At 41.2% G+C, this 57,671-nt stretch carries 54 protein-coding genes, 1 pseudogene and 3 riboswitches; of the genes and pseudogenes, 8 read left to right on the plus strand and 47 right to left on the minus strand.

The annotated features are described in order from the left end of the window. Positions 1–222 precede the first annotated feature (222 nt). The 33 genes and pseudogenes from aceA to C4B60_RS15685 form a co-directional block, all read right to left on the minus strand. Positions 223–1,506 (minus strand): isocitrate lyase, encoded by a 1,284-nt coding sequence (gene aceA, locus C4B60_RS15535; RefSeq protein WP_104058959.1) that lies wholly within the window; start codon positions 1,504–1,506, stop codon positions 223–225. An 83-nt stretch (positions 1,507–1,589) separates the two neighbouring features. Next, positions 1,590–1,889 (minus strand): hypothetical protein, encoded by a 300-nt coding sequence (locus C4B60_RS15540; RefSeq protein WP_104058960.1) that lies wholly within the window; start codon positions 1,887–1,889, stop codon positions 1,590–1,592. A gap of 266 nt (positions 1,890–2,155) precedes the next feature. Further along, entirely contained in the window at positions 2,156–3,139 is a 984-nt protein-coding gene (locus C4B60_RS15545) for a metallophosphoesterase (protein ID WP_245154030.1), read from the minus strand. Between the two features lie 37 nt (positions 3,140–3,176). Further along, on the minus strand, positions 3,177–4,967 hold the full coding sequence (locus C4B60_RS15550) for an ABC transporter ATP-binding protein (RefSeq protein ID WP_104058962.1): 1,791 nt from the start codon (positions 4,965–4,967) through the stop codon (positions 3,177–3,179). Between the two features lie 3 nt (positions 4,968–4,970). Further along, positions 4,971–6,149 carry a nucleotidyltransferase domain-containing protein gene (locus tag C4B60_RS15555; protein WP_104058963.1) on the minus strand — a complete coding sequence of 393 codons (1,179 nt, stop codon included), beginning with the start codon at positions 6,147–6,149 and terminating at the stop codon, positions 4,971–4,973. 13 nt (positions 6,150–6,162) lie between these two features. Then, positions 6,163–6,612 carry a lasso peptide biosynthesis B2 protein gene (locus C4B60_RS15560; protein ID WP_245154031.1) on the minus strand — a complete coding sequence of 150 codons (450 nt, stop codon included), beginning with the start codon at positions 6,610–6,612 and terminating at the stop codon, positions 6,163–6,165. A 12-nt stretch (positions 6,613–6,624) separates the two neighbouring features. Continuing rightward, positions 6,625–6,921 (minus strand): lasso peptide biosynthesis PqqD family chaperone, encoded by a 297-nt coding sequence (locus C4B60_RS15565; protein ID WP_104058964.1) that lies wholly within the window; start codon positions 6,919–6,921, stop codon positions 6,625–6,627. After that, on the minus strand, positions 6,918–7,856 hold the full coding sequence (locus tag C4B60_RS15570; RefSeq protein ID WP_425331171.1) for an HPr kinase/phosphorylase: 939 nt from the start codon (positions 7,854–7,856) through the stop codon (positions 6,918–6,920). The genes C4B60_RS15565 and C4B60_RS15570 overlap by 4 nt, the downstream gene beginning before the upstream one ends. Positions 7,857–7,940: 84 nt before the next feature. Further along, complete coding sequence (locus tag C4B60_RS21270) at positions 7,941–8,099, minus strand: paeninodin family lasso peptide (protein ID WP_135122130.1); 159 nt, start codon at positions 8,097–8,099, stop codon at positions 7,941–7,943. A 14-nt stretch (positions 8,100–8,113) separates the two neighbouring features. After that, entirely contained in the window at positions 8,114–10,057 is a 1,944-nt protein-coding gene (locus C4B60_RS15580; protein ID WP_104058965.1) for an asparagine synthase-related protein, read from the minus strand. Positions 10,058–10,310: 253 nt separating this feature from the next. After that, on the minus strand, positions 10,311–10,436 hold the full coding sequence (locus tag C4B60_RS21275; RefSeq protein ID WP_135122131.1) for a paeninodin family lasso peptide: 126 nt from the start codon (positions 10,434–10,436) through the stop codon (positions 10,311–10,313). Positions 10,437–10,451: 15 nt separating this feature from the next. Beyond that, entirely contained in the window at positions 10,452–12,386 is a 1,935-nt protein-coding gene (locus C4B60_RS15585; protein WP_104058966.1) for an asparagine synthase-related protein, read from the minus strand. 200 nt (positions 12,387–12,586) lie between these two features. Next, positions 12,587–14,368: an ABC transporter ATP-binding protein gene (locus tag C4B60_RS15590; protein ID WP_104058967.1), complete on the minus strand. Its 1,782-nt coding sequence runs from the start codon at positions 14,366–14,368 to the stop codon at positions 12,587–12,589. 34 nt (positions 14,369–14,402) lie between these two features. Next, positions 14,403–15,047, minus strand: a pseudogene (locus C4B60_RS21745) (glycosyltransferase). Next, positions 15,005–15,574 (minus strand): glycosyltransferase family protein, encoded by a 570-nt coding sequence (locus C4B60_RS21750; RefSeq protein WP_245154012.1) that lies wholly within the window; start codon positions 15,572–15,574, stop codon positions 15,005–15,007. Before C4B60_RS21750 ends, C4B60_RS21745 begins: the two are co-directional and overlap by 43 nt. A 14-nt stretch (positions 15,575–15,588) precedes the next feature. Beyond that, entirely contained in the window at positions 15,589–16,770 is a 1,182-nt protein-coding gene (locus C4B60_RS15600; RefSeq protein ID WP_104058968.1) for a glycosyltransferase, read from the minus strand. Then, positions 16,767–17,891, minus strand: a complete 1,125-nt coding sequence (locus tag C4B60_RS15605; protein WP_104058969.1) for a polysaccharide pyruvyl transferase family protein — start codon at positions 17,889–17,891, stop codon at positions 16,767–16,769. The genes C4B60_RS15600 and C4B60_RS15605 overlap by 4 nt, the downstream gene beginning before the upstream one ends. A gap of 19 nt (positions 17,892–17,910) precedes the next feature. Further along, on the minus strand, positions 17,911–19,092 hold the full coding sequence (locus C4B60_RS15610) for a glycosyltransferase (RefSeq protein ID WP_104058970.1): 1,182 nt from the start codon (positions 19,090–19,092) through the stop codon (positions 17,911–17,913). Continuing rightward, the gene (locus tag C4B60_RS15615) at positions 19,064–20,218 is read right to left on the minus strand and encodes a glycosyltransferase family 1 protein (protein ID WP_104058971.1); all 1,155 of its coding nucleotides are present in this window, start codon (positions 20,216–20,218) and stop codon (positions 19,064–19,066) included. The genes C4B60_RS15610 and C4B60_RS15615 overlap by 29 nt, the downstream gene beginning before the upstream one ends. 32 nt (positions 20,219–20,250) lie before the next feature. Further along, on the minus strand, positions 20,251–20,592 hold the full coding sequence (locus C4B60_RS15620) for a helix-turn-helix domain-containing protein (protein ID WP_104058972.1): 342 nt from the start codon (positions 20,590–20,592) through the stop codon (positions 20,251–20,253). Positions 20,593–20,616: 24 nt separating this feature from the next. After that, positions 20,617–21,783: a DegT/DnrJ/EryC1/StrS family aminotransferase gene (locus C4B60_RS15625; protein ID WP_104059207.1), complete on the minus strand. Its 1,167-nt coding sequence runs from the start codon at positions 21,781–21,783 to the stop codon at positions 20,617–20,619. A gap of 18 nt (positions 21,784–21,801) precedes the next feature. Beyond that, a complete protein-coding gene (locus tag C4B60_RS15630; protein ID WP_104058973.1) occupies positions 21,802–22,437 on the minus strand; it encodes an acetyltransferase in 636 nt (211 codons plus the stop codon). Position 22,438: 1 nt separating this feature from the next. Further along, positions 22,439–23,038, minus strand: coding sequence for a sugar transferase (locus tag C4B60_RS15635; protein WP_104058974.1), 600 nt, complete (start codon positions 23,036–23,038; stop codon positions 22,439–22,441). Then, positions 23,022–23,210 (minus strand): hypothetical protein, encoded by a 189-nt coding sequence (locus tag C4B60_RS15640; protein WP_104058975.1) that lies wholly within the window; start codon positions 23,208–23,210, stop codon positions 23,022–23,024. The genes C4B60_RS15635 and C4B60_RS15640 overlap by 17 nt, the downstream gene beginning before the upstream one ends. 4 nt (positions 23,211–23,214) lie before the next feature. Beyond that, positions 23,215–24,264 carry a UDP-glucose 4-epimerase GalE gene (gene galE / locus C4B60_RS15645; RefSeq protein ID WP_104058976.1) on the minus strand — a complete coding sequence of 350 codons (1,050 nt, stop codon included), beginning with the start codon at positions 24,262–24,264 and terminating at the stop codon, positions 23,215–23,217. Between the two features lie 71 nt (positions 24,265–24,335). Continuing rightward, complete coding sequence (locus tag C4B60_RS15650) at positions 24,336–25,409, minus strand: EpsG family protein (protein ID WP_104058977.1); 1,074 nt, start codon at positions 25,407–25,409, stop codon at positions 24,336–24,338. A 42-nt stretch (positions 25,410–25,451) separates the two neighbouring features. Continuing rightward, positions 25,452–26,336: a glycosyltransferase family 2 protein gene (locus tag C4B60_RS15655; protein ID WP_104058978.1), complete on the minus strand. Its 885-nt coding sequence runs from the start codon at positions 26,334–26,336 to the stop codon at positions 25,452–25,454. Then, positions 26,333–27,448 carry a glycosyltransferase family 1 protein gene (locus C4B60_RS15660; RefSeq protein ID WP_104058979.1) on the minus strand — a complete coding sequence of 372 codons (1,116 nt, stop codon included), beginning with the start codon at positions 27,446–27,448 and terminating at the stop codon, positions 26,333–26,335. The genes C4B60_RS15655 and C4B60_RS15660 overlap by 4 nt, the downstream gene beginning before the upstream one ends. Beyond that, the gene (locus tag C4B60_RS15665; protein ID WP_104058980.1) at positions 27,433–28,584 is read right to left on the minus strand and encodes a glycosyltransferase family 4 protein; all 1,152 of its coding nucleotides are present in this window, start codon (positions 28,582–28,584) and stop codon (positions 27,433–27,435) included. The genes C4B60_RS15660 and C4B60_RS15665 overlap by 16 nt, the downstream gene beginning before the upstream one ends. 18 nt (positions 28,585–28,602) lie before the next feature. Beyond that, on the minus strand, positions 28,603–29,481 hold the full coding sequence (gene galU, locus C4B60_RS15670; RefSeq protein ID WP_104058981.1) for a UTP--glucose-1-phosphate uridylyltransferase GalU: 879 nt from the start codon (positions 29,479–29,481) through the stop codon (positions 28,603–28,605). 14 nt (positions 29,482–29,495) lie between these two features. After that, the gene (locus tag C4B60_RS15675) at positions 29,496–31,328 is read right to left on the minus strand and encodes a polysaccharide biosynthesis protein (RefSeq protein ID WP_104058982.1); all 1,833 of its coding nucleotides are present in this window, start codon (positions 31,326–31,328) and stop codon (positions 29,496–29,498) included. Between the two features lie 277 nt (positions 31,329–31,605). Next, positions 31,606–32,235 carry a CpsD/CapB family tyrosine-protein kinase gene (locus C4B60_RS15680; RefSeq protein ID WP_245154013.1) on the minus strand — a complete coding sequence of 210 codons (630 nt, stop codon included), beginning with the start codon at positions 32,233–32,235 and terminating at the stop codon, positions 31,606–31,608. Continuing rightward, positions 32,225–32,968: a YveK family protein gene (locus C4B60_RS15685; RefSeq protein WP_104058984.1), complete on the minus strand. Its 744-nt coding sequence runs from the start codon at positions 32,966–32,968 to the stop codon at positions 32,225–32,227. The genes C4B60_RS15680 and C4B60_RS15685 overlap by 11 nt, the downstream gene beginning before the upstream one ends. Before the next feature lie 619 nt (positions 32,969–33,587). On the opposite strand from C4B60_RS15685, the gene C4B60_RS15690 reads away from it, so the two are divergent. Then, positions 33,588–34,520, plus strand: a complete 933-nt coding sequence (locus tag C4B60_RS15690; protein ID WP_104058985.1) for an aldo/keto reductase — start codon at positions 33,588–33,590, stop codon at positions 34,518–34,520. A gap of 32 nt (positions 34,521–34,552) precedes the next feature. Here C4B60_RS15690 and C4B60_RS15695 read toward each other — a convergent pair whose 3' ends face one another. From C4B60_RS15695 to thiW, 6 genes are all read right to left on the minus strand, one after another. Beyond that, positions 34,553–36,049, minus strand: coding sequence for a BCCT family transporter (locus tag C4B60_RS15695; protein ID WP_104058986.1), 1,497 nt, complete (start codon positions 36,047–36,049; stop codon positions 34,553–34,555). A 364-nt stretch (positions 36,050–36,413) separates the two neighbouring features. Then, positions 36,414–37,037, minus strand: a complete 624-nt coding sequence (gene thiE, locus C4B60_RS15705) for a thiamine phosphate synthase (RefSeq protein WP_104058988.1) — start codon at positions 37,035–37,037, stop codon at positions 36,414–36,416. Further along, a complete protein-coding gene (gene thiM, locus C4B60_RS15710; RefSeq protein ID WP_104058989.1) occupies positions 37,034–37,810 on the minus strand; it encodes a hydroxyethylthiazole kinase in 777 nt (258 codons plus the stop codon). Before thiM ends, thiE begins: the two co-directional genes overlap by 4 nt. Next, a complete protein-coding gene (gene thiD, locus C4B60_RS15715) occupies positions 37,788–38,612 on the minus strand; it encodes a bifunctional hydroxymethylpyrimidine kinase/phosphomethylpyrimidine kinase (RefSeq protein WP_104058990.1) in 825 nt (274 codons plus the stop codon). The genes thiM and thiD overlap by 23 nt, the downstream gene beginning before the upstream one ends. Then, positions 38,599–39,297, minus strand: a complete 699-nt coding sequence (gene tenA / locus C4B60_RS15720) for a thiaminase II (protein WP_104058991.1) — start codon at positions 39,295–39,297, stop codon at positions 38,599–38,601. Before tenA ends, thiD begins: the two co-directional genes overlap by 14 nt. Before the next feature lie 65 nt (positions 39,298–39,362). Beyond that, positions 39,363–39,454, minus strand: a riboswitch (TPP riboswitch). After that, a complete protein-coding gene (gene thiW / locus C4B60_RS15725; RefSeq protein ID WP_104058992.1) occupies positions 39,455–39,943 on the minus strand; it encodes an energy coupling factor transporter S component ThiW in 489 nt (162 codons plus the stop codon). A 78-nt stretch (positions 39,944–40,021) separates the two neighbouring features. Beyond that, positions 40,022–40,126: riboswitch (TPP riboswitch) on the minus strand. Between the two features lie 574 nt (positions 40,127–40,700). Between thiW and C4B60_RS21615 the strand changes: the two genes are divergently transcribed. Beyond that, entirely contained in the window at positions 40,701–41,021 is a 321-nt protein-coding gene (locus C4B60_RS21615; protein WP_209020100.1) for a VC0807 family protein, read from the plus strand. Positions 41,022–41,107: 86 nt separating this feature from the next. Next, positions 41,108–41,353: a hypothetical protein gene (locus C4B60_RS21620; RefSeq protein WP_209020101.1), complete on the plus strand. Its 246-nt coding sequence runs from the start codon at positions 41,108–41,110 to the stop codon at positions 41,351–41,353. Positions 41,354–41,433: 80 nt separating this feature from the next. On the opposite strand, the gene C4B60_RS15735 is transcribed toward C4B60_RS21620, so the two are convergent. Continuing rightward, positions 41,434–42,192, minus strand: coding sequence for an AAA family ATPase (locus C4B60_RS15735; RefSeq protein WP_104058993.1), 759 nt, complete (start codon positions 42,190–42,192; stop codon positions 41,434–41,436). Between the two features lie 15 nt (positions 42,193–42,207). Beyond that, positions 42,208–43,992, minus strand: coding sequence for a S9 family peptidase (locus tag C4B60_RS15740; RefSeq protein ID WP_104058994.1), 1,785 nt, complete (start codon positions 43,990–43,992; stop codon positions 42,208–42,210). Positions 43,993–44,178: 186 nt separating this feature from the next. Further along, a riboswitch (FMN riboswitch) is annotated at positions 44,179–44,312 on the plus strand. A gap of 257 nt (positions 44,313–44,569) precedes the next feature. Between C4B60_RS15740 and C4B60_RS15745 the strand changes: the two genes are divergently transcribed. The 3 genes from C4B60_RS15745 to C4B60_RS15755 all read left to right on the plus strand — a co-directional run bounded on the left by C4B60_RS15745 (position 44,570) and on the right by C4B60_RS15755 (position 46,693). After that, positions 44,570–45,142: an ECF transporter S component gene (locus C4B60_RS15745; RefSeq protein ID WP_104058995.1), complete on the plus strand. Its 573-nt coding sequence runs from the start codon at positions 44,570–44,572 to the stop codon at positions 45,140–45,142. 88 nt (positions 45,143–45,230) lie between these two features. After that, a complete protein-coding gene (pepT, locus tag C4B60_RS15750; protein WP_104058996.1) occupies positions 45,231–46,466 on the plus strand; it encodes a peptidase T in 1,236 nt (411 codons plus the stop codon). A gap of 35 nt (positions 46,467–46,501) precedes the next feature. Continuing rightward, the gene (locus tag C4B60_RS15755; RefSeq protein ID WP_104058997.1) at positions 46,502–46,693 is read left to right on the plus strand and encodes a hypothetical protein; all 192 of its coding nucleotides are present in this window, start codon (positions 46,502–46,504) and stop codon (positions 46,691–46,693) included. Positions 46,694–46,773: 80 nt separating this feature from the next. Here the strand turns inward: C4B60_RS15755 and C4B60_RS15760 are convergent, their stop codons facing one another. Both C4B60_RS15760 and C4B60_RS15765 read right to left on the minus strand, forming a co-directional pair. Then, positions 46,774–47,373, minus strand: a complete 600-nt coding sequence (locus tag C4B60_RS15760; RefSeq protein ID WP_104058998.1) for a hypothetical protein — start codon at positions 47,371–47,373, stop codon at positions 46,774–46,776. A 12-nt stretch (positions 47,374–47,385) separates the two neighbouring features. Continuing rightward, on the minus strand, positions 47,386–48,570 hold the full coding sequence (locus tag C4B60_RS15765; protein ID WP_104058999.1) for a ParM/StbA family protein: 1,185 nt from the start codon (positions 48,568–48,570) through the stop codon (positions 47,386–47,388). A gap of 451 nt (positions 48,571–49,021) precedes the next feature. Between C4B60_RS15765 and C4B60_RS15770 the strand changes: the two genes are divergently transcribed. Both C4B60_RS15770 and C4B60_RS15775 read left to right on the plus strand, forming a co-directional pair. After that, positions 49,022–49,894, plus strand: coding sequence for a DMT family transporter (locus tag C4B60_RS15770; protein WP_245154014.1), 873 nt, complete (start codon positions 49,022–49,024; stop codon positions 49,892–49,894). Between the two features lie 270 nt (positions 49,895–50,164). Next, positions 50,165–50,644, plus strand: coding sequence for an STAS domain-containing protein (locus C4B60_RS15775; protein ID WP_104059001.1), 480 nt, complete (start codon positions 50,165–50,167; stop codon positions 50,642–50,644). A gap of 92 nt (positions 50,645–50,736) precedes the next feature. Here C4B60_RS15775 and C4B60_RS15780 read toward each other — a convergent pair whose 3' ends face one another. From C4B60_RS15780 to C4B60_RS15795, 4 genes are all read right to left on the minus strand, one after another. Beyond that, on the minus strand, positions 50,737–52,185 hold the full coding sequence (locus C4B60_RS15780; protein WP_104059002.1) for a DEAD/DEAH box helicase: 1,449 nt from the start codon (positions 52,183–52,185) through the stop codon (positions 50,737–50,739). Positions 52,186–52,394: 209 nt separating this feature from the next. Continuing rightward, positions 52,395–53,672 (minus strand): exo-beta-N-acetylmuramidase NamZ family protein, encoded by a 1,278-nt coding sequence (locus C4B60_RS15785; protein WP_104059003.1) that lies wholly within the window; start codon positions 53,670–53,672, stop codon positions 52,395–52,397. Positions 53,673–53,693: 21 nt separating this feature from the next. Beyond that, complete coding sequence (locus C4B60_RS15790) at positions 53,694–55,802, minus strand: glycoside hydrolase family 3 protein (protein ID WP_104059004.1); 2,109 nt, start codon at positions 55,800–55,802, stop codon at positions 53,694–53,696. Positions 55,803–55,821: 19 nt separating this feature from the next. After that, positions 55,822–57,492 (minus strand): serine hydrolase domain-containing protein, encoded by a 1,671-nt coding sequence (locus C4B60_RS15795; RefSeq protein WP_104059208.1) that lies wholly within the window; start codon positions 57,490–57,492, stop codon positions 55,822–55,824. Between the last annotated feature and the right edge of the window lie 179 nt (positions 57,493–57,671).

Genomic DNA, 57,671 nt, shown 5'->3' on the forward strand with positions numbered 1-57,671 from the left:
CCCGCAGGAGTCAGCCCCTTCCGCTTCAATCAACTTCTTATCATCGAGTTTGGTTATTCGAAATTTAAATGCTCTGAATAAATTCCTTTTTAGCATTAAAGGCTCATCAACTCTTTTCTTTAGTAAGTATGGTAAATAATATTCTTTATGAAGCATGAACTTTCTATATTAGGATCGAAAGAAAAGCCTTCTCCATGGTAGGAAAAGGCTTTCATTTTTTGGTTATGATCGTTGGAATTGTTCTGATTCAGTGGAACCTCGAAGGGCGGTTGTGGAGGATGTTCCTCCTGAGATGACCATGGATACTTCGTCAAAGTAGCCGGTTCCTACCTCGCGTTGGTGGCGTGTGGCTGTGTAGCCGCTGTCTTCAGCATCGAACTCAGCCTGCTGAAGTTCTGAGTAAGCAGCCATTCCGCGCTCTTTATAGCCTTTTGCAAGCTCAAACATTCCATAATTAAGTGCATGGAAGCCAGCAAGTGTAACAAATTGAAATTTGTAGCCCATTTGGCCAAGCTCCTGCTGGAATCTTGCAATGGTGTCTTCATCCAGCTTCTTTTTCCAGTTAAACGACGGGGAGCAATTATAAGCAAGCAGTTTGCCAGGAAATTTCTCGTGAATGGCTTCTGCAAATTTTCTTGCTTCCTCAATATTAGGCTCTGAGGTCTCACACCAGATCATATCTGCATAAGGTGCGTAAGCCAGCCCTCTAGCGATTGCCTGGTCAATTCCATCATTGGTATGGTAGAAGCCTTCAGGTGTACGCTCTCCTTTTATAAATGGCTGGTCATAAGGATCAACGTCGCTTGTAATCAAGTTGGCTGCATTTGCATCAGTTCTTGCGATAATAATGGTGGAAACACCCATTACATCCGCTGCAAGACGGGCAGAAACAAGATTTTTCACTGCGGTTTGAGTCGGTAGAAGCACTTTTCCTCCCAAGTGTCCGCATTTCTTTTCAGAGGAAAGCTGATCTTCTAAGTGGACGCCGCCTGCTCCTGCTTCAATCATTGCTTTCGTAAGCTCAAACACATTTAAATTTCCTCCAAAGCCCGCTTCCATATCCGCTACAATCGGTGCGTACCAGTAGGTGTCCCCTTTTCCTTCTGCCTGCTGAATCTGGTCGGCCCGCTGAAGCGTTTGATTAATTCGTTTAACTACTTGAGGAACACTGTTCGCAGGGTACAAGCTTTGGTCAGGATACATGTGGCCTGAAAGATTTGCATCTGCTGCTACCTGCCAGCCGCTCAAATAAATTGCCTTCAATCCTGCTTTTACTTGCTGCATGGCCTGATTACCAGTTAACGCACCCAGTGCATTTACGTAATCTTCGGTTGTAACAAGCTCCCAAAGGCGCTCTGACCCCATTTTTGCTAAGGTTTGTTCAATTACTACAGATCCTCTAAGCTTAATTACATCCTCTGCTGTATAAGGTCTTTCTACTCCATTCCACCGCTCCTGGCTCCAGCTTTCCTCTAATTGTCTTGCTTGTTCTTCTCTCGTTGACATGATCATCTCTCCCTTATCTATTATTGTTATAATACATTAATCAATAAATTAATATTGTTATATAACAGAAGGACCAAAAAAATTTAATCTACATCCGCACAGCACTCGATGGCTTCTTTAAATGATGAATAATCAAGTCCGCATGCTCTGCATACATTTGCCGGATCCATTTCTTCCTTCTTTCTGAAAACAACAATTTGCTCTGCCGGCTGTTCTTTAATTTCCAATGAACCAATTGCTGTCTCCTGAAGCTCAAATGCTTCATCCCCGTAGATAAACATCGTACCGCTAAGCTCCTGATTTGATCTTCCTTCCAATACCTGCTGAACAATCCAGCGCTCAATCAACTCTCTGCTTGTTGTTTCTTTTTGGTGTGTTTGCATGTTATTACCTCCCTGTTTGAATTTTGTAACACTAATATATAACAGATGTATTTTGTTTTCAACTGTTTTATAACAGTTTATTTTAAAAACTTTTATATGTTCCTCTTAAACACCTATATAACAAGGTTGTTTCACATAAAAATTTCCGAAAAACTTTTCGACAAGTGCCTGGCACCACCCGAAATATCAAAACCAAAAAAGCAGCGTCCGCTCTCTTCGCGAGAGCGGACGCTGCTTTTTGTTTTAGTATTCACCCTTCACTTTTTTCACCCTTCACTTGAGTCATCTTGCTCTTTTGTTAGGGTTATCAGGTTGATCTGTGGTGGGTTGAAAAGGCGGAAGTTTAGGAAGGATAAGGCGTCGCTGCTGCCGATACCGGTGCTTACGTATTGCTTTGTGCCATTGTATTCCCAGAGTCCGCTTACTCTGTCCCGCGGCGGAAATAAGCCGTTGCGATCATACCAGGCCTCTGGAACAAAGAGTGCACCTAGAAAAGGAATACGAATCTGCCCGCCGTGGTAATGTCCTGCTAAAATCAGCATGTTTTTTCTGATAGGAGAAATTCTCTCTAAATAATCCATCTGTACATCCACGATTGGATAATGGCTTAACGCAATCAGAACTTCATCGTCAGACTCCTGTAATTGACTGAACTGGAGAAGTTGCTGATTTTGATACTCCGCGTAAGCATGAGCCTTTTCGATCGGCCTTGCAACTCTTCCATAAACAGGGGTAAAACCCTCCCCCGGATCGAGTGAGGCAAGGTCAAAATTTATAAAATATAAGGAGTCCTCTCCCTTTTGAATGGCTTCAACCGATTCCAGAAGCAGAACCCCATGCTCTTCCATTTCCTGAATAAATGAGGTCTTTTGAACATTCCCATTCTGTGTTATCTCGTAACTGTCCGGATCTGTATTCCCTGGAACAAAAAAGGCATTTTCTTTATTTTCGATTCCCTCCAAAAGAGTGAAGAAGGCGGAAAAATCGGTTTTCTCCGGTTTATCCATCATGTCTCCTGTAAACACAATTGCATCGTATTCAAGAGCATTGATCTCCTCAATAAGTTTCTTCTGGCCGTCTCCAAATTCCTTTTCATGCAGGTCAGAAATCTGTAAAATCCGGTAGCCGTCAAACCCTTGAGGCAGCTGAGTCATTTCAATCGTTTGGTACTCAACTAAAAGCCGGTTATTATCCCAATAAACAAACACACCAAACAGTATGACCATTACCGTTATCACTAGTAGTATCATTCTCTTCACCGCTTGACTCTCCATTTATAAGACATCTTTAAGGAGCAATTTCCACCTGTTTTTTCAATAGATGATTAAAGACCTTAGATTTATCCTGCGCAAGCTGCTTGAAGCCGCCTTTTTGAACAATTTTACCTTCATCCAGCACGATTACCTGATCCGAGTTGCGAATAGTCGATAGCCTGTGTGCAATGACTAAGATCGTCATTTTCCCTTTTAACCGCTCAAGCGCTTCCTGGATATGCGCCTCGCTTTCAGTGTCAAGAGAGCTGGTCGCTTCATCGAGCACCAAAATTGAAGGCTTCCGTAAAATAGCCCGGGCCAACACGACCCGCTGCCGCTCGCCCCCTGAAAGCTTGATCCCTCTGTCTCCGATCAATGTATCAAGTCCCTGGGGCAGCTTTTCAACAAAGGAATCAGCTGATGCAAACTGCAGCGCTTCCCACAAATCCTCATCCGTTGCATCAGGCTTTACAAGCTGAAGATTTTCACGGACTGTCGTATTAAACAAAAACGGATCCTGTGGAACATAGCTCATCGCACGTCTGAGTGACAGTACATTTTGTTTTGTGAGTACTTTGCCGTCCAGCAGCACTTCGCCTTTTTCCGGATGATTTAATCCCATCAAAAGATCCACAAGTGTACTTTTTCCAGCTCCAGACCGTCCGACAAATGCAGTCATTTTATAAGCAGGAACGGTAAAATCAACATTCTCCAGGGTATAGTCGGGCTCCTGTTGATTGTACCTAAAATAAACCCCTTTGCACTCAATCTGGTGATTCAGTTGCATCGGATCAATCTGCTGGTTCTCAACAAATTCCTCCTGCACTCTGCACTCCTGCTGAAGAGCCTGCACAGCTTTAAATGCAGGCAGAACCGTCGCAATTTGTTCCAAGGAGGCTTGGATACCCGCCACTCTCGGCCACAAACGCGAAAAGATCACAATGATGAGCATCAACTGGGCAAGCTGAGCGTTGAACATCATAAGTGCAATATAAATAAAGGCTGCAATTAAAATCGCGGAAGCTGCTTTGTAATACACTTGAGAAGTCGTTCTAAGTTTCATATACTCAACCTGCTCCCGCTGCATTTCATGGGTGATATCTGCATACCAGTCAAGCCTTGAACGCTCGAGGGAGTTGCTTTTAATATCTTTAATGCCGTTAATTTGGTCGGTAATTCCGCCAATATACCGTTTTCCAAGTTCATAATTCCGCATGCCAAGCTCGAGCGAACGCTTTAAGAATTTACGGTTAAATAAGACCAGAACCCCTCCGCAGAGCAGAATAAAAATAGTAATGGTCGGAGCGAGCAGCAGTGCAAGGACAATCTGAATCATCGTTGTGATAAGTGAAGACATAAATTGCAGAACCGACTGCGTCCCTGAGCTTGCCCTTACCACTTCTGAGGTAAGAATATTAACAAGATCAGATTTGCGTTTATTAATAAAAAAGTGCCATTTCGAATGTAAAATCCCATTGTAGGTCTTGTTTCTAAGGTGGCGCAAAAACCCCTGCTGAATGATCGTATTTCGTATGGTGATTTTTTGATATAAAAGATTTTGGGTGATCGCAAGGATGACGAAAACACTTAAAATTACAGGCAAACTGATATGAACAGGTACATCATCCATAAACGAAAATATGCCGGCCAGCGGAATGGATGAACTGTCAAAATCAATGATGCCTGTAAGACCAATTAATGGAATCAACAGAAGTACAGCCACCCCCTCAAGCAGACCGATGGCCATCATGGCAGCTAAATTGACATACAGAACTCTTCCTGCAAATGAGTGAATCTGCTTTAAAAAGAACATAATTTGCTTCATGATTCAATCCCCCTGGGGTAGTGCATGACTTCTCGTTTTTCTCCACACCCATAAAAAAGGACGAAGAGGAAAATAGAGCACATGGAGTTTGGCTGGCAAGGGCAATGTTTGAGCATCTTCAGGATAAGGGTGCATAAAGCTCATTATAAAAAACAGCTTTTGTTTAAAAGACATTAAAGAAAATAAATGATTTTTATGATAGCGGGCAAATTCCTCCGGCAGAGGATCTGTATGGAGGTTTACCTGATTTTCCATATAAAAAACCGCCTGCTGAGCGAGGCTTGCGTATTTTCGAATTCCTTTCATCGGCACAGGCGATCCAAAAACGGATGAGGATAAATAAACTGCCTGTCCGCCTGCACGGAGATAATCATACTTTTCCAGGTGAGAAAAGGACCGCTTCCAGTTTACCTTCTGGTTCAATAATTGATGAATATCCATCAGCCAGCGAAGACGTGACCAGCCATGCCGGGATCCATGGGAAACGAGAAATAAAAACATATCTTCTCTTCCAAGTGTGTAAACAGGGGTTTTAGTCAGCCCGCTTGTGATTTTTCTGTTCCATAGTGCAGTAAAATCAGGCTCTTTTGATGGCCCCGGATTCAGCCTCCAGTGAATCTCTGCCTTCAGCTTCTTTTTCGGATGGAAATAGGTAACATGATGGTGCCGCCATTTCCAGTCATTTAACACAGTCTGGATATAATCATCTTTTTCATAGCCCCGGTCGAGCAGAATTTTTTCTGCTTTTTCCAATTCATCGATCGGAACGATAAAATCTAAATCGCTTGATGTACGCAGTGAAATGTCGCTATATAATTCATGAGCAAGCGTCGGGCCTTTGAGGAAGAGGAGTGGGATATGCTGTTCAGTAAACAGCTGGCTGAGCTGCTCCATTTCAGCCGTTAAGTGAAGCATTTGAAAGGTATTCCGCCGAAATAGATGAGTAAGCTCGTTTGTAACATGCGAAGGAACCCGGTCGCCCAACCGTTTTAATTTTGGAGTAAGAACAGGATAAACCCGGTGATGAAGCGTTAACTGCATAAACAGTTCCCAGTCCAGTTCAGAATACCGGTCAGTCAAACCCTCTGGAAATGCCTCCTCCGGCTCCCATTTAAGTAATTCAATCAGGAATTCAAGCTCCTGAGGAATGCGTGATAGATCAAGTTGAGATACGTTATCCATAGCCTGCTCCTTCTTAAACGTTTTTGGCAAATTTACTGACGACCGTAAAGCGTTCCATTCCTTCTGAGCCCGTGATGTAAAAGGGACCGCTTCTAATCCATGCATGCGCAATTAACTGTCCGTCTTCATCCCGGGCTGTCCCAAGATAAAGTGTGCTTTCAATCTTACGTTTTTCAAGCATCTTCATCGCAGCAATCGCTTTAACGAGGCACTGGCTTTCAAAAAAGGTATACTTGCTCGCAAGATGAATTGCCTGAGAAATTTCCCCGAGTGTTTTTTTATTTGCCGGGTCCGTCTCAAGCGCAGTTTCCTGCATGACCGCACCTAATGATGGGACGACCTTTGAAAACGGAATGCTTTTTAAGTAACGTGCCCATGCAAGATAAGAATAGGATTCAATCAAAAGCTTTTTTTGCGCCAAGCTAAAGGACAAAAATAAGGTTATTTTTTTAATCATCCCAATCAGTCCTTTCAATCAGCGTGAATGGGTTTCCAGTAACCCCTCTTCTGCTAAATGATCTAAAAATGTAAGAACCTGCTCCTCACATTCTTCCTTTGTCACATGGTATTGAGTGGTAAGGGATGTCACCAGATCCTGTACTGAAACAGGCTGCTCAAGCAGATCCCAGATATCTCCGCCAACCTCACCTAAGTTGTAATATTTTCCGTTTTCAATGCTCAGCATGACCTTCTCGCCGTCCATATCGCTCACAATATTTCCTTCCTTTTGACTAAGCAAATGAGTCGTTAACAGTTCATTATGTTTGATCATACAGCCTTTTCCTCCTTAAGAAATTTTTCTAAAATCATGTCAGTCAGCTGATGGGCGGTAAACTGAGTAACCGGTCTCCCAACCTGGTAAAAATCCATTTTATTTGCCATTTTTGCTGAAATAGCAAAGTGCCAATCCGTTAAGCCGGAGCGGGTGATGATAAAGTTGCGGTACGTATGATAAAACAGCTTGTGGAACCGTTCCAATTTTTGAATTTCTTTTATCTCTACCTGATCTCCCTCTATCTTCACAAGCTCTACAATCCCCGCTAAAGGCATTGGCTGGTTGGCAAATTGAGCTGCAACCGGTACAGCAAATTTTGTTTCTCGATCAATAATCGGCCGGAGATTGGCTGATTCCATCCCAAACTGATTAAGGCTTTCAAGCCAAAGCTTCTGCTGCGGGTAGGCCGGCGTTACCATCGGCACAAAATCCTCTGTTAACGTAACAGGAATCACATCATCACTTAACAGCTGGTAGCCCCTCTTTAAAAAGGCTGAAGCAAGCGTTGATTTTCCTGCTCCTGAGTCTCCTACAATCGCATACGCCTTGCCATTGATCGCAATCGCGCTTCCATGCAGCGGGAGAACTTTTCTCTGCATTAAAATTGCGCCCATACACGTCCCAAGAAGATAGAGCCGCAGTTGATCCTCCTTTGCCCCTTCATATGGAGAAACTGTAATCCGGTTACCGCCTTCGATTTTATAAATGGCGACCTTTGGAATTTCAAACAGGCAGCATTTTTCTTTAATAAAGAAATAGCGGTTTGGTTCCGCTGATTGCGCCCATTCCTCCTCCAAATTTCCTGTTTCGATCACAACGTCTGCTGACTGCCCCTCTGATTGAGGAAGCGGGGTTAATTCCTTCAAAACATATTCACTTAAAATGCTTAACCCAAATGCTTGATAAAGATTACCCATTTCACTTTTTATCAATTCATTCACCCACCTTTAGCACTTGCCCCTATACCTATTAGGCATAGGGGCAGCATGCTTAAGTAATAAAATAAAGATTCCGGATTAACTACCCTGTAAGCAGCTTGCATTTGATCTGCCTTCATGCGTTTCAGACTTTCCATCTGAAACATCAAAACAGTCAGCATTTGCGTTACCTGGGCCATTCATCGTCATGCTGATATCCAACACGTCAACCACTGGTGCTTTCCATTGCTTTTTCATTGTCTCACCTCCCTTCAGTCAAATTGTTTGAGAAATCGATGGATAATAAGACTTCTCGTTACTACTTTAAATTCATCCTCTGTAATCATTTCAGGGCGGGGTTCTCTGCCGAGTCTGTCAAAGGAGTTTTTCACAGACGTAAGATCAATAAACGGTGCAAGCTGCTGGTTTTTCAGCATATCCTCAATCTCTTCTATAAAACCTGTCCAATTTGAGGTCATCCGTTGAATCACATCCGCTCCCTGAAGGCCCCTTGTTGACTGATTCATCCTCACCCGGTCAGGCAGGTATCCCTTCATTGCCCGACGGATAAGGGAGCGGTCCATTCCATTTGTTGTGTACTGCTCCTCTGGTATAGCCAGACAAAACCGTATGACATCAATATCATTGGTCGGATCCCGGTCCCACAGAGAGTAGCGAAGGGACAGCTTCGTTGAGGCGACTCCGCTTTTATTCCAGACAAAGGGCTGATTGTAGTAGGTTCTTCTGTAATCAGACAGGTTGTGAACGACGATCCCGTTTTGATCCATCCCATTCGCTTCTAGCTTTTCAAACACCTTCGTTCTTTCAGCTAAAGCCGGGTTAATAAATACCGGGAATTGATAGTGCTCCTGCTGAACTTTTGCTGCAAACTTTGGAAAAGCCCGTTTTGCTACAAAAGGAACGAGCACCGACTTTCCGGTTTTAAAGTTTCTGCAGTACGCATCCAATTCGATATAAAGCTTCATCCACCTCAGCCTTTTAAAAAGCTGAGCATAAAAGTTATACGTAAGCGTCATGGATCCCCACGATATTGAATGATTGCCTCTCGAGCCATTCAGCATGACCTTAACTCCCTTTTGCTGCGCCTCCTGATTGATGCCTTTTAACCAAAAAGTATTTTCGAAGAATTTATAAGGCATTTCCATAAGTTCTAAAAAATCATCTACTTCGGTTAAGGGGCTTTTTTCATCAAAGGGTAAATAATGATCCTTAATATTCCCCACATGTCTGACCGTTTCTTTGATAAACGGTGATTCATTCGGAACATAATAAGGATCTGTCCAATCCTGAAAACCTTTCAGGGGAACAGCGCTAAAGGTATGAAGCCTTTTATTTTGCTGCTTAAGCTCATCAGCAGCAAAGCTCACCACTGACCCTGAATCAAGCCCCCCGCTTAAATGAGAGCCGACCTCTCCATGTGTCCGGATTCTTGCTTTCACCGCTTTTTGGAGAACCTCTCTAAATGCTTCCTCATACTCATCGTTGGACTTCAGCCTAAGCTTGTCATCTCCATCCAGGAGGCTGTATCGGGAAATCGAAATCTTGTCCTTTGTGACAGTCATGCGATGAGATGGTGGGAGCTGCCTGATCCCTTTATAAACGGTAGACAGCATATCCACCGCCTCCACCATGGTTGGAATGGCAATAAACTCTGCCAGCCAGTCTTCATTTAGCTCTTTCTTTATATACGGAAGCGTAAATAACGGCTCGATCAGTGTAGAAAAAGCAAAACGGGCTTCATTATGGTAAAAGTAAAGCGTCCTGGCACCTGAAAAGTCTCTTGCGCTAAATAACCGCTGCTTTTTCTCATCCCAGATCATAAAAGCAAAATCACCCTTTAAATGCTCGGGCACCTCTTCTCCCCATTTGGAGTACGCCAGTAAAATCAACCGGCTATCCGGCATGGAACTTCTCTCTTCCTTCTTAACTCCTAATCTAGTAAATAATTCGTCTCTGTTATCTATAATGGCATCAGCAGTAATCGCTAACTTTCTTTCATCATCATAAGCGGGAAGTATTTCTCCCACAGATTCCAGCGTAATCCACTGTGCGTGGCAGCCGAGAAATAAATTTTTATTCACCCACGTCCTCCTGTCATCCGACGGAAATGCTTCATAGGATTTCATCATGAGCTGACTTTGCTCAATAGAAACCGGATCGCTATTGATATGATAGATTCCTGTAATGGCGCTCATGTTGTCCTCCTTTTAGATGGATGGAATTGAAGGTTGTTCTATATAAAGAACATAAAGGGTAAAAAAATATAAAAAGCTAAATAAAATATAACAACGATATCTATGTTCTGTATTAAGAACAAGGTATATGATAAAATTATCATCTTTTGATGTTAGTGTCAATCATCGAATAAAATATTTAATAGATAAAACATAAAAAGGGCTCTTATACTTAATGCTTATGTATAAGAGCCGATAAAATAGTTTATGAATTCTAGCTGTCGAAATGAATAGTTTCATCCGGATCTGGTTGATCTGCATCAGGTATCGTAAATCCTGGACCAGCCATTGTATTCACTATCTCTAATGCTTCAAGTGTTGGGGTTTTCCATTCCTTCATAAATTTCACCTCCCTTCAAATTATTTTTTTAATAAATCTAGAAACTATAATACTCCTCATTAACGTCTTAAAATTTGCATTATAAACATAATTTGTTCCGGGATTAGTAGGATCCGTCCTGGATAGCGCTGCTCGTAAAACATCCATATCAATTAAATCTTTCATAATAGGATCTTGTGTTACCTGATAAACCTCAGCCATGAATTCTTTCCAGTCCTGCTGCATTCGATGAATACCATCACTTCCCTGAATGCCCCGAACCTTTTGATTTAGTCTAATATCATCCGGTAAATAGTTCTCAGTTGCCCGCCTGATAAGGAGTCGATCAACACCATTTTGTACATATTGATCTTCTGGTACTGATAGACAGAAATTTATGACATCCAAATCGTTTGTGGGATCACGCCCCATTACCTTATATCTAAGTGACAATTTTGTTCCGTTGGTACCCGTAATATTGCAAAAAGTAAGTTTCTCAAATTGCTTTCTTCTTGCCTCATAAGAATTAAAATAGGAGTAAGATGCTGCGTCCATTTTATGTTCTTTAATTTTTTCCAACACTCCTGTTTTATCCGCAAATGAAGAATTGATAAGAAGGGGAAAGCTTCCAGCTGACTTTGGTGATGATAATTCTGCAATTATTTTACCTTTTACTACAGACCATACACGTGACTTTTTTGCACCAATATTTTTACTGTACTGATTTACTTCTCTAAAAAGTTGTATCAGCCTCAATTTTTTAAATAAAAGAGTCTGGTACTCAAGAGCTGGTCCCCAAGATACTGTCCAATTTCCCCTTCCTCCATTTAACAACACCCCTACCCCTTGTTGTTGGGCTGTTTGGTAAATTCCTTTTGTCCAAAAAGAGTTCTCAAAAAACTTATAAGGCATTTCATAGATTTCTAGCCATTCGTTAATTTCTGAATAAGGGCTTCTTCCTTTAAAATCTAAATAGTGATCTTTTATATTACCTACAAAATTCACGGTGGACTTTATTAATGGTCTCTCGTCGGCTATTCTACTCTTAGGAGTCCAATCTTTAAAATCATTCTCAGGTACATAACTGAAGGTCTGCAGAAGTTTATTTTGCCGTTTTAAATGAGGAGCGGCAAAGCTGACCACAGATCCTGAATCAAGTCCTCCACTCAGCTGTGATCCAACGCTATGGATGGTTCGTGTACGCGCAGCCACTGCTTTTTGAAACACATGCTGAAATGCCTCTATATAGTCATCACTCGAACGAAGCTTTAGCTTTTCAGCATCCATTTTTACTGTTTCATACTTCTTGATCGTTATTTTTCCATTTACGAGCGTTAAAGAATGAGACGGTGGAATTTGATCTATGTTTTCATATACTGTTGAAAACGGCTCAACGGTTTCGTGCATCCCCGGGATAGCAAGATATTCGGCGAGCCATAATTCATTAATTCTCTTTTTAACGAAAGGAAGGGAAAGGAATGGTTGAATCATTGTACAAAAAGCAAACCTTGAACTATCTCGATAATAATAAAGTGTTCTGGTCCCTGAAAAATCCCGGGCTCCGAAAAGCTTTCTCTCCTTTTCATCCCAGATCATAAATGAAAAGTCACCACGCAAATACATTGGTGAGTCTTCTCCCCATTTTTCATAAGCTAATAAAATCAGTCTGCTATCCGGCATCCCCTTTTGATCCTGTTTTGCTATCTGCAGTTGATCGAAAAGCTCTTTACGGTTATCAATAAGAGCATCAGCAGTTATTACCAGTTGCTTTTGGTAATCATAGAAGGGAAGCTGCTCCCCTACTGACTCCTCCGTGATCCACTGTAAGTGACATCCCATAAACACATTTTGCTGACGATAGGATTGCCGGTCATCAGAAGGAAACTGAGCCAATGCATTCATCATTGCCCGGCCATATTCAGCTGAAACTGGTTCGTTGTTTAAGTTAATAAGGCCTGCGATTGCGCTCATGGGAGCCTCCTTAGCATGTATCTTGGGATTAAATTTCTTAATTAAGAACAATTAATTTAAAAATTAAACCCTTTGATAACTCATTGAATTTTTGTTCTTTATATAGAATGTAGTTTAAATTTTACACTGTGAATGCGAATTGTCAATCCTTTTTATTCCATATTCTATTTTATTTTTAGCCAACTTTTTCAAAGTTATAGTTAAATAACTTTCCTTTCCCCCTTGTTCTCTGTAGAGATTAGCTGTCCATTTTCCATTTTAAAGACAATATCACAATTTTGGATCGTACTTAATCTGTGTGCAATAATAATTAGGGTTTTTTCACCTTTAAGTCCATCGATAGCCTTCATAATTTCTTTTTCCGTTTCATTATCAAGAGCAGACGTTGCCTCATCCATAAATAATATCTCCGGGTTGTGATAAAGGGCACGAGCTATTCCAATTCGTTGCCTCTGACCTCCAGACAGCCTTACTCCTCTTTCTCCCACTGTAGTCTCAAGCTGATCAGGAAGAGATTGAACAAATTCTTTTAGTTGTGCCTGTTCAAGTGCTGACCATACCGCATCATCATCTATCTTTTCCTCCTCCAGCCCAAAAGCGATATTCGCTTTAATCGTGTCATCCGATAAGAAGATGAATTGAGGAATATAACCAATCTTTTGCTGCCATAATGATTTAATATTTTTCAAGCTTCGTGAGTCCACCCGTACGTCCCCATGCTCAGGTTCCAGGAGACCTAGGACGATGTCTATTAAAGTGGTTTTACCTGCACCTGATTCGCCAATAAAAGCTACTGATTTTCCAATTGGTATCATCAAATTCACATTGCGAATCGCTAGCTTTTCTTGATTTGGATATTTAAATGAAACTTTCTCTAATGCAATTGCTTCTTTGAACACTCTTTCCCCGTTATTTAAGTAATGAATGCTTTTATCAGATCCTATTTCTTCCTGAACCTTATACTCATCTTTTTCAAATAAATCCCCATACACTACATCTAAAGCAGGCTGACTATACCGAATCGTCGTAGTTAATGCAACAACTCTGGTAATTGAAGGCATTAATCTGAAAGCGGCCATAGCAAAGAGTGCCATAGTAGAAATTAATTCAGCTGTATTATTTCCTTGAAAAATAATAATTAGCATGGTTAATAATACCGTGGAAACTAGAAGCGTTTCTATAAATAGACGAGGAACTTGCTCAAGCATTTTCATGTACCGGTCATTATTGGCCTTAATCTGACTTTGTCTGCTGTAAGCATTTATAAAGAAGTTCTCTTTCCCTGTCACTTTAACTTCCTTGCTTCCCCCCAATCCTTGATTCACCCACTTAATCATATTCCCACTAACTTTCTGCTTCTCTTTACCAAGGGAACTGATCTTTTTTTTGAAAATAGAAAAGAAAATAAAAACACTCCCACCCATTAATAGTGCAGCGGTAAGTGTAGCCAATGGAGCAGTTATTAATAATAAAATCATTATACATACTATAACTAGAAATTCAGTTAAAAGTTGAAAGCTTGACAATACCATTCCCTGAAGAACTTTTGGTACTTCATCATTTACGTTCCTTAATAACTCTGCTGTATTCCTTTGAAGATGAAAGGTGTATGGTTTAGTTAGATATTCTTTAAAGAGAGATCTTGAAAGTTTAACCTGCTGGTTAAGTATTACTCTAAACTGTGCGTAATTGTATACAAGAAGATACAGGTTTTTAATAATGAATACTGTAAGTAACATTACAACCGAAAAAACAATAAAAGATGTAGTTGATTGGAAATTGAAGAACTCATATATTGTTGCTAAAACCTGTTGCTCTTGAATCACCTCTGGTGTTGTAAGCAAACCTACAAGAGGAACGATCAACCCAATTCCAACCGTCTCTAAAATAGCTGCGAAAATCATCATTATAAATAGATAAAACATTTTTTTCTTTTCCTTTTTATTAAAAAGTCTAATTATCTTAAAAACGGCTAGTTTCATAAGTTTCACCTCTCAGTTGGTCTATCAAATTTTTTTATACTATAAAGGGTATTGATAATTTACATTTTTGTTCTTTGCTCATGTTTTTAGAAAAAGACTCTCTTTTCTTTTTATAAAGGACTAACTCTTTAATTGCTAAATAAATTGCTTCTTCATTTATTGAAACAATCGACCCTGTCTTTCCATTAGTAAGCTGTTCTGTGCTTCCATTAAAATTGGTAGCAACGATGGGTCTATTAAAAAGTTTGGCTTCAAGAACCGTTATACAGTACCCTTCATATCTTGAGGGCTGTACATATATATCACATTGATCCATGAAGATTTAAGGGTTCTTGTTTTCTCCTAATAAAATAAACTTTCCCTCTAAGTTATGCTGCCGAATCAATTCTTCATAATTCCTTCTTTCACTGCCTTCCCCGACACAATACCATTTAACGTTGTAACCTTCCTCTACCAGCTTACTCATCGCTTTAATCGCTAAGTCCTGTCCTTTTTCATGTGAAAGCCTTCCAACTGTTAAAATCCTTAATCCATCAAATTTGTCTTCAAAGCCTTTTCCTTCCCCGGCTTTTCTTTGAATTACCTTGGGAGATACGGTATTGAGAACAACTTCTGTTTTATTTTGGATCTCCGGAACTAAGTTAAGGAGCTTGGATTCCCTTCTTCGGATACTACACATATCCTGTCAAATTTCTTGTAGATTGTAGAAGCGAATTTTAAGTCAAAACCTATTTTCGTCACATCAAAATGAATCCACTGAACTTTTTTCTTTGCTTTCATTTTATGAATAACAAAATAGCTTATGAGATCCATTGGACCAGCATAAGCTACAGCTATATCATATTCACTTTTCAGCTTAGGAATGTCTTTTAAAAGGTAACGAAGAAAAATGGATTTCCTTTTCATTAATTTTGACAAAGCATAATTAAATGAAAAAGGAATCCATTTTAAAGATCTTTCCCTTATAAAGTTGATAATCGAAATCTTAGGCGGATCATTGTAGAGCCTTTTTATCGCTTGGTACTGTCCCAAGTATTCTACTTTTACATAGGTAGGAATGTCCTCCAGAAAGCCTCCGTATTTCTCCAGCAACAAAATGGTAATTTCGTATTCTTCTTCTGGAATTTCTTCAATCATGTTCAGGAGAGCTTTTTCAGTACCTCCAATATTCATATTGATGAGCATAAACACAATTTTTTTCTTCATCAGTTAGCTCACCTTCATCCGATTAGTCTGTAAATTTTTTCGATTTCTTCCGTGTTACCTTTTTTTTCGAACTTTAAATTTTTTATTATATTCTTACGTAACTGTTCATCATTAATTAATTTTAAAACTCCCGCCGATATTGCTTCAGCATTCATGTCCACTACTAGACCATTTTTTTCATTCACGATTTGAGAATTTACCCCACCAAAATTTGTAGTAACGATTGGTATATTTAACAGTCTAGCTTCTGCAATCGCTAACCCAAAACCTTCGAACCTAGATGACTGAACATATATGTCACTATTTTTTATATAGTTATAGGGGTTTGGATGAGTGCCTAAAAGTATAAAAGTGTCCTGCAATCCGTATTCTTTAATTAGTACTTCTAACTGTTTTTGTAAAATACCTTCTCCAATAGCGTACCATTTAATGTTATAACCATTGGTTTTTAAGAAGAAACAGGCTTTTATTGCTAAATCATATCCTTTTACCTCAACTAACCTTCCGATTGTAAGGATTCGAGTACCATTAAAATCATCTAGAAATCCATTTGAGTTATTAGATAATTCATTAATCAATTCAAAGGATAGAATATCATTAATTACTGAAACTTTTTCTTTAGTAAACGGCATTTCTTTCAAAAAAATCTCCTTATTTCCTTCTGATACAGCTACAATTTGATCAAATTTTTTATAAAATTCTTTATCAAAACTCTTGTTATATCCTGCTAACTTATAGTCGGTATTTATCCAACAAATTTTTTTAAAAGCTTTTATTTTGTCTGCTACAAAGTAAGTTGGAACGCCTTGACTATAGGCTATAGCAGTATCATATTTCTTATCCAGTTTTTTAAAACCTTTTGATAACCACTTCCAATTTTGTTGAGCACTATGGAATCGATCCTTTAATATCGGGTTCCTTAACGCTAAAGATAAGCCGGCCTTGAGATATATTTCTTTGAATTTCTTGTTTAATAAAAGGGACTTAAAATCCTCACGAAAATATGAAATTAAATTAGGTGTTTCTAAAATATTCACTTCTTTTGGTAATGAAGAAACATATAATCCGTTTTGTGAAAACATTAGTAAATCAACGTTATACTTGTCGTAGTCAAATAGGGAAAGTAGTGAGGAAAGACTCTTTTCAGCTCCTCCACTGCCCAAAGAATCTATAACAAATAATACAGTCTTTTTCATAAAGCATCTTTAACCCGTTTTTTTGTTAATAAATTTTCTAAATAACTTTTCGAGAAGTTTATTTTTGTATCAATGATTTCCACAACCTCATTGTAATCAATTGGTTTTAGAATGTCTGTAATAATTCTATCTTCTTGAACCAACCTATCATTGAGTTTCAATTCAGTTAAAAAATCTCTCATCCTTGTGTTTATATTTTCAGTTCTGTTAACGATCGCAAAATTTTTCTTAAAAATAACGGAAAAAACTGCAGCGTGAAATGAGTTCGAAAAAATAAATTGAGCATCTCTGACTAAAGAGATAAAAACTTCGGGTCCTACATATTTGAATTGTTTGTGTGCATACTTAATATTTACCGGGTTAATGCTGTAAATCTTATACCCTTTTTCTCTTGCTAATTCAGTTGCTAACCTTTCAATTAAATTGCTCTTCTCGAAATCGTAAATAAGAATGTATTTTTGTTTAAACTTTCTTTTACTAATTATATTCCAATCATGTTTACTTAATAAAAGGGTGGGATCCACTACAGTCACTGCTTTAGAAATATTCATCTTATTCAAGATATCTACTGCACTAGTTTCTCTTACACCAATTCCGTCAAGTTCCTTCACTCTTTTTTTCACAAAAGGTATCCAATTATTTGATATAAAATCAGTTGCAAAACTGGCAGCATAAGATAACTTTAATTTTTCTTTTGGTGCAAAATCTAGATAGAACGCTGGATCTTTTCCGTTTTCAAATAAACTATTCCAAATTTGATCACTTCCACAAATGTATGCATCTACAATCGGTAAATTTCTTAGCTCATCATTTGTCGTGTAAATATTTTTAGTCAATTTTAAAAATTCAAAGGTGAAACTATCAAATGCTTTCTTTCTCTTTAACCCAATTAATCGCAAGGGGAACTTCATCATCAAATATAACCACTTAAGTATGATATTTCTTTCCCATTTTGGATTATCAACGTTCAATAAATTATAATGGTTATTTAAATACTTCGGTCTGTAATCAATAATTTCTACTTCATGACCACATGTTAACAAAAATTTCATTAAAGCATAAGCTTGGAGTGAAGCCCCGTGATTATAGACGTTATGACAGGTTATTGTATATATCTTCATAGGTTACTCATCCTCCAGATTAGGTAATTAAGCTATATAATTTTATTAATTCATTACTATTATTAAAATTTATATTTTTGCAATTTGATGATAAACCATCTCTAATCGAAGGAGTATTATATATCTTTATTATTTCCTTAGTAATACCATCAACTGAAAGTTCACATATTAAGCCGTTTACTCCTGTTTCCAACTGACTTTTTGCCGTTGAATAATTCGTAATTAGTACAGGCTTCGATAAGATCTGAGCTTCACTTACCGTTACGGCTTTACCTTCGTAACGGGAGGGCTGAACATAGAGATCAGCTTCTTTTATAAATGGATAAGGATTAATTTTCTTACCAAGTAAGTAAAATTGATCTTCAAGACCATACTGCTTGATCAGCTGTTTGATTCTCTTTTCATCGCCGCCATACCCTACGACGTACCATGCAATATTGTTATACCCGCTATCTTTAATTTTTTTTAGTGCCTCCACTGCGTTATCTATTCCCTTTGCATGTGAAAGTCTGGCAACTGTGACAATTTTAAATCGAGTATCTGTTGTCATTGGATTTTCTGTTTTTTCTTCACTTTGCAGCATGACAAACTGTGGTGATGTTATGTTTTCTATTACCTTCGTTTTAGCAGAAAGTGATGGGTATTTGGATAAAAACGCTTTTTTGCAATCATCAGAAACCGCAATAATATGCTGGTAGGATTTCCAAATTTCCAGATCAGCCGCCTGATCCGTCTCTACATTTGAGAAATCGGTATGAATCCAGGCAATTTTCGTTTTTGCTTTCACCTTTTTGGCTGTAAAGTCATGTGGCCATAAGTAGCTGATCGCCACATCATACTCTGCTTCAACTTCTGGCAGGAAAGGTAACGCGTATTTCCACATGTACTGCATCTGCTTAATGCCTGATTCAGCAGAATTAGATTTATTCGCTTTATATTTGGCGCGCATTCTCGCTATAGCAATGGTAAGCTGACCGGACTTGATCGTGTCCTTTACTGACATGCGAAAGGTTTTATATACTTTGTTTTCAGGTAGTAAATTTACCTGTTCTGGCAGAAGACCAAGAAAATCACCTGTATGGCTATAGAGTAATAAATCCACTTGATAATTACTGTAGTCAAAATTATTTAACATACTTATTAAGCTTCTCTCTACTCCTCCTACTTCCATATCAAATGAGGAAATTAATATCTTTTTCATTGGCTCCTCCCGTTTTTTCTAAATAGTATCCTGCTAATTTTCTTATTGAACTGGCAACTGTGTATTCTTTTGTTTCAAATACCCTGGAAACTTCGTATGGCTGTAACAGCTTCTTACCAGCTATGCTGATTATTTCATCGACCCATTGAGCAGTGGAGTCACTTAGTGATCTCCTTGAAATGAGGCCCATTCCCAGGTCAGCTTCTTCCTGTATGGCTTCAGAGACAAGACACGGCACTCCGCTAGCCTGTGCTTCCAGCAGCACCAGACCAAGCCCTTCATAAACAGAAGGAAATACAAATACATCCATGCACTGGAGCATAACAGGGATATCTTGTCGTAAGCCTGCAAACACAATACTTTTTTCAATACCCATTTCCTTTGCTTTTACGTTAATCTTCTCTTTTTCATCTCCATCTCCTACTAATAGCAGCTTGGCTGAAGGCTCTTTTTTTAACAGAAACTCCAGTACCTCAAGAAGAAAGAGATGATTTTTAGCCTCTATGAACCTTCCGATATGACCAAGGATTAAACTACCTTCCAGCCCATGCTTTTCTTTAAACTTTACTGCTTCCGATTTATTTTTTTCTTCCAAAAAAGCTTCAACGTTAATGGCATTCGGGATAAAGGAATACTTTGTACCTTCTATTTCTCTCTCACCAAACAAGTATTTCCCTGCGCCTTTACTGCACGCCAGAAGATGGGTGGAGTTATAATTAATTATCTGTCGCATGCTGCTCAAATACATTCTTCTACTAAAAGATTGACTATCATCCTGTGTGGTATGAGCATGTGCGATTCTTACTTTAATTCCTGCAATACGTGCAGCAGTATTGGCAATCCCACAATGGAACAAGGTGTGTGAGTGTACAGCAGCGTATGGACCGTTATCTTTAATAGCCTGAACAAGCTCTCTTACTGAACTGGGGTTGGAAAGACGGATGATTTTACCTCCATAAAACTCAATTTCCTGATCATAGTGGGCTTCTTCAGAACTATAGGAAACAAAATCAAACTGTAACTTCTTTTTGTTAATTCTGCGATATAGATTCATTAGCATTGTTTCTGTTCCTGCCCGGTTCATTGCTCCTGAAACTTGAAGGATTCTTTTAGGTTCTTGCTTCATGCTCTCACGACCTTACTTTTTCTAATGGGAATTTAAGAATGTTCCTCCTGCTGCTGCCTCCACCTCACAAACTCAAGAATCAATTTATATTCATGAAGCTGCTCTTTGCTTGTCAGGTTTTCTTTTAAATCCTTTACAAACAGGGTCCATTCTCTGTCCTCTGTTGCGGCTGGGTCTGTTGAGACATCCAACAGCACCTTCAATTCAACATCCAGTACATGAGCAATTTTTTCCATGACCTGAATCGAAGGGTTTTGCTTAAGATTTCGTTCGATGTTGCTTAAATAGGATTTTGAGACACCAGCTCTTTCAGCGAGCTCGGATAAGGTAAATCCTTTTTCTTTTCTAATGGCTATAATGTTTTTTCCAATCATCTTATATACCTCATGGTTTCTGAATTAAAGCACAACATGGTCTGCCACTTTGGTCTGCAGTGCTGTTTTAACCTGGGTGATGACTCTTGTTTGTTCATCCTCTGCCAGGTTTGAGCCTGATGGCAGACAAATTCCTGTATCAAAAAGAGTTTTCGCTATGTCTTCCTCATTGGAGTGCGAGTAGTAGGCTCGCCCTTCAAATAAAGGCTGCAGATGCAGAGGCTTCCATACTTGCCTTGCTTCAATATTGTTTTTGGATAAAGAATTCACTATTTGTGAAGCGGATATGCCCGTTAGGTTTTCATCAACCGTTAAGGCGGTGAGCCAGCGATTTGATTTTGTTTGTGCAAGCTCCGGCATAAAGGAGATGCCTGGCATATTTCCTAGCTCTTTTGCGTAACGGCTATAAATTTTTCTTCTTGCAGCGACCCTTAACTCCAGCACCTGCATCTGGGCAATTCCAATTCCGGCAAGCACATTGCTCATGCGGTAGTTATAGCCCATTTGACTGTGCTGGTAATACGGGGCATTATCCCTTGCCTGTGTGGCAAAAAACCGTGCTTTTTTTATGGCATTCTCATCGTCCGAGACAAGCATTCCTCCCCCTGAAGTGGTGATAATTTTGTTGCCGTTAAAGGAAAAGATTCCAAACCTTCCAAACCCTCCGCTCGGCTTTCCTTTGTAGGTTGAGCCGATGGATTCCGCTGCATCCTCGATTAGGGGAACCTCATAGGTATCGCAAATCTGCAGGATTTCATCCATCCTGGCACTTTGCCCATATAAATTAACGACAATGACTGCTTTGGGAAGTTTGTTTCTTACTGCAGCCTCCTCCATAGCTCTGGCTAAAGCTGCAGGCGACATATTCCATGTCTCAGGCTCAGAATCGATAAAAACCGGCTCCGCTCCTTGATAAAGAATTGGGTTGGCACTTGCGACAAACGTAAGCGACGAACAAAAAACCTTGTCTCCAGCTGAAATATCCAAAAGAGACAGTGCTAAGTGAATGGCGGCCGTTCCTGAGTTGACAGCAACAGCTGCCTTTACTCCAGCTAAAGCTGCAACCTGTTTTTCAAATTCATCAACATTAGGACCCAGGGGCGCAACCCAGTTCGTCTTAAAGGCTTCGGAAATAAAATCACTCTCTTGCCCGCTCATATGGGGCGGTGACAGATAAATTTTTGAATTCATCAAATAACAGACCCCCTATTATGAAATTCTTTCAATTTTTCTTGTTAATCTGGCCGGACACCCAACAGCAGTTTGGAAGGAGGGGATGGACTTCGTTACAACAGCCCCAGCACCAGCTACTGACCATTCTCCTACAGTAACTTTAGGAATAAGTGTAGCCCCGGCCCCGATGTGAACACCTTCTTTCAAAGAGACATTTCCCGTTAACGTAGCGTTAGGTGACAGATGAACATAATGCTCGAGCTTGCACTCATGCTCGACGATCGCTCCAGAGTTGATAATGACATGATTTCCTGCCAATGATCCGGCGTTTATGACTGCATTAGCCATCACCACTGTTCCATGTCCGAGAACTGCTTGCTTACTAACAAAGGCTGAGGGGTGCACAAGCGTTGCATATGCTTCAGGCGGCAGATTAAATTTTTCAGCTAGTTTCTTTCGCGTGGAGTTGTCTCCGACTGCAATGACAACTTGTACTTCGTCCTGATATAACACCGGAAGCTTTAAAGTCGACTCATACAAAATATTGTTTAGCTTGTAACCCTCCAGAATTTGATCGTCTAAAACTGCAATAATCGTATGGTCGTTTAATTCTAAAATTAGATCCTGCACGACCTGGCTGTGGCCCCCGTTGCCAACGATAATAAGCTTCATGCTAGCTCACACCTTTCGAACCTGTGAATTTTTCCATAGTAGCGTGGTTCCGCTGCGTAACCCCCTCTTTTTTAAAAACCTTTTTCACTGTGATAAATAAAATTTTTATATCCACAAGGAGCGAATGATTTTTTACATACCATGCGTCCATCTCGAATTTTTCTTCCCATCTAATAGCGTTTCGCCCATTTATCTGTGCCCAGCCTGTAATTCCTGGTCTGACATGATGACGGGTGAATTGGTCCTCTGAATACAGGGGAAGATATTCCATCAATAATGGTCTCGGACCAACCAGACTCATATCGCCTCTAATTACGTTTAGCAGCTGCGGAAGCTCATCTAAACTGAATTTGCGGAGAAATCGTCCGGTTGCTGTAAGTCTTTCTTCATCTGAAAGCAGCACTCCGTTCTTATCAACACTGTTTTTCATGGTCCGGAATTTGATAAGATAAAAAGGCTTTCCATGAAGACCCGGACGCTGCTGGGTGAATAACACCGGTTTTCCCATTTTAACCAAAACAATCATGGCCACAATGACCATGATTGGAAAAAGAATGATAAATAATAGCAAGGAAAGAAAAACATCAATAAACCGTTTCATACGCATCTGACTCCTGTTTTGCAGCTGCTGATTTTTTGTGATGTAACATCTTATGTTTAATCTCTTCCACCATTGACAGTAAAGACACAGACGCGTCCTCGTTGCCTTTTCGCAGACAATCGGCGAGCAGCGCTTCAAATTCCTTTTGAGTTAATAGTCCATTTCCCCTCATCTTATCAGGCTCCTGTAGGTTCTTTTTCAGCAGCCTTCTTGTCAGATGAATAGCCATTGGGGTTTTGCTGCTGCCACCTCCATGTGTCCTTGCACATTTCAGTGATTGTTTTTGTCGCAGTCCATCCAAGCTCCTTTTGGGCCTTTGAAGGATCCGCATAGCAAATGGCGATATCTCCCGGTCTTCTGTCCCCAGCCTCACAAGGAATCATTCTTCCGGATGCCAACTGAAAGGCTTTGACCACCTCGAGCACACTGTAGCCCTTTCCGGTCCCGAGATTAAATGTATCAACCACATTTTCTTTTTTTATTTTTTCAAGAGCTTTAATATGTCCCTTTGCCAGATCGACCACATGAATATAATCTCTTACACCTGTCCCATCCTTAGTCGGGTAATCCTTTCCATGTATCCTCAGCCTATCCCGTTTGCCAATAGCTACCTGAGAGATGTAAGGAACTAAGTTATTGGGGATGCCATTTGGATCCTCCCCGATCATTCCGCTTTCATGAGCACCGATTGGGTTAAAGTAGCGTAAAATCGCAATGCTCCATTCCTGGTCCGCCTTATGCAGATCCATAAGAATCTCTTCTGTTACCTGCTTCGTGCGGCCATATGGATTGGCAGCACCGATTGGTTCATTTTCTGTAATCGGTGCCCCGCTCGCTTCTCCATATACGGTCGCCGAAGAGCTGAAAACAATTTTTTTCACGTGAAACCTTTCCATCGTTTCAAGAAGAATTAAAGTGCCGGCTATATTGTTCTGATAATACTTAAGCGGCAGGTCAACCGATTCACCTACCGCTTTTAGTGCGGCAAAGTGAATCACTGCTTCGATTTTATTGTCTTTAAATAATTCCTCCACCTGCTGACGATCCTGCAGATCCGCTTGGACGATGGTAAATAACTTTCCGGTAAGCTCTGCTACTCTTCTTAATGCTTCCGGGTTGCTATTACTGAAATTGTCCGCCACCACAATGTCGTAGCCTCCTGAAAGGAGCTCAACACAAGTATGACTTCCTATATAACCAGCACCGCCTGTAACTAGAATGGCCATTCCCTACTCTCCTTTCAGAAAAGCATTTTTGCATAAAAAAATAACCCTGGTCTCTGACCAACGTCATTATTTTAGAATTCTATAAAATTACTTTTATAGATGATGTCTAAGCTTACGACCGATTCATAATAATAGTAGCCCAGGTAGCAAACGAGAATCATAAAGTAGACAAATTTTTCGTCCCTATCTCTGAAAAGCTTTACGATCCAGGACAATAAAATCAGCTGGTAAAGATTAAAATAAAGTGAGAATCGGGCGAAAATCCAGCTTTGGGTAGAGACAATCATAAAAATAAGGCTTAAAAGAGTCATGTTAACAATGACGTCGCTTTGAGGGAATAGAGCTCTTAGCTTTTCCCTGCCTATATAGGCTAAAATAAGCGGAACAGCCCCAACAACTGCTCGAACTAGATTCGCTCCCCCTTCAGCGAAGTTCTTGTAATCAGCATACTGAGTATCTTCTAATGTTGTGAACAGCAGAGAGGTAAACTGCTCAAATCCAATTACTATAGCGATTGATAACAGGATCAGACCAATCGTTGCTTTCGACCACGGCTTTACCCTTACGATAAAGTAAATGGGCAGCAGAATCAGTGCGCTTTGATGAAGGGTTGAAGCAAGAATAATGATCGCTGCATAAGCTGGGAAATTCCCGTTTATTAAAAATTTTGTAGCACAAAAAGCAATTGCTGCCGCCAGTGTTTGACGAATCCCATTCATTGAAACAAGATAAAACCCGCCAGTGATATAGACAAACAGACTTAGTTCGATCATTCTGGAATAATGAAATAATACTATGACAACTAAAGCATTTGTTATTAAGGCAGCTGTAAAAATCATTATCTGTGGGTCAGTAGAGATCTTCTGGAGAATCATTTGAAGAACACCAAAGCCCATATCCTTATTTGCTGTAACATACTCCCATGTAAACTGGTTATCTTTATACATGTTTACATAGTTAAAGGTATCTCCTATGTTAGAGCGCAGACCAGATACTAAAATTAATATCACAGCTGCAAACATTAATAACAATTTATTTGACTGAATAGGTAAAACCGTATCATGATGTCCAGCGGGCACCGCCGAATATCTGGCAAAGAGCGCTAACAGGAAAACAAATAAGAGGTTTATCCATAAGATGGTCATATCATAATCCTTTCTTAAGATGTTCCTGCCTGCTAAAAGCTATTAATTGGTCAGCGCTTTTCTTGATAGATAGAAGTAAAGCGTTGCCCCTAAAGGAATAGCAAAAACAGTAAGCAACTTGCTTGGTGACTCTTTTATAAAATGTTTGTTTCTGCTGATCAGACTGCTGGATACGTAGTGAATAGCTTGCCTGTATTTAAAGGCAGTACTGACTGATGGCAGCTTCATTAATTCCTTTCGATAAAAAGCAAATCCTTTTGGATTTTTCACGTATTGCGTAAGCATATTTTTCGAAGAACCATCCGGCAAATATTCAACATGACAAATAACCTCGTTCATGATCAGTAGTTCATATTCCAAATCAATGAGGTAATACTTATAAGCTAACCCGACATATCTTTCCCCCTCAAACAGTGGATACGGATATTTCCTTGTAAGCTCACTCCTATAAACGAGCTTTTTGTCTCCCTTTACTCCATGCTTTTGGTACAAGTCCAACAGAGTCGAACGTTTAGCATGCTCTGGTAACATGGTCCCTACGATCTTCCCATCCCCAAATGCATCTAATCCTACAATCCCGCTAACTTGATCACTTCCATATTGATCCCAAAAGGAGAGAATTTTTTCAATGGCATCGTCAGGCATCCAATCATCGGAATCAATACAGACATTTAGCTCCGTCGTAATTAATCGATAAGCAGTATTATGTGCACCATGCATGCCCTGGTTTTCCTGATAGTGATAGTAAATGTCAACTTTCCCTTCTTCTATCCAGCTATCGACAAGTTCCCTGGTGTTATCCGTTGATCCATCATCAATAATTAACCAGATAAATTCACTGCTCGTTTGCCTCTTTAAGCTTTCATAACAGTTTGACAAACAATAAGCTCGATTATACGCCGGAGTAAACACGGTTAACTTTTTCAAATGCTGATCCCCCCAAGCTCTATATACGCTTTCTGGGTATTCACTGCAGTTTGTCGTATATCATACCCTTTTTCATAAATTTTCATAAGATCGGTTCTTCTTGTTCTCTTATTCTGTTTGACAGCTGAAAGAGCTTCAACCCAGCTTTTGGAATCTGTAATGACGCGTTTTTCAATGAGACCGCATCCCAAATCAACTTCATCCGTAATTGCTTCGGATATTAAACAAGGTACACCTGAACACTGCGCTTCAATTAAGGTAACCGGAAGACCTTCATGCAGCGATGGGAAGGCAAATGCATCAAATGCCTGAAGGAGTGAGGGGATATCCTCCCTTATGCCAAGCAAATGTACTTTCTCTGTAAGCTCTAATTCTTTTATTCTTTTTTCAATCTGCCCCTGCAAAGCACCACCTCCTGCCAAGAGAAGATGGGCTTCCGGATGAATTCTACTAAACTCTGAAAATACTTTTAGTAGAAAGTTGTGGTTTTTTTGATGATTAAATCTTCCGATGTGACCTATAACAAATGAGCTTTCAGCAAGGTTTAAACTCTTCCTCATTTGCTCCCGAATCTTTGGTGAAAACGTAAAGCGGTCACATTCAACACCATTTTTTAAAATAAGTGACTGAGCTGATCGTTTAGTAAAGAGCCATTCGGCAGCTTTTGAGGAGCATGCGTAAAACTGGGTCGCATATTTAGGTATGTTTTTGCCTGCCATCCACTTATAAGCTTTTATTATCGGCCCGCCTTCACTGCTGGTGTTATGACTGTGTGCAATTCGGGAGGGTACACCTGCCCTCGCAGCCGCCCTCAGCACAAACCCGCTCATCTTATCCATATGAGAATGGACAATTTTATATGGATGCTGCTTAAAAAATTCTTCTAAACTTTTTAAATACTGAAGATGGCCGGCCTTCGTAACGTAAGGGATTCGATAAATCCTGCCGCCCATTGAAGTGATTTCCTCATCAAAAACACCCTCAAAGCTTGTGAGGAAATCAAATTGAACTTTTGACCGGTCGATATTGCGATACAGGTTCATGATGAGTGTTTCTGCGCCGCCCCGATTCATGTTTACGACTGCATGCAGCACTCTTACTGGACCATCCATGCTGCACCCTCCTCCGGATTGATATAGGTTTGATAAATATTACTCTTCTCAGCCAATACCTTCTGCGTACTATAGGTGCTGACGATAAGCTGTCTGCCATTCTGGCCAAGCTCCTGTCTGATGTCCCCTTGATGGAATAGCCATTTTATTCTTGAGATCAGTGCTTCATCATCTTCGGATTCAATCAGCCAGCCGTTTTTATATGGCTTGATCAGTTCACGATGCCCCCGGTTGTCAACGGCAACTACCGGGAGGGCGCATGCCATTGATTCCATGATATTAACCGGAAGGCCTTCCCGCTTACTTGATGCGACTGCGACGTCACTGATTTGAATCCACTTTTCGATGCCATTTTGAAACCCAAGAAAATCTACTCTATTTTCAATACCAAGCTCTGCCGCCATGTTTTTGCACTCCTCAAGCATGGGACCCTCACCGGCAAGCAAAAGCTTCATTTCAGGGATGTCCTTACTTAACTGGGCAAACGCTCTTAATAAAAATGGCTGGTTTTTATTTTGATTAAATTCTGCTGCGTACATTAATAAAAAGTCATTAGGCTGATACCCCAATGACTTTTTCAGATGGTTTTTCTCTGTTTTTTCTAAAGGCCTGAATCTGCCGGTGTCTACCCCTACCCCGTGCACATGCTTCACATTCGTATTTCTGAAATGGTTTAGCGACAGCTGATAGTCCTCTTCGTTGATGGTAATCAGGCAATCTGTCCACTTCGAAAGCCATTTTTCAATAGGATAATAGATCATCCAGTTTAAATAAGGGGAGCCCTTGCAGAAGTGAAAGCCATGAGCAGTGTAGATCACCTTCGTGCCAGCTGCTCTGGCGCTTCTTGCGGCCAGTCTTCCAAGCAGCCCTCCAACAGGCGTATGGCAATGAATAATATCATAGTGTTCCCGGTCAATTATTTTTTTCAACATTGTGTAGGCTTCTGTATTTTTTTTCGAAAAGGGAGAACGCTCTATAGGAAGATTGTATTTTTGATCAACAAAAGGCAGCTTCAGCTCTCCTTTGGCAGCCACATGCACGTCAAACCCCTGGTTTTTGAACCATTGCAGATAAGGTAAATGAAAAGCCTTAAAGTGGTAATCTACGGTGGCTAAAAAAAGTACTTTTGCTCCCAAGGCTATCTCCCCTTTTGTTTATTTTGTTTTTTCTTTTTCTACGATTGTTGAAAGATACTCCAGTAGGTCGTACCTGAGTTCCTCCCGCTTTAGCGCAAATTCGATTGTCGTCTGGATAAATCCCATTTTTTCTCCGACATCGTACCGCTCGCCTTCAAATTCATACGCATATACCGCCTCATGCCGGTTAAGCTCTGCAATGGCGTCAGTAAGCTGGATTTCATCGCCCGCTCCAGGCTTTTGGTCATTTAAAATGTCCAGTATTCTTGGGCTCAGGATGTAGCGGCCAAGAATGGCGAGTGTGGATGGTGCTTCTTCAATGCTTGGCTTTTCCACCAGACTGCGTACATTATAAAGCCGCTCGTCCATCATACTGCCGTCCACAATGCCGTATCTTGATACTTCTTTTTCCTGAACCGTCTGAACGCCGATGATCGATGCATTGTAGCGGTTATACTGCTCAATTAACTGTTTCAAGCATGGTTTTTCCGCCTCAACTATGTCGTCCCCCAACAACACAGCAAACGGCTCATTGCCAATAAATTTACGTGCACACCAGATCGCATGACCCAGCCCTTTTGGTTCCTTTTGACGTATATAATGGATATCTACCAGCCTGGATGATTTTTGTACTTCAGATAATAATTCCAGCTTCCCTTTTTCAAACAAGTTTTGTTCGAGTTCAAATGAATGATCGAAATGATCTTCTATCGCCCGCTTGCCTTTACCGGTCACAATAATAATATCTTCAATTCCCGCTGCAATGGCCTCTTCGACAATGTATTGAATGGTTGGTTTATCAACAATCGGCAGCATTTCCTTTGGCATAGCCTTTGTTGCAGGAAGAAATCTTGTGCCAAGCCCCGCTGCAGGTATGATCGCCTTTCGTACCTTCATGTGCACGTCTCCTTTTAGCTCGATATTGGAAGCATTTCCTTTTGTTTCGCCGGCCGTTTTCGATTAGCAAGCACAAGCAGTGTTTCCCTGAGCTCCTCCCGGCTTAATGATGAATAGGTGGCGACGATCTGTTCAATTTCTTCTATATAGAGGTCAGCTGTTTTTCCAATATAGATTTTCGGATAAATTTGTTCCTCTCTTATTTCCTCTTTCTTTAAAAGTTCTTCGAATAATTTTTCACCCGGCCTGATTCCTGTAAATTCAATGTCAATATCGTTCAAGGAATTACCTGAAAGCTTAATAAGGTTTTTTGCCAGATCCACAATTTTTACCGGCTCACCCATATCGAGTACAAAAATTTCGCCGCCTTCTGCAAGTGCTCCTGCCTGAATAACAAGTCTTGAAGCCTCAGGAATCGTCATAAAGTACCGAATCATATCCGGGTGAGTGACGGTAACAGGGCCCCCCCGCTCAATCTGCTTTTTAAAATGAGGGATGACGCTTCCTCTGCTTCCGAGTACATTTCCAAAGCGAACGGCTACAAACCTCGTATCACTTTCTTGATCCATTTCCTGAACAATCATTTCAGCCAGTTTTTTTGAAGCACCCATGACGCTTGTCGGGTTCACTGCTTTATCTGTGGAAACCATGACAAAGGTACCGACCCCATTCCAGCTCGCTGCTTCAGCCACATTTCTGGTTCCAATAATATTGTTTTTTACCGCTTCTTCAGGGTTTCGCTCCATTAAAGGAACATGCTTGTGGGCTGCTGCATGGTAAACTACATCCGGCACATACCGCCTCATAATATCCATCATCTTGTTGGCATCCTGCAGATCGGCAATTTCCGTTTTAATATCAATCTGGGAATCTTTGAAAAGCTCTTTAAGCTCCATTTCAATTGTATAAATACTATTTTCGCCATGTCCCAGAAGAATGAGCCGTTTAGGATTAAACAGCGACACCTGCCTTGAAATTTCAGAGCCGATTGATCCTCCCGCCCCCGTTACGAGAATCACTTTATCAGTAATGGAATCGGAAACAAGCTCGATATCCATCTCAACCGGTGTGCGTCCAAGCAAATCTTCTACTCTCACATCCCGGACCTGATTAACCGAAATTTTTCCTGTTACCAAATCCTCAAGCATAGGAAGAATTTTTGTATCTGCAGTGGTTTTTGCGCATTCTGAGAAAATAGTATTTAACTCTTTTTTATTTAGTGAAGGGATGGCAATGACAATGTTGTCGATCTTGAAGGCTTCAACTGCCTCTGCAATTTTATTTGAACCCCCTATTACAGGAATCCCCATAATATCAAGCTGGTGCTTATGGGGGTTATCATCAATGAAAGCGACCGGAAGCAGATCGCAGTCCCTGTTATGAAGAAGCTGCCTGACCACCATCGTACCTGCTGAACCGGCTCCAATAATCAATGTCCGTTTCTTATCCTGATACCGGTTTACAAGCTGATTCCGATACATACGCCAGGTTAATCTGGAGCCTCCCATAAATAATAGATGGATGAGCCATGTCACAGCCAAAAGCCTGAATGCTGTCTCCTGGAGAATGAGCTGCTGGGCTATAAGGGCGGTTAACACTGAGTACGTGACAATTTTAATCAATATAAGTAATTCTCCAATACTTGCATACTCCCAGGCCTTTTTGTAAAGGTTCAGCTTCCATGAGAAGAATAGATGACTTGTTAAAATGACAGCAGCGCTTAACACAATCGGTAAGGTGAACACGTTAATGTCTGCATTGACCAGGAATCCACTTATAAAAATCGCTGTAATGACAATGAGCGAATCGATGACCACAAATAGTGAGAGTCTTTGCCTGTAAGACATACATTTCCTCCTTCCCGCCTATTTAAAATCTGTAACTCTCTTAATACAAAATAAAGTAATGATTTCTGCGTTCATGTTAACGAGCGCACAGATCATTACTTTATTAAAAATATGGGCATTTAACCCGTCCTCACTCCACACCACCGACGACTCGCGTCTAAGGTCAGCTAACCCACAGCATGATCGAGTACCTCCATTGATAATAGTAAGGAGGCATCACTAATTTATTAAACTGTTGTTCTTGATTAAGAACATACAAATTAAAAAAATCCCGGATTTACTCATTCATAATGGCTCCGACAATTTGAGACTGCGCAAGCTCTAATACTCTGATCGCTTCTGACGCCTTCTCTAGTTCTGTTTTGGCTCGTTTTAATAGAAATAAAACACCATCACAATAATTTGCAAGCATTCGTGTTTCTGTATACTCAAGGACACTTGGAGCATCAATGAGCACAACGTCATATTCCGCAGCAGCACTTTTGATCAAATCTTCCATTAGCTCAGAACCGATAATTTCTGCCGGGTTAAAGGATGCTTCCCCGCTTGTAAGAATATCCAGTTTGCCAATTTCCGTTTTACATACAGCTTCTTTAATCGGGATTCTGTGCCGCAGAATATTCCCGATTCCTTTATTATTCGGCAAATTAAAAATCGTGTGGATGACCGGGCTTCGAAGGTTGGCGTCTATTAACAAAATTCTTTCCTTTTGCTGTGCCATAGAAGCTGCCAGATTGGCCACGATAATCGACTTCCCATCCCCTGATCCAGGCGAGGCGATCAAGAAAACCTTTTTATTTGTTTCTCCTGTTACAAAACGGATATTGGTTCTGATTGTTCTAAACTGGTCAGCGATATAAGAATCCGGAAATAAATAGGTAACAAGGCTTCTCTTTTTATCTTTCATTTGCAGCTTTTTGTTTAAGATCAACAACCTCACCTCCGAGCTTTAAAGCAGAATTATTTTTTCGTTGCTTGAGCAGTTTTTTCTTATTCAAATTAGGCACAGCACCAATCACAGGAATGCCTAATAGTTCTTCCACTTCTTTCTCCCGGCGAATTGTACCATCCAGGCTTTCTAAAAAGAATGAAATTCCGACGCCTAAAATTAATCCAAATCCGGCGATCATGATAATCGTCTTATTTTGAGATTCATTGATAGGCAAGGGATTGACAGTGGCATCAGATAGAAGCTGGATATTTTCAAACTCTATAATAGGTCTGACTTCACTTCTAAAGTTTGCAGCTGTAGCATCTGCGATAAGTGCTGCTCTCTCTGGATCAGTATTCGTAACGGTTATTTGGACGACCCGTGATTCATCAATTTGTTCTACATTGATTTGACTGGCAAGCCCTTGAGGTGTTTGTTGAAGCCCCAGATCCTCAATTACTTTTGCCATAACAATTGGATCCTTAATCATAACCATTAAGGTTTTCATGTTTTCATTGTCACTTGAAATGATGATTCGCTTTGAGCTTTGATAAATTGACGTATTGTTTGATTGAGTGTAATAATATCCTGCCGCTCCCATAAGAACCGTCAGTAACATAATTAACCACAATCTTTTCTTAATAACCTGAAAGTACTCAAGCAGATTAATATCTCTCACAAAACCTTTACTCAGTCCGTTTTCGGACATAGTTCTTCACCTGCTTTGTTTGGAGTCTATTCTTTATAAAGAACATTATTCTAAAAAAAATAAGTGTTGCTCATTAAATTACGATTCTTTGATACTTCATAGTTTAGTTCTTTATAAAGAACATGTCAACAAAAATTTTGTTTTTTTTCTGTAAATTCAATCGCTTTAGATTTCTGGCAGAAGTTTCAGCATGGATAAGTCATGACTTTCGACATTCAAATTTTTCCTAATTCAATCGACTTTTCTAGTGAAAGACATAAAAATAATGCAAATCTAAAGATATTATTGGTGGAATCATAGAGTTATAGATAGTTTGCTGCCAAATTAATTTGTTATCCCACCAGATCCTTCACCAGGACTATTGATTTTTATTTCCCCTCCTTCACCTGTTGCTTTAAGCTTTTGTGTCTGATTAAGAACTTACAGGGTACCGGGCGCTGTGAAGTATGGGAGAGAACAAAACGTTCTCCACAAAGAATTAACTTGATGGTAACATTCTCTCTGTTTCCCTGTCAAACTTTAACATCAGACGTTTTTTAGTGCTTTAGATCAAATAATTTCCATCCCTTTACCCTATTTGATACGATAGCTAAAAGTTTAAAGGGAGCTGATGAGCATAATGTCAAAGCAGGTCAGATTAGGCGCATCATCCATTACCGTTAATCCGGTCGGCCTTGGAACGAACGCTGTAGGCGGGCATAATATTTATCCGAATTTAGATGATGAGATTGGCAGGGAGATCATCAGAACCGCTATTGATGAGGGCATTAACTTCTTTGATACCGCGTTTTATTATGGACCGGAACGCTCTGAAGAATTGATCGGCCAAGTAGTAAAAGAACACGGCAGCCGAGATAAGATTGTATTAGCTACTAAAGGCGCTCACAGATCGGTAAATGGAGAAATGGAGCTTGATAACTCTCCTTCTTTTTTACGACAAGCCGTTGAAGGCGCGCTCAAACGATTGCAGACCGACTATCTAGATCTGTTCTATATTCACTTCCCGGACGAAGGTACACCAAAGGATGAGGCAGTCGGCACATTAAAACAATTAAAGGATGAAGGTAAGATCAGAAGCATTGGGGTGTCGAATTTTTCGATTGAACAGCTTACTGAAGCCAATAAAGACGGGTATGTCGATGTGGTTCAGTCAGAATACAATTTATTCAAGAGGGATGTCGAAAAAGACATATTGCCCTACACCTCGAAGAATACTATTTCGTTTATTCCCTACTTTCCTTTAGCGGCTGGCCTTCTTGGCGGAAAATATACGAAGGATACCACCTTTAATGACGGAAGAGCAAAAAACCCGCTGTTTCAGGGGGAGACTTTCCTGCGAAACCTCGAAAAGGTCGAGCAGGTGCGTGAAATCGCTCAGGCGAAAAATGCCGAGGTTGCTCACGTGGTGCTCGCCTGGTATTTAACTAGAGACTCAATTGATGCCCTAATTCCAGGTGCTAAAAGACCGGATCAGGTAATTAATAATCTTAAAACACTGGACGTTGAACTGTCCCATGCTGAAATTGAAAAGATCGACAACATTTTCACATAAGAAAAGCCGATGGATCACTCCATCGGCTTTTTTCATGCTCTTTTTTTGGCAGCGGCGGGATCTCTCCTGACCGCTTTATAAAAGGATGCCCCCATCAGCAGGATGACCACCGAGAACGGCAGAGCGGCGATTATTAAAACATTCTGCAGCCCGTCTGTTCCTCCAAAATAAACAATGATGGCAGCTACACCTGACTGTACAAGCCCCCATGTAATCTTCACTGAATTGGAAGGGTTGATGGAGCCTCCTGTTGTCTGCATGCCAAGTACAAAGGTGGCTGAATCTGCAGAGGTAATAAAAAAGATCGCGACAACAAAAATCGTGATAATCGACATTAAGGTTCCTAGCGGGTATTGCTCCAGCATTCCAAAGGTCGCTGTCTCTAGCGAAAAATCTGAAATTGCTGCAATTCCCTTCTGTTCAATATTAAGCGCAGATACACCAAAGACTGCAAAGAAAATAAAACAGACGATGGATGGAACCAATAAAACGCCAAGGATAAATTCCTTAATGGTTCGTCCTTTGGATATACGGGCGATAAAAATCCCGACAAACGGAGACCATGAAATCCACCATGCCCAATAGAAAATCGTCCAGTTGTTTATCCATGTGCGATTTTCTGCATCTAATGGCTCCAAATGAAAGCTCATATCGAAGAAATTTGAGATATAGCCTCCAAGCGTGCTTGTAAACATATTTAAAATATATAAAGTAGGACCAACAATTAACAATAATAGCAATAAAACAAAAGCAAGAGCCATATTAATATTACTTAAGTATTTAATTCCACGGCTGACTCCCGACCAGGCAGAGACGATGAAAAGTAATGTTGCTACTGCAAGAATTAACAGCTGAAAGCCAAAGGTTTCAGGAGTGCCAAAAAGAAAGGACAGCCCGCCGTTTATTTGGGCAGAACCAAACCCAAGCGTTGATGCTACACCGACAACGGTCGCAAAAACTGCAAGAGTATCTATTAATTTTCCTGCGATGCCGTTCATGCTTTTTTCACCGAATAAAGGAATAAGCGTAGCACTAATCAGTCCTTTAGAGCCTTTATGGAATTTAAAATAAGCAAGAACAAGCGCAACGACGGCATAAACGGCCCAGGCATGAATTCCCCAGTGGAAGAAGGAATATTGAAGGGCTTCCTGTACAGCACGATCTGACCCGATTTCTGCTCCCGGTGTACTGATGAATGTATGAGAGATCGGCTCAGCCGTCGTCCAAAAAACGAGCCCCATTCCCATTCCGGCGCTAAACAGCATCGCAAACCAGGATACTAGAGAAAATTCAGGCTTCTCCCCCTGCTTGCCGAGCCTGATTTGACCAAAACGGGAAAGCGCTAAATACACACAAAATAGAAGCATCATTACGACGATAACTAAATAATACCAGCCAAAAGTTTTCGATATGGCCGCTGTTAATGTGCCTGACAGCGCTTCTAATCCTTTAGGGGCAATGGCTCCCCAGGTAACAAGCGCCAAACAGACAGCAAGTGAAATCCAAAATACAAGCGTCACATTCTTCAAAATTACACCTCTTTACATCTCTTTTCGACAAAGTCTATTTGCTAGCATTACTGTTTCCCTATCCTCTAAAAAATAAACCTGTTGCTTCTTATCTTTTAATTCTTATTAAAACGTCACAATAAGTTTTAATTTTTGAGTAGATAAGAGAAGCTAAATCATAACAATAATTTAGAAACGTGAGGTGAACGGAGCGGAAGGTGGCGACTCCTGCGGGAAGAAGCGGGAGCTTGAGATCCACTTGCTGAAAGCAAGTTAGCTCAAGCCCCGCCCCGCGGAAAGCGTCCGCCTGAAGCGGAGTGAACCGGACAAAAGAGGCTGAGACATACAAATTGTCTCAACCTCTTTGTGAACTATTTTGTATTATTTAAAGATCTTTAATCGTTTCCTTAATAGCAGTGGAATTGGTCACAGCAGATATGACTGCCACTCCCTGTGCTCCTGCCTCTATGACCTCTCTCGCATTGTCAGAATTAATACCGCCTATTCCAACAATCGGAAGATCAGGGTACCTCGCACGCAGCTTTTCGATCCATTCGACTCCCACCACAGGCTTGACATCATCCTTTGTCCAGGTAAAAAAAACAGGTCCTGCTCCAACATAATCTACTGCCGACAGATCGCTCTGCTCAAGCTCAGCATCAGAGGAAACAGACAAGCCGATGATTTTATCCGGATATTGCCTTCTCAGCAGGTCTGCCGGTATATCATCCTGCCCAACATGAATTCCATCCGCATCCAGCTCTTCGATCAGCTCACTGTCATCATTAATAAAGAAGGGAATGGAATGCTCTCTGCAAATTTGGCGGAGCTTTAAGCCGAGCTTTATTTTTTGTTCACCCGTTAAAGCCCCATCTCCCTTTTCGCGGAATTGAAATGCCGTAATTCCACCTTCAATCGCTTCAAGAAGAATATCTTCAGGGTCACGAGGGCAATTCTGGCTGCCCATAATCAAATATTTTCTTAGTAATTGATTCACATTCCAGCTCATTCTTGTCCTCCTTTCAAATCGTTTGGATTGAAGGATAACGCATCCAAAAATGAAGCGATAAACGTTCCTGTTCCTTTAACCTCATCGAGCCCTTCTGTATACTCAGCCGCTCGCCCATAAAACTCAACAGCGGCAAAAGCGGATTCTACTGAAGAGTGGCTGGTAGTGAGACATGCAGTCACAATAGAGCCCAATAAACAGCCAGCTCCTGTAACATTGCTTAGCATGGCGCTTCCTTTTCTGTTAAGTCGGACTTCTGTTCCATCACTGATCACATCGGTTTTTCCCGTTAAAACAGCAATGGTTTTAAACTCCTGCGCCACCTTTCGAGCAATTTCTTCACTATTCCCCTCACCTGTTGAGTCCACGCCTTTTATTTCCCAGGGAATATCAACTAGATGAGCAAGCTCTCCGGCATTACCTTTAATCACTGTTGGATTTATTTCCTCAAGAATTTGTCGAATGGCTTCTTTTCTAAACGAAGTAGCCCCAACTCCCACAGGATCGACCACCACCGGAATTCCTTTTTTATTAGCAGCCTTTCCTGCTTGGATCATAGCAGGTATATCCTGGTTTAAAATGGTCCCAATATTTATTAACACCCCATCAGAGATAGAAGCCATTTCCTCAGCTTCTTCAACGGCTTTTGCCATAATAGGCGCGCCTCCAAAGGACAGCAGCCCATTAGCAGTAAAGTTCATCACTACCTGATTGGTCAGATGGTGAATCAGCGGTCTCTTTTCTCTTGCTTCATGAATAATTTCTGAACTCACCAGTCAGCTCCTCCTCTCTGATACCCCAGTGATTCGTCGGTCCGTTGCCTTTTCCAAGCTCAAAGGAATGGCGAATGGCTGACGTGACGAAGTGCTTTGATTTTTCAACCGCCTTATGCAGCTCTTCCCCCTGGCTTAGGTAGGCAGTAATAGCCGCTGAATAGGTGCAGCCGGTACCATGTGTATTCTTTGTATCAATTCTTTCTGTAGCAAATGAATACATTGCTTTGCCATCGTACAAATAGTCTATAGCCTGTCCCTGCATATGTCCTCCCTTGATCAATGCAGCACCTGCTCCAAGGGTATGAACAATTTTTTTGGCGGCTTCTTTCATATCCTCGTGCGTACTGATTTTATCGCCCGTTAAATCCTCTGCTTCTGAAATATTCGGGGTCACAATGGCCGTTAATGGGACGAGTTCTTCCCGTAAATAGATGCGCGCATCCTCGTTGATTAACGGATCACCGCTTGTAGCAATCATAACGGGGTCCATTACAAAAGGCGCTTTTACATTCTGTATCCACTCTTTAATTACCTTCATCATTTCAACATCAGCCATCATTCCTGTTTTAAAGGCATGAATAGGTAAATCACTTTCTACCGCTTCTAACTGCTCAGAAAGCATGTTAAGCGGCAAATGATGAACACTCTTTACCCCCGTGGTATTTTGAGCGACGACAGACGTTATAACAGACATTCCATATGTTTTCAGCTCCTGAAACGTCTTCAGGTCTGCCTGAATTCCTGCTCCTCCACTTGGGTCTGTTCCTGCAATGGTCAGGGCACAATTAGGGCTTTTCATTTACTGACACTCCTTTTTTTGTTATCCACTCTTCACAAGTAAATGCCATTTCCCAAAAAGCCCATTCCAATTGACAGCTTTTGCGAAAGGCTTCCTTCATTTTTGTTTTCTCCTCCTGTGATGCTACTTCTGCAAGCTTATCCAGACGTTCACACATGACGACTACGGTATCCTCTACACGTCTCTCTGCGTAAAACGATATCCACTGATAAAATGGATGTTCAGGTGATGGGTCATACTGCTTGATTAGCTCCTCGCCGATTTCAAAATAGGTCCAGGGGCAAGGTAAAAGAGCGGCGAGAATTTCACCAAGCGTACCTGACTGTGCATGATAGAGCATATGCTTAATGTAGTGATCTGCTGTCGGCGGCAGTGAAAACCCCTGAAGCTCCTCATACGAAACGCCGATCTGCTCACAAAAATTGTTATGCGGATGTATTTCACTGTTTAACACAAAGTCAATCCGCTGATTAAAGTAAGCAATATCCTCCCTGGAAGCGCATTTGGAAATGGCAATGCCGTAGACCTTCATAAAAGCATTCAGATACTCATAATCTGCTTTTACATAATGCGTAAGAGCTTCTTTTGAAACGTCGCCTCTTCCAATTCCCTGCACAAATTGATGCTCAAAAATCAGTGAAAAAATGTCTTCGTTTTCTTTTCTCAGTTCTTCTGTAAATGTCATTTTTCTGCCTCCTCAAATTTTTGGGGAAGCTGCTAGGAGAAGTAAGCAGAGTCAGAGCACCGCTCCGTCATCTTCGGCTGCTTCCCTTCGCTGGTATGATCCAGATCAGGTTCTTAGGGTATGTTCTCAGCTTAGATTAGCACCCCTAGCAGTTCCGTTAGTTTGTTCTTAAAAGCTTTTCCTCTTTTACTCTTGAAAGCACAAGCCATCCAAGCGCTGCGCCAGTAACACTGCTGATTAAAAATGGAGGGACAAAAAACCAGGCGGCAAAGGTAGTTCCCATTAAGATTTTTGCAAACGGGACAGCAAACCATGCGCCGATAAAACCGGTACCGATTACTTCACCTACTGCTGCCCAGCCTCTTTTACCAAACCTTTGATAAAATAAGCCGGCTAAAAGCGCTCCGATCATGCCGCCTGGAAAAGCTAGCAGCGAGCCCAGGCCAAGGAGGTTTCTTACAAGGCCTATTAAAAAGGCAATGATAACAGCCGGTATAGGACCAAGTGTTATCGCAGCAATGACGTTTACCGCGTGCTGCACGGGATAGGCTCTGGCGACGCCTGCCGGAAACCAGATAAATTGTGCACCTACGACGCCGATTGCGACAAACATAGCCATAATGGTCATTAGCCTGGTTTTATTCATGATATCCTCCATTTCTACTCAACTAAAAAAGCCAGATCCATGTTGGGACCTGACTTGAAGTAGAAGGCTAATAGACGTAAATACGCCTGACTACTTCCCTACGCTGGTATTAACCAGATCAGGTCCATAAGGGTCGGAACGGATACTTCCTCTCAGCCCATGCAGGCACCCCTAGTAGTTGATAGTGTTATGTAATTTGATCTGACATCCTTATACTAACAAAAGTTCTAGTAAACTTACAGTGATTCGCATTAGATAGTTTAACTTTAAACTTAGCATATTGATTTCCGCTTCAGGGGGGACGCTTTCCGCGGGGCGGGGTTTGAGCTAACTTGCTGCGCAAGTGGATCTCAAACTCCCGCTTCTTCCCGCTGGAGTCGCCCCCCTTCCGCTCCAATCAATTCCGGGTAATTTTTTTGCGTCTTCGGAGATTACTTGATAGAAGTAGGATGTTATGAGTATTTGTTTTAAACAGGGCGTGTTGATTTCCGCTTCAGGGGCATGCTTTCCGCGGGGCGGGGCTTGAGCTAACTTGCTAGCGCAAGTGGATCTCAAGCTCCCGCTTCATCCCGCAGGAGTCAGCCCCTTCCGCTCCAATCAACTTGTTTGGAGAGTAAATTTAGTGTTTCGGACGCTTGGTGGTATGAATTAAACCAAAAGAAACCAGCAAAAAAGTCTATTCCTTTTTTTAAAAATTCTGATTATACTTACCTTATTATTGTAACGGTTACCAATTTAAATGAAGGCGGGAAATGCTTTGAAAAAGTTCTTTATTATTCTCGATATCCTTTGTTATGGAGTGATCCCTTATCTAATTTGGAGCTACGGCCGTGAGTCACTCGGAGATTACTGGGCTATTATTTTGTCCACTGTTCCCGGAATCATTTACACCGTCTATCGATTTGCCAGTGAACGACAGCTTAATATTATGGGGATTTTCATCTTGGGTAATCTGGGACTTGGTACTATTGTGAATCTTTTATCTTCATCAGCCGAATCAATGCTTTGGAATCAGGTCTATTTAGGTCTGTTCTTTACATCTATTATCTTTTATCCATCCTTATTAAAAAGCCACTGACTCTTTACTTTATGGCTGACATCGCCTTCCTTCGAGGATATCCGAGGGAGGATAGTATTCCTCTTTTTAAGGAGAAGGGGTTATTTATGGGGTTTCAGCTCCTTACAGGAATCTATATTTTAAGGGGACTTGTTCAAAGCGGACTTAAAGCCTATCTCCTCATTACCTATGGGGTTGCAGGGTATGGTCAAATGATCATTTATCTCACCATTGTTGGCTGGATCTTTGAAGCTATTGTAATTGGAGCCTATTTGTTTACTGGTACGCGTATTAAAAAGCATTTAAAGGTTCACTACGGTATTGAGATGAAGCCGCCGACTCAAGCTATATAAAATTACTGAAGATAAAATAATCTAAGCGTTTCTATTGATAAGTGCTGTCAGCATGATAGCTGACAGCACACTAATCTTTTCTACTTAAATAAATGTTGCAGCAAACGGTCCTTGTCCTCAAAAAACTGTTTCATGACAGAGAAGTGGTCTGTTTCTTCTAATGCAAGCTCGTTAAGTCCTTCTTCTGTCAGCTGGATGATCTTTGTGTCAGGGTGAGCCATAAGGATGGGTGAATGGGTCGCAATGATAAGCTGCGAGCCCTGCTCTACGAGTTCATTTATGCGGCCTAGCATGGATATCTGACGCAACGGGGAGAGCGCTGCTTCCGGTTCATCTAAAATATAGAGCCCTTGTCCTCTGAAGCGGTGCAAAAAGGCTGCGAAAAACGATTCCCCATGAGATTGCTCATGAAGAGATTTCCCACCAAAGCTGTCAATAACCCTTCCTCCCCCTAAAGGGTCACGATCCATTTCTTCAATATTGGTCGCAAGATTGTAGTACGTTTCTGCCCGAAAGAAAAAACTGTCTTCCGGTCTGTACACGCCTCTTGCCACGCGAAGATAATCGTTTAAAGACGAATGAGAATCATAACTCGAAAAATTAAAATTCATCGAGCCGCCTTCTGCATTAAAGCCGAGTGCTACTGCAAGACCTTCAAGAAGCGTCGATTTCCCCATGCCGTTTTCTCCTATAATACAGGTCACGTTCGGGTGAAATGACAGTTTCTTTAGGTGCTTTACTGCCGGAAGATTAAGAGGAAACTCATTAAACGTATGAGTGTGTTCTTTTTTCAGCTCAAGGCTCTTAATATATTGATCTTCTTTTGTAAGCTTTGCCATGTTCAGTCCCTCAATCTATTTACTGTATTGATCTAAAAATGCCAGAACTTTTCTGTAAACCTCAATCTCATTTTCCTTCTTGGAAAAACCGTGCCCTTCATCCTCCAGCACCAGATAGTCCACGTCTCTTCCTTTTTCCTTAAGCGCTTCAACAATCTGGTCGGATTCCGCCTGAACGACACGAGGATCCTTTGCACCCTGAATAACAAGCATCGGCTTTGTCATCGAATCAAGATACTCAATCGGCGAATCCTCTGTTAATTTCTCTTTATCCTCAACAACATCCCCTACCCACTGCTTCATAATCGGCTTCCAATGCTCAGGCACGGACTCAATAAAGCTGAATAGGTTACAAGGACCAAAGATATCAACGACTGCTTTAAAATACTCAGGATGTCTTCCATGGAGCAAAAGAGCCATATAGCCCCCGTAGCTGCCTCCCATGAGTAATATCTTTTCCCGGTCGGCGTATCCCTGTTTAATCAAATATTCAAGTCCTTCAACATTATCAAGTCTCGGCCCGTGACCCCAATCGCCTTCAACCATCTTCATAAACGCAAGTCCGTAGCCTGACGAACCCCTGAAGTTCGGTGCAAAAATACTGTAGCCGCGGTGAACAAGAAACTGGAACAATGAGCGGAAGTTCTCCCGTTCAGCTGCCTGTGGTCCCCCATGCGGCCACAGAATAACATGTCCGTTGCTTACCTCTTCTCTGGCTTTAAAGAACAGCGCTTCAATCTCCAGACCGTCATAGGACGGATAAGTAAGAACATCCGGCTTGATCAGGTCTTCTTCTTTAACACCTGGAACGCCGTACTTCGTGAGAGATGTCCACTCTCCATTCTTAAATTGATAGAGGTTTGGAGGACGGGTAGCTGATCTTGCATTGAGATACAGGTTTCCTGATTTTGCTACCTCAAAGCCATCAATAACAGTAGCTGGAAGATCCAGCTCTTTTATTGACTCATCCTCAAGCAGAACCTGGTACAAACGATCGCTTACCCCCTGCTGGCTTACAATATAAAGTGAATGAGTCGATTCATCATACTGAACTTCAGTAAAATCCTCATTTTCCACTTCAATAACCTTTGTGAATTCTCCTTTTTCCAAGTCGAATTTTGCTAAATAGGAAAAATCAGCTCCATGGTTTGTAACCAGGTAAACCAGTGTATCCGAGACAAAAACAGCTCCTGAAACGGTATGCTGCTGATCTGTTTCAGGTGTCAGCCGTACTTCCCCATCGCCCGTCTTGGCATAAGCTAAAGCATACGTATTAGCAAAATGCTTCACATAAATGAATTTCTTTTCATCCGGGCTTTTGGTTACTAAAAAGGTTGCTGACCCTTCACCATCAATAACCGTTTCCTCTTCTTCGGTCTCGATATTATATCCATACGACTTTAAGAAAGTTGCATCTTCCTTTGTCGAGGTATAATAAAGCCGCTTTCCATCCTCCGAAAGATTAAGATTCATATGCCGTTCATTTTCCTGCTGACGGATCGGCTTTAGCTCTCCGCCTTGAGGTGACAGGGCATAGATTTGTCCGTTTTCGTCTCCATCGCGATCAATGACAGCTAAAATATAACGGCCTTTCGGATCGTATTTTAACTCTGAGCAGCTTTGGTTTTGAAAGGTTAATGGATACGGGAACACATTAGGTAAATCCATCGCCCACAAATTATATTTTCCATTTAAGTTCGTACTGAAAACAAGCTGGGATTCATCCGGGCTTACCGTAAACGTCTGGATTCCAAACGTTTGAAAGAAATTTTCTACATCAGGCTGTGAAAATGAAATCATAATTTGTTCTACCCCCTGGTTTTATTTCGTTCTGCTAAACTACTTCTCTATTTACAATAGAAGTCCTTCTTCATTTCGCTATAAATCCCAAAGAATTATCATAATACGATCATTTTCCAGCACCAAATAAATCCATTGATCTTTATCGGATTACAGTGTATAAATAAGATGTAAAATAAAATATCGTTCCATCTTCAGGGCAGGGTGCAATTCCCGACCGGCGGTAAAATTTTGATTGAGCCCGCGAGCGAATACTTGTATTTGCTGACTCCGTGAAAACCGGAGGCCGACAGTTACAGTCTGGATGGGAGAAGATGGAGGCATCGTATCGAGGGTTCTTTTGTATAGAACAACCTCTAGTTTGTGCTGACTTCTCCCCTTCTGAACGACTCAGAAGGGGATTTTTAGTAAACGCGCTTTTTAGCCAGTTTGCTAAATTACTAATAGGAAGGATTCCTTTTGCCATGCAGCGGGCAATAGGTTTAAATTCAGCATAAACTAAGGCTTGTTTAATAAATGAACATCCTCAATCTGCCGAAACTTCTGTAAGTGGAACGGAAGAACAGGAGATACATCTATGAAAAACACTCAGATGTTAGTAAAGCTGTCGATGTTTAGTTCTATTGCGTTTATTTTAATGCTTCTCAATTTTCCGCTGCCTTTTTTACCCGATTATTTAAAGATTGATTTTAGCGATGTGCCTGCATTGCTCGCCGCGCTTCTATTTTCACCGATGGCCGGCGTCATTGTAGAAGCACTCAAAAACATTTTGTATTATTTATTCAGAGGAAACGGCATTCCGATTGGCGAGCTTTCAAACTTTATCGCCGGCTGTGCCTTTATTCTTCCTGTCGCATTTTTCTACCATAAGAGAAAGTCGAAAAATGCGTTAGCGAAAGGGCTTATTTCAGGGACCATTTTAATGGCTGTACTCTTGGCAGTATTGAATTATTTCTTCATTTTGCCTGCTTACGCCTGGTTTTTCGGAATGGACTTTATGCTTGACCCGACCGTAAAATGGTATACAACAGTGGGGGCAATCCTGCCTTTCAATTTGATTAAAGGAATCTTTATCACAGCACTGTTCCTTCCATTATTTATAAAATTAAAGCCCTGGATCCTGCAAAATCAGGTCCAGCCAGGTTCATAAACATAGGGTGTCAGCTGCTTCAGAAGAAAGTTGAAGTGGCCGGCACCCTAAAATGTTATACTTGAGAAAAAAAGCAGGAGGATTTTTTATGAAACAGGATCTAATCAACCGATTAACTACATATGCAAAAATTGATACCCAGTCAAACGCTCAGTCTTCTTCTACTCCTTCAACAGAAAGCCAATGGGAGCTTGCACATCTTTTAGTTGATGAACTAAAAGAAATCGGCATGGAAGACGTAACGATTGATCAGCACGGCTACGTAATGGCAACTTTACCCTCGAACTCTGATAAAGAACTACCCACTATCGGTTTTCTTGCTCATGTGGATACCGCTACTGATTTCACTGGTAAAAATGTTAAGCCGCAAATCGTCGAAAATTACGAAGGCACTGATATTGTATTAAATGAAGAACTGAATATCGTTTTAACTCCGCGGGAATTCCCGGAGCTGTCAAATTATATCGGTCACACATTAATAACGACAGACGGCACCACTCTACTTGGGGCTGACAACAAAGCCGGAATCGCAGAAATTATGACAGCTATGCATTACTTAATTCAGCATCCGGAAATTAAGCACGGTAAAATTCGTGTTGCTTTTACTCCTGATGAAGAAATTGGACGCGGACCGCACAAATTTGATGTACAGGCTTTCAATGCAGATTTTGCTTATACCATTGACGGTGGTCCGATTGGAGAGCTTCAGTATGAAAGCTTTAATGCCGCCGGAGCTCATATTGAGATTAACGGAACAAACGTCCACCCTGGTACTGCGAAAAATAAAATGGTTAATTCAATGAAAATTGCCATGGAGTTGAACAGACTGCTTCCGCTGGATGAATCCCCGGAGTTTACAGCCGGCTATGAAGGATTTTTCCATTTAATCAGCATGAACGGAAGCGTTGAGAAAACAAAGATGGAATACATTATTCGGGACCATGACCGCGAAGCCTTTGAATCGCGTAAAAGATTACTGCAGCGCGTTGTTAATGAAGTGAATGCTAAGCATGGTCAAGGCACTGCTGTTCTTCAAATGGAGGATCAGTATTACAACATGCGCGAAAAAATTGAGCCTGTTCGACAAATCGTTGATGTTGCTGAAAAAGCGATGGCTATTCTGGATATTCCGGCAATCATCGAGCCAATCCGTGGAGGCACAGACGGCTCTCAGCTTTCCTATATGGGTCTTCCAACACCAAATATCTTTACTGGCGGCGAAAACTTCCATGGGAAATTCGAGTACATTTCGGTACAGAACATGGAGAAAGCATCACAAACGATTATTGAGATCGTTAAATTGTTTGAAGCTGAAGAAAACTGAGATCACTTAATCTTTAAATTGGAGTTGTTTATGTAATGAACTTACGAAAGCTAGACCTGGTATTCAGCGTGGTCCTTTTGGTAAATGCGATTCGGATATTTTACATCATTGTGACAGCAGACGATCCAAAACCAGTTGATTATCTTGTTCTGTTTTTCTCTACTTTAGGAGCTGTTATCCTATTTATGAGCAGCAGAAGAAACAGGTATAAAAAGGAAGATGAGTAATTTGTATTTTAATAATATGTATTTTAATGTAATTTAATTAAAATAAAAAAGACATCTAATTCCAATAGATGTCTTTTTCTTTATTTATTCATTCGGTCTAAAAATCCACCCAGAAGGTCATCGATGTTCTCTACTTTGTCCTCTTTTTTCTCTTCTGCTGCAGGTTTATCCTTCATAGCAGAGTCCCAGTCAAAATTCATCAGGTCATCATCTGATGCTGCTGATTCTGCGCTTGAACTGGCTGCTTCTTCTACCTGAGCTTCCGGCGACTGAGAAAACGTTTGTGAAATCTTTGATTTTTCCTGCAGATACAGCGCTTCATCAATATCCAATGATGTACTGTTCATTGAAGCCAGGATAGCCGTAGCACGAACTGGATCAGATAAAAGCTGATACACGATATTCCCTAGCAATGCCTCAGAATGTGAATGGCGAATCCAGTTGCGCTGCTCCTTGCTCAATCCTTTTGGCAAGGGAACGGTTATCGTTTCACGATCCTTCGACTGATGGTAGCTTCCAACGCTCTCAAGAACAAATTCAGCGATTTTGCTAGAAAAATTCCGCTTCTCTGCTTCCTTAATCTTCTGAAGCTCACGAATAATATGATCAGGGGTATCGGAGGGCAGGCGAAATGTGATCGCCTGCCCTCTTTTTATCCCGTTTGACGGAGTATTACTCATAAAAATACCCTGTTACTTAACAGCTGCTTTTTTCTCTTTTGGATCCTGCGCAGCCGCTTTGTTATTTTTTCTATCAAAATCAGTAATCAATTTATAATAAGCATTTGCCATCATCCAGATGCTTTCTTTTTCATCCTCAAAGAACTCAATATTATATCCATCCAGACTGTTGTTAAGCGTTTTAAGGTATTCCTTTAACACCATAGCCCCGCCGCCAACAAAGTAGCAAATTTCTGTTTGTGAGTTTTTCTTCCATACATTGCGAAGATGTCTGTATTCCTTTTTAGCCAGGTCAAGAAGGATTCGATCTGTAATATCGTGCACACTTGTGCGGCTCCCCTTTACCATAATATGATTGCGGTCATTCTTCTTTGTGATGATATCAACCACATCACGGCGTGAATCAAGCTCTACTCCGTGTTTTGTACGGATTTCCTCCCTGATTGCCTCCAGAGACTCAGAAACACCCAGATTAAAGCCCTGTGCCTTATCGTCATCTACGTTTCTGTTGCGGATCACAGCGATATCTGTTGAAAGACCGCCGATGTCCTGAATCAGGATCTGTTTATCCACAAGATCACGGTTAATAATTCTGCCGTCATTATCCATTACAAGATTAATAAATGCAGCAAAGCCCTCAGGGTATACCTTTACTTCATCGAATTTAATATTTACTTTCTGCCCCTGGTATTTTGGTGTTACAAGGAATTCCACCTGGTGAACAGATCCAAGAAGCTGGGAACGGAAGCCTACATCTTTCCCTTCCTTCACTTCCCGCAGAGGAAGCCCTGTACCAAGAAGATACGTCGCATCTACTATATTATTTGTCTTCTTAAAGTCTGAACTGTTTTCTGCTCTTACTGCATCAAGCGCCAAAGTTGCAAAAAGCATAATTAAAGACTGGTCTTCTTCTGATTTGCTGCTGCCTGGATCTAATTCAGTTGCATTATCACTTTTTGTAGCCAGATTACCTACACGATAAATGACGTTATTGTCCTGAAGGGCAGGGGAGTGAACCCGAATATGAATCCCGTCCACTGGATCCTTCTCATTTAATTCCTCAATCCCGATAACCGGGCGATCTTCGCGGTCTCTTGCTATTACATTAGGAATGTTCAATTCATAGTCCGATTTTCCAAATAGTGCTTTTACGGAATCATTCCCTACATCAACTGCAGCGATTCTTGCTTTACTCAATATAACCATTCCTCTCAATTTATGTATTTAATGGTTTTCTGTGTTTCTTTTACCACTATGATTAAGAGTATAGAATTTTTAAAGTTACGTCAATCATTCCTTAGTAGGGTTATCGTTTTGTTGATGTATACAATTTTGTGTACTTGTTTACAAATACGTGTACTTGTACACAAACCTGTACACATCCTTTTAAATCAACATGTATACACTTTCGTTTACATGTTTACGATATTGTATACATTTGTTTACAATTTGTATACTTGTGTACGTTTTTGTAAACATCGCTGGTTCTGCTTCAGAATACCCCTTTTCCCTATCCTTTCATACTAGCTTTTTAGTCGGGGAAACAAAGAATATTTTTCAAGTATGTCTAAATAGCTGCTTACTCTATGAAAATTACGGCTGGTGATTTATAGTAAATGTGGGTATGGTAATGTCGAAGGAAAGGCCGGTGGATAGATTGAAGAGACCGTATGTATTACTATTTTTGACGCTAGCTCCATTATTTTGGGCAGGGAACTATGTTTTAGGGGAATACGTTGTTGAAGAGATGCCGCCTTTAGCAATGACTTTTATACGATGGCTGATTGCGATCGTTTTGCTGATCCCATTAGCCCAAATAATAGAGAAGCCAGACTGGAAAAGTGTATTAAAGGCCTGGAAACTCCTGACACTAATGGCCTTATTGGGTATAATAGGATATAACTTTTTACTTTATGAGGCACTAAGACACACAACTCCAGTAAATGCCTCATTAGTTAATTCGATTAGCCCCATTTTAATCGTAATTCTTTCAACCTTTCTATTAAAAGAGAAGCTGACAAAATGGAATCTATCCGGACTGGTTGTATCCCTTTCAGGCGTGCTGCTTGTATTAACGAATGGAGACCTTCAAAACCTCCTCCAGGTTCAATTTAATGCAGGAGATGTAATCATGCTTATGGCCGTGATCTGTTGGTCCATTTACTCGATTCTTGGCAGAAGAATGACGGACATACCGCCAATAGCAGCTACTACTGTATCTGTGGTGATAGGACTTGTGATGATTCTTCCGATTATCCTTTATCAGGGCCTCCCTGCTTCGTTAAGCACCGCAGGAATGGCTGGAATCGTATATATGGGCTTATTCCCTTCTGTAGGAGCGTTTGTCTTCTGGAACGTATCACTGCGTTATATAGACGCCTCAAAAGTAGGCATTTTTCTATACTTAATCCCTGTATTTACTGCAATTATCAGTGTGCTGCAGGGTAAGCCGATTTCTCTCATTCAGGCTGCTGGGGGTATACTTGTATTCATTGGAGTTTATTTAAATAGCAGGAAGTAGTATTTCTATATATTGTATTTTTTTTAGATATTTTTTTAATTTTTTACATAATAATTGATGATTTTATATTTTTAAATATAAATTTTGTATTTTATTAACATTTTAAAGACTATCTGAATTTATTAAATGAGTCATTAAATTCTCAGCAACTAGGTAAGACAAAAGATTCGAATGGTATATTTAGCTAAAAAGGTTTGAACGGAAGGTAATTAAAAGATAAAATTACTTATATAGTCTTTACTAGAAGCACTGCTAAAGGGGACAAGTACAGTGATTGAACTGGAGAAACTAACACAAGAAAATTTGTTGCTGAAAGAAAAGGTAGAGGAACTGGAGACAACGATTCAGGAGCTTTCTGCTCCAATTATTTCGTCTATCATTCCAGATACCATTCTGGTGCCATTGCTTGGCCAGCTGTCTGATTACCGGTTTAACCATATTCAGACAAAGATCCTGCAAGGATGCCAGAATCGAGAAATTGAGCATGTAGTAATTGACTTTACCGGCATCTCGTACGGGGATCTTGATGAAAACGGATTTGAAGTATTAAGCAAGCAGATTGACGATTTAACCAGTGCTTTAAAACTGATGGGTACTGAAGCATTATATGTCGGTTTTAAACCAGTGCTTATTCAAAAAATGGTGGAGTTTGGTCATTTAAACCTGTCTTCCATGCAAGCCTTTTCAACCTTTAAGTCTGCTCTTCAATACTTGATGGGTAAAAAAGGATTAGTCTTTGATACGAGGTAGTAAGGGAAGGTACGTGTAGGCGAATTTAAAAAAGGCTGAGACAAATGTATGTCTCAGCCTTTTTTAAATTTCCATTATTTATCAGACTCTTTTTAGTTTTCTCTTGCTTTATGAACCTTTAGACGCTTTCCTTTTACAGGGGTGGTTTTCATTTCCTGAAGGACTGCAGGACCTTTCCCGTTTAATATTTCAACATAGGTCGCATTTTCATAAATGGTGATGATGCCAATATCCTCAGCATGTATCCCGTCAATTTTCGCAATTGTTCCGACGAAATCGACCGCTCTCAGCTTTTTCTTCTTTCCTCCGTTGAAATAAAGCCTCATAATGTCCTGGCTGACCTGATCCCGCTTATCCATTTTCAGATCAGGCAGGAGATTGATTTTCTCTTTGAAATTGCCCTTTAAGCTCATGACCTCTTCCTTTGAAGGCACCATCCCCGGAGTCAGCTCAAAGCCGATATAGGCCTCTGTCTCTTCTAAGAACCGATCCTCATACTCCGTAACAAAAGAGACGGCTTTTCCTTTATTCCCTGCACGGCCTGTTCGGCCGGTTCGGTGAACATAGCTTTCTTTTTCCATAGGAAAATCATAATTTATAACAAGTGAAATATTTTCAATATCAATCCCGCGTGCAGCGACATCAGTTGCGATTAAATAGCGAAATTCACCGCGTTTAAATTCATTCATAACCGCAAATCGGTCCTCCTGCACCATTCCCCCATGAATCTTGTCACATGGATACCCAGCCCGATCAAGCTGATTGGATAACTCATCCACCCGCTCCTTCGTTCGGCAAAATATGATACAGCTATCCGGATTTTCAACAATCGTGACCTTCTTTAAAACACTTAGCTTTTCATTCTCATTCACTGTATAAACAGTATGCTTTGTATTCGTATTTATTTTTACTGATGCCTGAATCTGAATATCGATCGGGCTGTTCATATAGTGATGGCAAAGCTCCTGTACTTCCTCAGGCAAAGTAGCAGAAAATAGCATGGTTGTGCGATTAACCGGTAATTCCTTTATAATTGCTTCCACTTGCTCAAGAAACCCCATATTCAGCATTTCATCTGCTTCATCGATGACAAGGTACTTTATTTTTTCAAGACTGAGTGAGTCCTTCTGTATATGATCTAAAACGCGGCCAGGGGTGCCTGAGACAATGTGATTCTTCTGCTTAAGCTCTGTTTTCTGCCTGGCGTATGGCTGTTTTCCGTAAATGGAGATCGCCTTCACTCTTTTATACCGCCCTATATTGGTTATATCTTCTTTTACCTGTTCTGCAAGCTCACGTGTTGGTGTAAGGACTAGTGCCTGAGGCTTATTTTCCTCCCAATGAATGAGTTCACACAATGGAATCGCAAAAGCAGCTGTTTTTCCGCTTCCTGTCTGTGATTTAACGGTCATGTCATTTTTTAGGAGGGCAGCAGGAATTACTTCCCGTTGAACGGGGGTCGGCTGATGATACTGTAATTGGTCTAAAGCCCTTAAAATTTCGTTGCTAATGGAATAATCCTTAAAGCTATTATTTGTCATTTGGTACTCCTTTAAATAATTATCACGTTATTCGTCGTACAATGTATTATACCAGTTGTACAGTCTTCTGATCCTTCATTCAATCAGGTTATACTATTTCCCGGGCAATAGCAAAGAGGTTGAGAACACGTGTGTCTCAACCTCTTTAATCCGGTTTGTTGCGTTTGAAAAATTATTTTTATGCCCCAGACCCTCTTGCATTTCAAGAATTAATAAAGTAAATACTTCTTCCGGACCTTTTCAAATTTCTTCAGTTCAGGCTGCCACTCCGCAGTCAGTTCTTCAACTGATCTTCCTTCCTCAATGCCTTTTCTGACCCAGCTATTGCCCATCAGGTTGTCAAAGAAGGATATTCCTTGTGCATTTTCAGCCCGGAATTCAAAATCCTCAGGGTACATATCGTGTATGGTTTTCACGATGTGTATGCCCGTTTCAACCGGTTTGAATGCATTTCGATTCGTCACATGGATCTGTACGCCGTGAGAAAGTGTATTTGCATGCTTTGAAATCGTTGGTGTAAACGAAGCTGCTCTGAAGGTAACCCCTGAAAGTTCAAGGCTGTTCAGGCTTGCTGCAAGATCATCTGCATTAATAAATGGAGCACCAATCAGCTCAAACGGCTTTGTCGTGCCACGGCCTTCTGAAACGTTGGTCCCTTCAATAAGCGCAGCCCCTGGATACACGACTGTTGTTTCTACCGTCGGCATATTTGGAGATGGCATCACAAATTCCAGCGGTGTTTCATCATAATACGTATTGCGTTTCCAGCCCTTCATTTCAATCACCGTTAAGTCTGAATTGATTCCGAATTCCTTATTGAAGAGCAGAGCGAGCTCCCCTACGGTCATACCATGACGAAGCGGAATAGCATAATTTCCAACAAAGGAAGCATATTTCATATCAAGCACCGGTCCCTCCACCTTCGTTCCGGCGATAGGATTTGGCCGGTCCAGCACAATGATCGGAATATTGTTCTCCTTTGCTGCTTCCATTGCATAAGCCATCGTATAAATATACGTATAGAAGCGCGCTCCTACATCCTGAATATCAAAAACCAGTACATCAATATTTTCAAGCATTTCAGGCGTTGGTTTTCTCGTTTGTCCATATAAGCTGTATACGGGAAGCCCTGTTTTTTCATCAGTATACGACTCCACATACTCCCCAGCCTGTGCACTCCCTCTTACCCCATGCTCAGGACCATATAAAGCAGTTAGCTCTATACCCGGATCATTATAAAGTAAGTCAACAATGCTGGTTAATTCCTGATCAACTCCTGTAGGGTTGGTGATCAGCCCTACTTTTTTTCCTTCTACAAGCTGCCGTTCGTCTTTAAGCAGGACCTCAATACCGAGCTGAAGCTGTTTGTTTTTCCCTTTTCCGTTGTCGTTTCCTTTCCCCTTGTCATTTCCATTATGCGCATCTACAGTTGATAAGGAAGATAGTACAAGCACGGCTGTTAAAAACATTAGTATCCACTTCTTCAAACGAAACGCCTCCTATTTGGTTTAGTAGCTCATCCCATGTCCATATTCGTACAGAATTCCGCTTTCATAGTCCGGAATGGTAACAGGCAGCAAACCGGCTGGGTTAGTAACACCGAAAATGGCAGCGGCTGCAGCATCAAAGCTTGCCTGTCTGAATCCATACTGGGCAAGATAAGCGTCCACCTCAGGATAAGCCATAATGTCATATGGATTTCGAATTCCAAGTGCAATGACCGGAGCTTCAGTTTGAGCAGCCAATGTATTAACCAGCTGCATTTGAGCATGTTGTGGCGACCTGCCAGCTACGGTACTGGTACTTGTTCCTACAATGACAGACGCTGCTTCTTGTACCTGCTTTAGCTGCTCTTGGGTTAGTCGAAAGTCTGCTGATGCTTCTATAATCTCCACATTTGCATGGTGCTGTTTAACTGCAGCTCCTAATTCAGTAAGGTTGGTTCTTCCAACCACCACAACTTTCTCCTCTGCTGCAGGGCTCAGTGGCAGAACCTGTTCATTTTTTACTAGCGTAATGGAACGTTCGGCAGCCAGCTTTTCAATTTCTTTATGCTCAGGCGATCCAACCACCTGAAGGGCATTTGCAATTTTTCCGCTAACCGGCGCAGGTGTTTCTTCTTTAATCACGCCGCGTTTAATTTTCAGGGAGAGGATTCGTTCGACTGAAGCCTCTACTCTTTCTTCTGTTAATTCCCCTGTTTCAATCGCTTCGAGTAAGCCTGCGCGAACTTCACTGAGTCCGACCGGCATAAGGACGATATCAGTCCCGGCCTCCACTGCCCGAATGGCTGCATCAACAGGACCGAAATGCTCAACAATCGCACCCATATTCATGGCATCTGTTGTAATAACGCCATCATAGCCCATCTCTTCGCGCATTAACCCGGTTAACACCTTTTTAGAAAGGGTTGCAGGCAGGGCAATTTCTTCACCTGTTTTTTCGGAAATGGCTTTTGTGTCATCAATTTGAGGAAACGTAACATGGGCCGTCATAATAGCGTCAATGCCTGCTTCCATTCCTTTTTGGAACGGATAGAGCTCAACATCCATTAGTCTTTCCTTATCATGAGGCACCTCAGGCAGCCCAAGATGAGAATCAACTGCGGTATCCCCGTGACCCGGGAAATGCTTGGCCGTTCCTGCTACACCTGTTGATTGAAGGCCTTCTGTATAAGCTACTCCAAGCTCTGCAACCAATTCAGGGTCTTCCCCAAAGGAACGAACCCCAATGACCGGGTTATCCGGATTATTATTTACATCCATCACCGGAGCAAAGTTCATATTAATGCCGAGTGAATGAAGCTCCTCCCCGATAGCTCTTCCCACTTCATGAGCAATTTCAGGGGAACGTGCAGCACCTAATGCCATATTTCCCGGCATATCTGTTCCCGACTGAAGACGCGTCACAATCCCGCCCTCCTGATCAATGGTCATTAGAAGAGCATGCTTTTCAGCCGCCTCCTGGTAGTCATGAACCAGCTGAGTCGTTTGTTCAGTTGTTACAACATTTTCTCTGAATAAAATCACGCCGCCAAGATGATACTCCTTTACCAGCTGCTCGATTTCAGGCAGCATCTGCGTTACATTCTGCCCATTCCAGTTACGAAAATCGGGCATAAGCATTTGCCCCACTTTTTCTTCAATCGTCATATGTCCTATCGCATGCTTTACAAGGTCATATCTGTCACCCGTTTGTTTAACGATTGCCGGCTTTGAGTCAGGCTTCCCTTTTTGGCCGCCTGATTTTGGCACGACCTTATAATCAAGCGCAATCCGATCGTGGAACACACCATCTGTTACATTGATAAAGGTTCTTCCATTTTTCCCGTTGAATTGAACCAAACCATTCTGATCAACACTTGCGACATTTTTATTGGTGGAACTCCATTGCAGCTGGCCAGTCGAAAGCTTAAAGCCGCCATCGTCATAAACCCTCACGGTCTGCAATTGGAGCTTATCTCCCTCAATTGCTGTTTGTGACTCGGGCAGGTTTTGATAAAGGACCAGATCTTTTAAGGCAGGGCTATGGGCTTTGGCACTGACAGGCGGAAAGCTGGATAATACAAGTGCCAACGCCAGAAGTGAAAAGCCAATAAGTTTGCTCGTCTTTTTCATCTATTTCCCTCCGTTTATGTTAATATTTTCGCTTCGTCCAATCATCGCTGTCCAGCTTAAGCTCTACACTATCTCCATTTTGTTGAGTAAGCCTCGGATTTTGGATATACCAGCCTCTTCCATTAACCGAGGCATCCGTCTGGTAGCGGAATCGGATGAATTTTGTTCCTTCCGGGATGCTGACGGATTCTTTTTTCCAATCAGCGCTATTTCCAGTGTAGGCTGGTAAAGCAGCGCTCCAATCTTCGCCATCTGCCGACACTTCGACAAAGCCGTAGTCTGAATTCTCTTCAATGCGATGCCATGTTTCAAATGTCAGTAAAGCAGGTTTATCTCCTTTTAGCTCTGCTGTTAATGTGCGCTGCAGACCGTCCCCGTATCCTGAAAACCAGGCTGTTGATTTTGGAGCTGTTTTTACAGGAATCGCATCAGCTGTCAGCTGTGCAAAGGCTCTTCTTGCAACATTCGTCGAAACCGTATTTCTTGAAGGATGAACGCGGTTCGTTAAAAGAATGGCGACCGTATCATTTTTCTGGTTGATCACAATTGAGGTTCCACTAAAGCCGGTGTGCCCAAGGGAATCTTCATCCGTTAATGCATCCATCAGCCATCCCTGATTCAGCTCCCAACCGAGTCCGTGATCATCACCGGGAAATTGGGGGATCTGATTCTCGTTCAATGTTCTGATCGTTTCCGGTTTTAAAATTCTTTTTCCTCCATAACGTCCTTCCATGAGGAACATATGAGCAAATTTCGCTAAATCCTCTGCAGTGGAAAAGACTCCTGCATGGCCGGCAATCCCATCAAGTGACCAGGCATTTTCATCATGCACTTCTCCCCATACAAGCCCGCGGCCAATTGCCGGTTGATATTCAGTCGCAGCAATTCGCGGCTTGAGAGCGGCTGGAGGATTATACATCGTATCCTTCATTCCGATTGGATCCGTAATCGTTTGTTTAACAAATGCATCAAGGGTTTTTCCAGAAAGTCGTTCGATTAGAGCACCGAGTGTAATCATATTTAGATCACTGTATGTATAGGTGCTGTCAGGAGGGTTTACGAGCGGCTCTGCAAAAACGAGCTGTAGCCTGTCCTCCCTGCTGCTGCCTTGAGTATAGAGTGGGATCCAGGCTGCAAAGCCCGATGTATGTGTCATAAGCTGACGAATGGTTACATCCTCTTTGCCGTTTTGACTAAATTCAGGAATATAGTTTGCCACTTTATCATCAAGCTTGAAATGTCCTTCTTCATAAAGCTTCATGGCTGCAGTTACGGTAAAAATTTTGCTGATAGAGGCTAAATCGAAGATCGTGTCTTTTTTCATCGCAACAGGATGTTCAGCTTTTGTGTACTGATCGTCTTCGTATTGGTAAGCAAATCCGTAGGCATCATGCTTCACGACATGCCCGCTTCTTGCTACAAACGCAACAGCCCCAGGCATAACTCCATCTGAAATCATGCCTTCCATTAATGGGTCTATTTCTTTTAACGGGGCATCAATCATTCCTGCACTTTTTGCGTTGCCGGGATGAAGGACAGGCGCTGAAGTCTTGGGCTGATTCCAGGTAAATTGATTGTTCATTAGGCTCATTTCCTTTTTTCCAGATTCACCAATGGCGGGTTGTTCTGCTGGCAATGCCGGGGCGATCAGCAACGTACATAGCGTTAAAACAACAAATTGTTTTTTCATACTTCCTCCTTTTCTTTCTGAATTGGTTTTCATGCTTTCATTTCCCTTGTCTTCTAGTTTATGGGTTTTAAAGTATAGTTGTCTATACCACTTAAGTCATGATAAAAGAAGTTCTTGCTTTTAAAAGTGGTTCGTAATGACTATTTAGAAAATTCTATTAATTGGTTTTGAAGGAATAC

The organism is Jeotgalibacillus proteolyticus, assembly GCF_002926065.1.
GTDB classification, from domain to species: Bacteria; Bacillota; Bacilli; order Bacillales; family Jeotgalibacillaceae; genus Jeotgalibacillus; species Jeotgalibacillus proteolyticus.

What these genes read in the sequence shown, in the direction of transcription:
- aceA (WP_104058959.1), bottom strand. Translation starts at nt 1,506, where the DNA reads ATGTCAACGAGAGAAGAACAAGCAAGACAATTAGAGGAAAGCTGGAGC.
- C4B60_RS15540 (WP_104058960.1), bottom strand. Translation starts at nt 1,889, where the DNA reads ATGCAAACACACCAAAAAGAAACAACAAGCAGAGAGTTGATTGAGCGC.
- C4B60_RS15545 (WP_245154030.1), bottom strand. Translation starts at nt 3,139, where the DNA reads ATGATACTACTAGTGATAACGGTAATGGTCATACTGTTTGGTGTGTTT.
- C4B60_RS15550 (WP_104058962.1), bottom strand. Translation starts at nt 4,967, where the DNA reads ATGAAGCAAATTATGTTCTTTTTAAAGCAGATTCACTCATTTGCAGGA.
- C4B60_RS15555 (WP_104058963.1), bottom strand. Translation starts at nt 6,149, where the DNA reads ATGGATAACGTATCTCAACTTGATCTATCACGCATTCCTCAGGAGCTT.
- C4B60_RS15565 (WP_104058964.1), bottom strand. Translation starts at nt 6,921, where the DNA reads ATGATCAAACATAATGAACTGTTAACGACTCATTTGCTTAGTCAAAAG.
- C4B60_RS21270 (WP_135122130.1), bottom strand. Translation starts at nt 8,099, where the DNA reads ATGAAAAAGCAATGGAAAGCACCAGTGGTTGACGTGTTGGATATCAGC.
- C4B60_RS15580 (WP_104058965.1), bottom strand. Translation starts at nt 10,057, where the DNA reads ATGAGCGCCATTACAGGAATCTATCATATCAATAGCGATCCGGTTTCT.
- C4B60_RS21275 (WP_135122131.1), bottom strand. Translation starts at nt 10,436, where the DNA reads ATGAAGGAATGGAAAACCCCAACACTTGAAGCATTAGAGATAGTGAAT.
- C4B60_RS15585 (WP_104058966.1), bottom strand. Translation starts at nt 12,386, where the DNA reads ATGAGCGCAATCGCAGGCCTTATTAACTTAAACAACGAACCAGTTTCA.
- C4B60_RS15590 (WP_104058967.1), bottom strand. Translation starts at nt 14,368, where the DNA reads ATGAAACTAGCCGTTTTTAAGATAATTAGACTTTTTAATAAAAAGGAA.
- C4B60_RS21750 (WP_245154012.1), bottom strand. Translation starts at nt 15,574, where the DNA reads ATGAAGAAAAAAATTGTGTTTATGCTCATCAATATGAATATTGGAGGT.
- C4B60_RS15600 (WP_104058968.1), bottom strand. Translation starts at nt 16,770, where the DNA reads ATGAAAAAGACTGTATTATTTGTTATAGATTCTTTGGGCAGTGGAGGA.
- C4B60_RS15605 (WP_104058969.1), bottom strand. Translation starts at nt 17,891, where the DNA reads ATGAAGATATATACAATAACCTGTCATAACGTCTATAATCACGGGGCT.
- C4B60_RS15610 (WP_104058970.1), bottom strand. Translation starts at nt 19,092, where the DNA reads ATGAAAAAGATATTAATTTCCTCATTTGATATGGAAGTAGGAGGAGTA.
- C4B60_RS15615 (WP_104058971.1), bottom strand. Translation starts at nt 20,218, where the DNA reads ATGAAGCAAGAACCTAAAAGAATCCTTCAAGTTTCAGGAGCAATGAAC.
- C4B60_RS15620 (WP_104058972.1), bottom strand. Translation starts at nt 20,592, where the DNA reads ATGATTGGAAAAAACATTATAGCCATTAGAAAAGAAAAAGGATTTACC.
- C4B60_RS15625 (WP_104059207.1), bottom strand. Translation starts at nt 21,783, where the DNA reads ATGAATTCAAAAATTTATCTGTCACCGCCCCATATGAGCGGGCAAGAG.
- C4B60_RS15630 (WP_104058973.1), bottom strand. Translation starts at nt 22,437, where the DNA reads ATGAAGCTTATTATCGTTGGCAACGGGGGCCACAGCCAGGTCGTGCAG.
- C4B60_RS15635 (WP_104058974.1), bottom strand. Translation starts at nt 23,038, where the DNA reads ATGAAACGGTTTATTGATGTTTTTCTTTCCTTGCTATTATTTATCATT.
- C4B60_RS15640 (WP_104058975.1), bottom strand. Translation starts at nt 23,210, where the DNA reads ATGAGGGGAAATGGACTATTAACTCAAAAGGAATTTGAAGCGCTGCTC.
- galE (WP_104058976.1), bottom strand. Translation starts at nt 24,264, where the DNA reads ATGGCCATTCTAGTTACAGGCGGTGCTGGTTATATAGGAAGTCATACT.
- C4B60_RS15650 (WP_104058977.1), bottom strand. Translation starts at nt 25,409, where the DNA reads ATGACCATCTTATGGATAAACCTCTTATTTGTTTTCCTGTTAGCGCTC.
- C4B60_RS15660 (WP_104058979.1), bottom strand. Translation starts at nt 27,448, where the DNA reads ATGGATGGTCCAGTAAGAGTGCTGCATGCAGTCGTAAACATGAATCGG.
- galU (WP_104058981.1), bottom strand. Translation starts at nt 29,481, where the DNA reads ATGAAGGTACGAAAGGCGATCATACCTGCAGCGGGGCTTGGCACAAGA.
- C4B60_RS15675 (WP_104058982.1), bottom strand. Translation starts at nt 31,328, where the DNA reads ATGTCTTACAGGCAAAGACTCTCACTATTTGTGGTCATCGATTCGCTC.
- C4B60_RS15680 (WP_245154013.1), bottom strand. Translation starts at nt 32,235, where the DNA reads ATGAAAGATAAAAAGAGAAGCCTTGTTACCTATTTATTTCCGGATTCT.
- C4B60_RS15685 (WP_104058984.1), bottom strand. Translation starts at nt 32,968, where the DNA reads ATGTCCGAAAACGGACTGAGTAAAGGTTTTGTGAGAGATATTAATCTG.
- C4B60_RS15690 (WP_104058985.1), top strand. Translation starts at nt 33,588, where the DNA reads ATGTCAAAGCAGGTCAGATTAGGCGCATCATCCATTACCGTTAATCCG.
- thiE (WP_104058988.1), bottom strand. Translation starts at nt 37,037, where the DNA reads ATGAGCTGGAATGTGAATCAATTACTAAGAAAATATTTGATTATGGGC.
- thiD (WP_104058990.1), bottom strand. Translation starts at nt 38,612, where the DNA reads ATGAAAAGCCCTAATTGTGCCCTGACCATTGCAGGAACAGACCCAAGT.
- tenA (WP_104058991.1), bottom strand. Translation starts at nt 39,297, where the DNA reads ATGACATTTACAGAAGAACTGAGAAAAGAAAACGAAGACATTTTTTCA.
- thiW (WP_104058992.1), bottom strand. Translation starts at nt 39,943, where the DNA reads ATGAATAAAACCAGGCTAATGACCATTATGGCTATGTTTGTCGCAATC.
- C4B60_RS21620 (WP_209020101.1), top strand. Translation starts at nt 41,108, where the DNA reads ATGGGGTTTCAGCTCCTTACAGGAATCTATATTTTAAGGGGACTTGTT.
- C4B60_RS15735 (WP_104058993.1), bottom strand. Translation starts at nt 42,192, where the DNA reads ATGGCAAAGCTTACAAAAGAAGATCAATATATTAAGAGCCTTGAGCTG.
- C4B60_RS15740 (WP_104058994.1), bottom strand. Translation starts at nt 43,992, where the DNA reads ATGATTTCATTTTCACAGCCTGATGTAGAAAATTTCTTTCAAACGTTT.
- C4B60_RS15745 (WP_104058995.1), top strand. Translation starts at nt 44,570, where the DNA reads ATGAAAAACACTCAGATGTTAGTAAAGCTGTCGATGTTTAGTTCTATT.
- pepT (WP_104058996.1), top strand. Translation starts at nt 45,231, where the DNA reads ATGAAACAGGATCTAATCAACCGATTAACTACATATGCAAAAATTGAT.
- C4B60_RS15755 (WP_104058997.1), top strand. Translation starts at nt 46,502, where the DNA reads ATGAACTTACGAAAGCTAGACCTGGTATTCAGCGTGGTCCTTTTGGTA.
- C4B60_RS15760 (WP_104058998.1), bottom strand. Translation starts at nt 47,373, where the DNA reads ATGAGTAATACTCCGTCAAACGGGATAAAAAGAGGGCAGGCGATCACA.
- C4B60_RS15780 (WP_104059002.1), bottom strand. Translation starts at nt 52,185, where the DNA reads ATGACAAATAATAGCTTTAAGGATTATTCCATTAGCAACGAAATTTTA.
- C4B60_RS15790 (WP_104059004.1), bottom strand. Translation starts at nt 55,802, where the DNA reads ATGAAAAAGACGAGCAAACTTATTGGCTTTTCACTTCTGGCGTTGGCA.
- C4B60_RS15795 (WP_104059208.1), bottom strand. Translation starts at nt 57,492, where the DNA reads ATGAAAAAACAATTTGTTGTTTTAACGCTATGTACGTTGCTGATCGCC.